Annotated in this window: 48 protein-coding genes and 1 pseudogene (1 of these 49 running past the window's edge); 27 read left to right on the top strand and 22 right to left on the bottom strand. The window is 70.1% G+C overall.

Annotated features, from left to right (window positions below; translation table 11 throughout):
* The 3 genes from CC117_RS18890 to CC117_RS18880 form a co-directional block, all read right to left on the bottom strand.
* Positions 1 to 403 carry the start of an acyl-CoA dehydrogenase family protein gene (locus CC117_RS18890; RefSeq protein WP_071085978.1) on the bottom strand. 815 nt of this gene lie to the left of the window's left edge, so the window shows 403 of its 1,218 coding nt (coding positions 1-403); it begins with the start codon at positions 401 to 403; its stop codon lies off the left edge, out of view.
* Between the two features lie 44 nt (positions 404 to 447).
* Complete coding sequence (locus CC117_RS18885; protein ID WP_071085975.1) at positions 448 to 1,605, bottom strand: acyl-CoA dehydrogenase family protein; 1,158 nt, start codon at positions 1,603 to 1,605, stop codon at positions 448 to 450.
* Positions 1,606 to 1,690: 85 nt separating this feature from the next.
* On the bottom strand, positions 1,691 to 2,611 hold the full coding sequence (locus tag CC117_RS18880; RefSeq protein WP_198541907.1) for an amidohydrolase family protein: 921 nt from the start codon (positions 2,609 to 2,611) through the stop codon (positions 1,691 to 1,693).
* A 335-nt stretch (positions 2,612 to 2,946) separates the two neighbouring features.
* On the opposite strand from CC117_RS18880, the gene CC117_RS18875 reads away from it, so the two are divergent.
* The 7 genes from CC117_RS18875 (at position 2,947) to CC117_RS18845 (ending at position 12,064) form a co-directional block, all read left to right on the top strand.
* Positions 2,947 to 4,587 carry an acyl-CoA synthetase gene (locus CC117_RS18875; RefSeq protein WP_084132379.1) on the top strand — a complete coding sequence of 547 codons (1,641 nt, stop codon included), beginning with the start codon at positions 2,947 to 2,949 and terminating at the stop codon, positions 4,585 to 4,587.
* The gene (locus tag CC117_RS18870; protein ID WP_071085971.1) at positions 4,584 to 6,041 is read left to right on the top strand and encodes an aldehyde dehydrogenase; all 1,458 of its coding nucleotides are present in this window, start codon (positions 4,584 to 4,586) and stop codon (positions 6,039 to 6,041) included. The genes CC117_RS18875 and CC117_RS18870 overlap by 4 nt, the downstream gene beginning before the upstream one ends.
* Before the next feature lies 1 nt (position 6,042).
* Positions 6,043 to 7,152, top strand: a complete 1,110-nt coding sequence (locus CC117_RS18865) for a TIGR03857 family LLM class F420-dependent oxidoreductase (RefSeq protein WP_071085969.1) — start codon at positions 6,043 to 6,045, stop codon at positions 7,150 to 7,152.
* Positions 7,149 to 8,279, top strand: a complete 1,131-nt coding sequence (locus CC117_RS18860; RefSeq protein ID WP_071085967.1) for an oxidoreductase family protein — start codon at positions 7,149 to 7,151, stop codon at positions 8,277 to 8,279. Before CC117_RS18865 ends, CC117_RS18860 begins: the two co-directional genes overlap by 4 nt.
* A 73-nt stretch (positions 8,280 to 8,352) precedes the next feature.
* Complete coding sequence (locus tag CC117_RS18855) at positions 8,353 to 9,150, top strand: coniferyl-alcohol dehydrogenase (RefSeq protein ID WP_071085965.1); 798 nt, start codon at positions 8,353 to 8,355, stop codon at positions 9,148 to 9,150.
* Between the two features lie 133 nt (positions 9,151 to 9,283).
* On the top strand, positions 9,284 to 10,474 hold the full coding sequence (locus CC117_RS18850; protein ID WP_071086042.1) for an amidohydrolase family protein: 1,191 nt from the start codon (positions 9,284 to 9,286) through the stop codon (positions 10,472 to 10,474).
* Between the two features lie 147 nt (positions 10,475 to 10,621).
* Positions 10,622 to 12,064, top strand: coding sequence for an aldehyde dehydrogenase family protein (locus CC117_RS18845; protein WP_071085963.1), 1,443 nt, complete (start codon positions 10,622 to 10,624; stop codon positions 12,062 to 12,064).
* Positions 12,065 to 12,140: 76 nt separating this feature from the next.
* On the opposite strand, the gene CC117_RS18840 is transcribed toward CC117_RS18845, so the two are convergent.
* Complete coding sequence (locus CC117_RS18840) at positions 12,141 to 13,355, bottom strand: CaiB/BaiF CoA transferase family protein (RefSeq protein WP_071086039.1); 1,215 nt, start codon at positions 13,353 to 13,355, stop codon at positions 12,141 to 12,143.
* Positions 13,356 to 13,543: 188 nt separating this feature from the next.
* Between CC117_RS18840 and CC117_RS18835 the strand changes: the two genes are divergently transcribed.
* The 11 genes from CC117_RS18835 to CC117_RS40145 all read left to right on the top strand — a co-directional run bounded on the left by CC117_RS18835 (position 13,544) and on the right by CC117_RS40145 (position 26,711).
* A complete protein-coding gene (locus CC117_RS18835; protein ID WP_071085961.1) occupies positions 13,544 to 14,695 on the top strand; it encodes an acyl-CoA dehydrogenase family protein in 1,152 nt (383 codons plus the stop codon).
* Positions 14,692 to 15,981 (top strand): acyl-CoA dehydrogenase family protein, encoded by a 1,290-nt coding sequence (locus CC117_RS18830; RefSeq protein ID WP_071085958.1) that lies wholly within the window; start codon positions 14,692 to 14,694, stop codon positions 15,979 to 15,981. The genes CC117_RS18835 and CC117_RS18830 overlap by 4 nt, the downstream gene beginning before the upstream one ends.
* 47 nt (positions 15,982 to 16,028) lie before the next feature.
* The gene (locus CC117_RS18825) at positions 16,029 to 17,255 is read left to right on the top strand and encodes a cytochrome P450 (RefSeq protein WP_071085957.1); all 1,227 of its coding nucleotides are present in this window, start codon (positions 16,029 to 16,031) and stop codon (positions 17,253 to 17,255) included.
* A gap of 1 nt (position 17,256) precedes the next feature.
* Positions 17,257 to 17,661, top strand: coding sequence for a nuclear transport factor 2 family protein (locus tag CC117_RS18820; RefSeq protein WP_071085955.1), 405 nt, complete (start codon positions 17,257 to 17,259; stop codon positions 17,659 to 17,661).
* On the top strand, positions 17,658 to 18,434 hold the full coding sequence (locus CC117_RS18815; protein WP_071085953.1) for a hotdog family protein: 777 nt from the start codon (positions 17,658 to 17,660) through the stop codon (positions 18,432 to 18,434). The genes CC117_RS18820 and CC117_RS18815 overlap by 4 nt, the downstream gene beginning before the upstream one ends.
* A gap of 73 nt (positions 18,435 to 18,507) precedes the next feature.
* A complete protein-coding gene (locus CC117_RS18810) occupies positions 18,508 to 18,909 on the top strand; it encodes a nuclear transport factor 2 family protein (protein WP_071085950.1) in 402 nt (133 codons plus the stop codon).
* Between the two features lie 274 nt (positions 18,910 to 19,183).
* On the top strand, positions 19,184 to 19,966 hold the full coding sequence (locus CC117_RS18805) for an ABC transporter ATP-binding protein (RefSeq protein WP_084132377.1): 783 nt from the start codon (positions 19,184 to 19,186) through the stop codon (positions 19,964 to 19,966).
* On the top strand, positions 19,967 to 22,831 hold the full coding sequence (locus tag CC117_RS18800) for an ABC transporter permease subunit (RefSeq protein ID WP_071085948.1): 2,865 nt from the start codon (positions 19,967 to 19,969) through the stop codon (positions 22,829 to 22,831).
* A 99-nt stretch (positions 22,832 to 22,930) separates the two neighbouring features.
* Positions 22,931 to 24,271, top strand: coding sequence for an ABC transporter substrate-binding protein (locus CC117_RS18795; RefSeq protein WP_241830234.1), 1,341 nt, complete (start codon positions 22,931 to 22,933; stop codon positions 24,269 to 24,271).
* An 11-nt stretch (positions 24,272 to 24,282) separates the two neighbouring features.
* Positions 24,283 to 25,284 (top strand): LLM class flavin-dependent oxidoreductase, encoded by a 1,002-nt coding sequence (locus CC117_RS18790; RefSeq protein ID WP_071085944.1) that lies wholly within the window; start codon positions 24,283 to 24,285, stop codon positions 25,282 to 25,284.
* A gap of 107 nt (positions 25,285 to 25,391) precedes the next feature.
* Positions 25,392 to 26,711, top strand: a complete 1,320-nt coding sequence (locus CC117_RS40145; protein WP_116287832.1) for an SDR family NAD(P)-dependent oxidoreductase — start codon at positions 25,392 to 25,394, stop codon at positions 26,709 to 26,711.
* A gap of 97 nt (positions 26,712 to 26,808) precedes the next feature.
* Here the strand turns inward: CC117_RS40145 and CC117_RS35045 are convergent, their stop codons facing one another.
* The 4 genes from CC117_RS35045 to CC117_RS18765 form a co-directional block, all read right to left on the bottom strand.
* Positions 26,809 to 27,372, bottom strand: a complete 564-nt coding sequence (locus CC117_RS35045; protein WP_241830237.1) for an SDR family oxidoreductase — start codon at positions 27,370 to 27,372, stop codon at positions 26,809 to 26,811.
* Between the two features lie 101 nt (positions 27,373 to 27,473).
* Entirely contained in the window at positions 27,474 to 29,117 is a 1,644-nt protein-coding gene (locus tag CC117_RS18775) for an AMP-binding protein (protein ID WP_071085941.1), read from the bottom strand.
* Positions 29,118 to 29,158: 41 nt separating this feature from the next.
* A complete protein-coding gene (locus CC117_RS18770; protein ID WP_071085940.1) occupies positions 29,159 to 29,908 on the bottom strand; it encodes an enoyl-CoA hydratase-related protein in 750 nt (249 codons plus the stop codon).
* Between the two features lie 67 nt (positions 29,909 to 29,975).
* On the bottom strand, positions 29,976 to 31,190 hold the full coding sequence (locus CC117_RS18765; RefSeq protein WP_071085939.1) for an acetyl-CoA C-acetyltransferase: 1,215 nt from the start codon (positions 31,188 to 31,190) through the stop codon (positions 29,976 to 29,978).
* 839 nt (positions 31,191 to 32,029) lie between these two features.
* Between CC117_RS18765 and CC117_RS18760 the strand changes: the two genes are divergently transcribed.
* Entirely contained in the window at positions 32,030 to 33,244 is a 1,215-nt protein-coding gene (locus tag CC117_RS18760; RefSeq protein WP_071085938.1) for an ABC transporter substrate-binding protein, read from the top strand.
* A gap of 148 nt (positions 33,245 to 33,392) precedes the next feature.
* On the opposite strand, the gene CC117_RS39200 is transcribed toward CC117_RS18760, so the two are convergent.
* The 4 genes from CC117_RS39200 to CC117_RS18740 form a co-directional block, all read right to left on the bottom strand.
* Positions 33,393 to 34,433 (bottom strand): helix-turn-helix domain-containing protein, encoded by a 1,041-nt coding sequence (locus CC117_RS39200; protein ID WP_071085935.1) that lies wholly within the window; start codon positions 34,431 to 34,433, stop codon positions 33,393 to 33,395.
* A gap of 21 nt (positions 34,434 to 34,454) precedes the next feature.
* Entirely contained in the window at positions 34,455 to 35,471 is a 1,017-nt protein-coding gene (locus tag CC117_RS18750; protein ID WP_071085933.1) for an alpha/beta hydrolase, read from the bottom strand.
* Positions 35,472 to 35,894: 423 nt separating this feature from the next.
* A complete protein-coding gene (locus CC117_RS18745; protein ID WP_071085931.1) occupies positions 35,895 to 37,160 on the bottom strand; it encodes an amidohydrolase family protein in 1,266 nt (421 codons plus the stop codon).
* Between the two features lie 12 nt (positions 37,161 to 37,172).
* Positions 37,173 to 38,897 (bottom strand): N-acyl-D-amino-acid deacylase family protein, encoded by a 1,725-nt coding sequence (locus CC117_RS18740; protein WP_071085929.1) that lies wholly within the window; start codon positions 38,895 to 38,897, stop codon positions 37,173 to 37,175.
* A 285-nt stretch (positions 38,898 to 39,182) separates the two neighbouring features.
* Between CC117_RS18740 and CC117_RS18735 the strand changes: the two genes are divergently transcribed.
* Complete coding sequence (locus tag CC117_RS18735) at positions 39,183 to 39,800, top strand: TetR/AcrR family transcriptional regulator (protein ID WP_071085927.1); 618 nt, start codon at positions 39,183 to 39,185, stop codon at positions 39,798 to 39,800.
* 59 nt (positions 39,801 to 39,859) lie between these two features.
* On the opposite strand, the gene CC117_RS18730 is transcribed toward CC117_RS18735, so the two are convergent.
* Positions 39,860 to 41,182 carry an ABC transporter substrate-binding protein gene (locus CC117_RS18730; protein WP_084132369.1) on the bottom strand — a complete coding sequence of 441 codons (1,323 nt, stop codon included), beginning with the start codon at positions 41,180 to 41,182 and terminating at the stop codon, positions 39,860 to 39,862.
* Between the two features lie 234 nt (positions 41,183 to 41,416).
* Here CC117_RS18730 and CC117_RS39195 point away from each other — a divergent pair.
* Positions 41,417 to 41,731: pseudogene (locus tag CC117_RS39195) on the top strand (alcohol dehydrogenase catalytic domain-containing protein); the annotation flags it as partial.
* Positions 41,732 to 41,974: 243 nt separating this feature from the next.
* On the opposite strand, the gene CC117_RS18720 reads toward CC117_RS39195, so the two are convergent.
* The 5 genes from CC117_RS18720 to xylA all read right to left on the bottom strand — a co-directional run bounded on the left by CC117_RS18720 (position 41,975) and on the right by xylA (position 46,534).
* Positions 41,975 to 42,835, bottom strand: coding sequence for an LLM class F420-dependent oxidoreductase (locus CC117_RS18720; protein ID WP_071085923.1), 861 nt, complete (start codon positions 42,833 to 42,835; stop codon positions 41,975 to 41,977).
* Positions 42,836 to 42,881: 46 nt separating this feature from the next.
* Positions 42,882 to 43,100, bottom strand: coding sequence for an SDR family oxidoreductase (locus CC117_RS35040; RefSeq protein ID WP_241830233.1), 219 nt, complete (start codon positions 43,098 to 43,100; stop codon positions 42,882 to 42,884).
* Between the two features lie 267 nt (positions 43,101 to 43,367).
* Complete coding sequence (locus CC117_RS18715; RefSeq protein WP_071085921.1) at positions 43,368 to 43,598, bottom strand: hypothetical protein; 231 nt, start codon at positions 43,596 to 43,598, stop codon at positions 43,368 to 43,370.
* 225 nt (positions 43,599 to 43,823) lie between these two features.
* Positions 43,824 to 45,278 (bottom strand): xylulokinase, encoded by a 1,455-nt coding sequence (gene xylB, locus CC117_RS18710; protein ID WP_071085919.1) that lies wholly within the window; start codon positions 45,276 to 45,278, stop codon positions 43,824 to 43,826.
* A gap of 14 nt (positions 45,279 to 45,292) precedes the next feature.
* Entirely contained in the window at positions 45,293 to 46,534 is a 1,242-nt protein-coding gene (gene xylA / locus CC117_RS18705) for a xylose isomerase (RefSeq protein WP_071085917.1), read from the bottom strand.
* Between the two features lie 67 nt (positions 46,535 to 46,601).
* Between xylA and CC117_RS18700 the strand changes: the two genes are divergently transcribed.
* Positions 46,602 to 47,855: an ROK family protein gene (locus CC117_RS18700; protein ID WP_084132365.1), complete on the top strand. Its 1,254-nt coding sequence runs from the start codon at positions 46,602 to 46,604 to the stop codon at positions 47,853 to 47,855.
* A gap of 887 nt (positions 47,856 to 48,742) precedes the next feature.
* On the opposite strand, the gene CC117_RS18695 is transcribed toward CC117_RS18700, so the two are convergent.
* The gene (locus CC117_RS18695) at positions 48,743 to 49,444 is read right to left on the bottom strand and encodes an alpha/beta fold hydrolase (protein WP_071085915.1); all 702 of its coding nucleotides are present in this window, start codon (positions 49,442 to 49,444) and stop codon (positions 48,743 to 48,745) included.
* A gap of 165 nt (positions 49,445 to 49,609) precedes the next feature.
* On the bottom strand, positions 49,610 to 50,263 hold the full coding sequence (locus tag CC117_RS18690) for a TetR family transcriptional regulator (RefSeq protein WP_071085914.1): 654 nt from the start codon (positions 50,261 to 50,263) through the stop codon (positions 49,610 to 49,612).
* Positions 50,264 to 50,426: 163 nt separating this feature from the next.
* Between CC117_RS18690 and CC117_RS18685 the strand changes: the two genes are divergently transcribed.
* A complete protein-coding gene (locus CC117_RS18685; protein WP_071085911.1) occupies positions 50,427 to 51,146 on the top strand; it encodes an alpha/beta hydrolase in 720 nt (239 codons plus the stop codon).
* 128 nt (positions 51,147 to 51,274) lie between these two features.
* Here CC117_RS18685 and CC117_RS18680 read toward each other — a convergent pair whose 3' ends face one another.
* Entirely contained in the window at positions 51,275 to 52,720 is a 1,446-nt protein-coding gene (locus tag CC117_RS18680; RefSeq protein ID WP_071085910.1) for an ABC transporter substrate-binding protein, read from the bottom strand.
* Positions 52,721 to 53,306: 586 nt separating this feature from the next.
* Complete coding sequence (locus CC117_RS18675; protein ID WP_071086026.1) at positions 53,307 to 54,068, bottom strand: TetR/AcrR family transcriptional regulator; 762 nt, start codon at positions 54,066 to 54,068, stop codon at positions 53,307 to 53,309.
* 242 nt (positions 54,069 to 54,310) lie between these two features.
* Here CC117_RS18675 and CC117_RS18670 point away from each other — a divergent pair, with 242 nt between their 5' ends.
* The 4 genes from CC117_RS18670 to CC117_RS18655 all read left to right on the top strand — a co-directional run.
* Complete coding sequence (locus tag CC117_RS18670) at positions 54,311 to 55,528, top strand: CaiB/BaiF CoA transferase family protein (RefSeq protein ID WP_071085909.1); 1,218 nt, start codon at positions 54,311 to 54,313, stop codon at positions 55,526 to 55,528.
* A gap of 34 nt (positions 55,529 to 55,562) precedes the next feature.
* Positions 55,563 to 56,393, top strand: coding sequence for an SDR family oxidoreductase (locus tag CC117_RS18665; protein ID WP_071085907.1), 831 nt, complete (start codon positions 55,563 to 55,565; stop codon positions 56,391 to 56,393).
* Between the two features lie 84 nt (positions 56,394 to 56,477).
* On the top strand, positions 56,478 to 56,930 hold the full coding sequence (locus tag CC117_RS18660) for a pyridoxamine 5'-phosphate oxidase family protein (RefSeq protein WP_071085905.1): 453 nt from the start codon (positions 56,478 to 56,480) through the stop codon (positions 56,928 to 56,930).
* An 80-nt stretch (positions 56,931 to 57,010) separates the two neighbouring features.
* On the top strand, positions 57,011 to 57,671 hold a 661-nt coding region (locus CC117_RS18655; protein WP_157905418.1), incomplete at its 3' end, for an amidohydrolase family protein.

Genomic DNA, 57,671 nt, shown 5'->3' with positions numbered 1-57,671 from the left:
TGCCGTGCCCGAACAGCACGGCGGGGACCATCTCCAGCGCGACGGCGAACATCTTCGTCGACACGCCCCACCGGGCCTGCTCCGCCGCGACGACCTCGTCCTGCCAGTCCGGAGCGCCGTGGCCGCCGCACTCGGCCGGCCAGGACCGGCCGGCCAGACCGGCGTCGAACAACCGGCGCTGCCAGGCACGCGTGACGGTGATCGCGTGCTCCTCCTGCTCGTGGTACTCCTGCGGGCTCCGCGCGCTGACGACGTGCACCGCGGAGAAGTCCTCCGGCGACCCCTTGCGCGGCGCGTTGGCCCCGAACCACTCGCGAACACGGCCCTCGAACTGTGCTCGCCCTTCGAACTGCGCCGGCCCTCCGGCGGTGCTCCCGGGCGCTGGTGCGGATGAGTGCTGCATCGGATCTTCGCCTCCACACACATGCGTAGCGTCTCGGTTCGGGATCAGGCCGGGCTGGCGGTCGCGGCCTGCTCGGCGAGCACGTACCGGGCGAGTCGCTGCCGGTGGTGGGCCGGGTGGCCGAAGAGCTGCCGCGAGCTGTGTGCCCGCTTCAGGTACAGGTGCGCCGGATGCTCCCAGGTGACACCGATGCCGCCGTGGACCTGGATGTTCTCGGTGGCCGCCGTGACGTAGGCGTCACCGCAGCACGCCTTCGCCAGACTCGCGGCCAGTGGCAGGTCGGGTAGGTCGCCGGCCGCCGTCCACAGACCGTGGTAGGCGGCCGAGCGGGCCGACTCGACGCCGAGATGCAGGTCGGCGAGCTTGTGCTTGACGGCCTGGAACGAGCCGATCGGCCGGCCGAACTGGACCCTGGTTCGGGCGTAGTCGACCGCCATGTCGAGCACCCGCGCCGCCCCACCGACCTGCTCGGCGGCGACCGCGACCGCCGCGAGGTCGAGCACGCGCTCCAGCACCGGCCAGGCCGCGCCCTCCTCACCGAGCAGCCGGGCGGGAGCCGCGGTGAAGGTGATGTCAGCCTGCCTGCGGGTCTGGTCGAGGGTGGCCCGAGGCACACGGTGCACGCCCGGGGCGCCCGCGTCGATCGCGAGGACACTGAGGCCGGCCCCGGTGCGGGCGACGACGAGCAGCAGCGACGCCGTGTGCCCGTCGAGCACGAACGCCTTCCTGCCCGAGACCGTCCACCCCCTGCCCTGGTCCTGGCCGTCACGGGCGGCCGTGGCGGTGATGCCGTCGGCATCGTCCCAACGGCCCGCGGCTTCGGTGAGCGCGAGCGTGGCGAGGGTCGTGCCGTCGGCGATCCCGGGCAGGTAGTCGTGGCAGGCGGCGTCGTCACCCAGGCCGAGCAGGGTCGAGGCGGCGAGGACCACGGTCGACAGCACCGGCGCGCACAGCAGTGAGCGTCCCGCCTCCTCGAGGACGACCCCGAGCTCGACGAATCCGCAGCCCGCGCCGCCGTACTCCTCCGGCAACGTCAGGCCGGCGATACCGAGCTCGCCGGCCAGCTGGCGCCAGACATCGGGGTCGTAGCCGTCGGCCGTCTCCATGAGACGTCTGACCTCGGCCTCCGGTGACGTCTTGTCGAGGAAGTCACGCACCGTCCTTCGCAGTTCGGTCTGCTCCTGGGTGAAAGCGAGGTTCACGTGGCCCTCCTCGGGAGGTGAAGACAGTTCGGCGCGCGTATCGCGGTCCAGCCGCACGGGGTTCCCCGGTGGCGGGCGGGCCGGCTCACTTCCCGTCGGCGAGACCGAGAACGCGGGCGGCGTTCTCCCGAAGGAACTTCGGCCACACGTCCTCCTTCAGTGGAAGCTGTGCCAGTTCTGTCATGATCCGGTCGAGGGACAGGCCCATGGGAAAGTAGCCGCCGTACAGAATGCGGTCCGCGCCGCGGGTGTTGGCATAGTCGATGATGTCCGCCGGGTAGTAGCGCGGCGAGAAGGCGCTGGTCGAGTAGTACAGGTTGGGCCACTTGATCATCAGCTTCACGGCGAGGTCGGTCCACGGCTCCGCGCCGTGCCGCATGACGAAGACCAGCTCGGGAAAGTCGTACATCACCCGGTCCACGAGCTCGACATGCTGGACCATCGACGGCACCCGGGGGCCGGCGATCCCGACCGTCACGAACACGGGGATGCCCAGCTCGACGCACTTGGCATAGATCGGATACATCTGGGGTGCGTCGATGGCGACCTGCGGCAGCACTCCGTGCGGGAAAAGGGAGACGGCCCGCACCCCCCACTGCTCATGGGCGCGGACGAGGGCCCGAATTCCCTCCATTCCCCGGTTGGGGTCGCAGCTCCACGAGCCGACGAACCGGCCCGGGTGTTCGGTGAGTGCGCGTTCGGCGGCCTCCGTGTTCGCGCTCAGGCTGACCAGGGCGATCTCGACCCCGTGCCGGTCCATCTCGCCGAGTACGAGCGCGACCGGGTCGGCCTCGTCGGCGAGGTGGCTGGCGGGCACATCGTGAAACATGTAGGACGCCGGCATCACGAATTCCTCCCGCGACTCCCGGTCGCGCAGGGATTCCCGTATCTGGCGGTACAGCGCGGCCGGATCCTGCGGAAATCCCACCATCGTGTCGATCACGCCGATGTCGAACGGCCGGGTCGACCGGTCGGTCGTGGCGGGGGGCGGGAACGTGGGAGCCACCTTGGGTACCTTCCGTGACAGGTGCGGCGTGACGCCGTCCCTCAGCAGCGGTGGCGGCGTCCGGGCCGGGATCGGCGGCGGGCGCCGTCGGTCGGACCGGCCACACCATAGCCCGCGATCACTGTTGATGTCGACATCGATGTCGACATGGGCTACGCTCGCCGCACAGCGGTGGATTCGCCGCCAGGCCCGGGCGATCCGCCCTCCGGGATGCGGCCGCGGGGCAGGATCTCGCGGCGAGGCCCGTACCGAACTCAAGGTCAAGATTCCATTCCGAGTCGACCACGTCCATGGCGGCTGGGGACCCCGCGCCCGGTCCTGAGGCTGGAGGGCACATGTATCCCGGCTCCTACGCGGCGTCCGCTCCGGACCGGCCCGCGATCGTCATGGCCCGCAGTGGGGAGATCGTCACCTACCGCGAACTCGATGATCGCTCCGCCCGGCTCGCGCGCCTCCTCCACGCCCGCGGGCTACGCACCGGCGACGTCGTCGCCCTGCTGGCGGAGAACCACCCCCGCTTCCTGGAGGTGCTGTGGGCGGCGGTGCGCTCGGGCCTGTACCTGACGGCGATCAACCGCTACGCCACCGCGGAGGAGATCGCCTACATCCTTCGTGACTCCCAGGCGTCGGCGCTCGTCGCGACCGCGAAGCTTGCCGCCGTCGCCGGCGCGTCGATGGCCGGCCAGGTGGCGGGCTCGATAGCTGGCCCGGTGGGGTGCGGGACGCGCCTGATGATGGACGGTGCCGTCGAGGGGTTCGAGCCCTACGAGGAGGCCATCGCGTCGTTTCCGGCACAGCCCCTTCCGTGGCAGCCGTGCGGTGAGCTCATGCTCTACTCCTCGGGCACGACCGGGCGTCCCAAGGGGATCAAGCGTCCGCTGCGCGGGATCGACGTCGGTGACCCGGCGGTGTCGAACGGCGCGCTGATGTGCCAGCGGCTCGGCGGCATGGAGCAGCGGTCGGTGTACCTCTGCCCGGCGCCGCTCTACCATGCGGCCCCGCTCGGCTGGGCCCGCGGCGTGCACGAGCTGGGCGCCACCATCGTGATCATGGAGAAGTTCGACGCGCGGGAGATGCTCGAGCTGATCGAGCGGGAGCGGGTCACCCATGTCCAGGCGGTCCCGACGATGTTCGTCCGGCTGCTGAAGCTCCCGGCCGAGGTCCGCCGGGGCTACGACCTGTCGAGCCTGCGCCGCGTCGTCCACGCTGGCGCTCCGTGCCCGGTCCCGGTGAAGCGGGAGATCATCGAGTGGCTGGGTCCCATCGTGACCGAGTACTACTCGGGAACCGAGGGCGCCGGCATGACGGTCATCTCGTCGGCCGAGTGGCTCGACCATCCCGGTTCCGTCGGCCGGCCGGTGATCGGCACGATCCGCGTCTGCGGGCCGGACGGGGCCGAGCTGCCCACCGGGGCGACGGGCTCGATCTACTTCGAGCGGGACGGCACCGTCTTCGAGTACCACAACGATCCGGAGAAGACCCGGTCGGTGCGCCACCCCGAGCACGAGAACTGGCTGTCCCTGGGCGACCTGGGCCACGTGGACGACGACGGCTACCTGTACCTCACCGACCGGAGCGCGTTCACGATCATCTCGGGTGGGGTGAACATCTACCCGGCCGAGATCGAGGCGTGCCTCGCCGTGCATCCGGCGGTGGCCGACGTCGCCGTGTTCGGCCTGCCCGACCCGGAGATGGGCGAGTACGTGCAGGCGGTCGTGCAGCCGGCCGAGGGCGTACCGCCCACGGCGGAGCTGGCCGAGGCACTGCGGGCTCATGTCCGGGGCCAGCTCGCCGGGCCGAAGGTTCCCCGGGTCATCGACTTCCAGGCGGAGCTGCCGCGTCTGCCCACCGGCAAGCTCTACAAGGTTCCGCTGCGGCAGATGTATCTGGATCGCCTGGCGGCCCGCCCGCCGGCGGATCCGCGGACGCCGCCCACCGCGGCGTCGTCTTCGGAAGTCTCAGGAGGAGTGCGGTGAGCGGGCACGACAGGCTCTACATCGACGGGCGCTGGACCAGCCCCGCCGGCTCCGAGTTGTTCGAGGTGGTGTCCGCGGGCACCGAGGAGATCATCGGGACGGTTCCCGCGGGGCAGGCCCAGGACGTCGACCGGGCGGTTGCCGCGGCCCGCGCGGCGTTCGACTCCGGGCCGTGGCCGCGGCTGGACCCGGCCGAGCGCGGTGCCGCCCTGGGGCGGCTGTCGAAGGCGTTGCAGGCGAGGTCCGAGGAGCTCGCCGTCACGATCAGCCAGGAGAACGGCACCCCCGTCGCCGCCGCCCGCCTGGCGCAGGTGCTGATGGCGACGATGACGCTGGACTACTACGCGGGCCTGGCACCCGATCTGTCGCTGACCGAGACCAGGGCGGGCATGCTCGGGCCGGCGGTCGTGCGGCGGCGCCCGGTCGGGGTGGTCGGGGCGATCGTCGCCTGGAACGTGCCGCTGTACCTGAGCGCGCTCAAACTCGGCCCCGCGCTGCTCGCCGGCTGCACCGTCGTGCTCAAACCGGCGCCGGACGCGCCGCTGTCCCTGCAGCTGCTCGCCGAGGCCGCGGACGAGGCCGACCTGCCGCCCGGTGTCCTCAACGTCGTCCCGGCCGAGCGCGACGTCAGCGAGTACCTGGTCACCCATCCCGGCGTCGACAAGATCTCGTTCACCGGCAGTACCGCCGCCGGCCGGCGCATCGCGGCCCTGTGTGGCGAGCGGCTGCGCCGGGTGAGCCTCGAACTCGGCGGGAAGGGCGCGGCGATCGTGCTCCCCGACGCCGACCTGAGCGCCGCGCTCCCCGGGATCCTCCAGTACGGATTCATGCTCAACGGGCAGGCCTGCGTGGCGCAGACCCGGATCCTGGCGCCCCGCGCGCGGTACGCCGAGCTGGTCGAGGGACTGCTCGCGCAGGTGGGGGCGCTGAAGGTCGGCGATCCACTGGACGAGGCGACCGAGCTCGGCCCGCTGGCCAGCGCCCGCCAGCGCGACCGGGTCGAGGAGTACATCCGGATCGGGCGGGACGAGGGCGCCAGGCTGGCCCTCGGCGGCGGCCGCCCGGCCGGCCACCCACGCGGCTACTTCGTCGAGCCGACGGTCTTCACCGACGTCGACCCGGCGATGCGGATCGCCCAGGAGGAGATCTTCGGCCCGGTGCTGACCGTCATCCCCTACGACACGGTGGACGACGCGGTCGGCATCGCCAACGGCACCCCGTACGGGCTCGGCGGATCGATCTGGACCGCCGACGTGGCGGCGGGCTACGCCCTGGCAGACCGGATCGAGGTCGGTGTCCTCGGCGTCAACATGTTCATGCTCGACAACGTCGCGCCGTTCGGCGGATTCAAGGACTCCGGGCTCGGCCGGGAGCTCGGGCCGGAGGCCCTCGCGGCCTACCTCGACCACCAGACGGTCAACCTGCCCGCCGGCGCGACCGTGCCGGGGGTGTGAGGTGACACCGGAGCCAGCGGGCGTACCCTCCGCGGAGCCGCTCACGGAGCTCGGTTTCTACACCCTGGCCGGGCACAGCGGACGTCCCCGCGATCTCGTCGACGAGGTGCGGGACGCCGAGCGGCTCGGCCTCGGCGCCACCTTCATCTCGGAGCGGTTCAGCACGAAGGACGCCGCGACCCTGTCCGGCGCCGCCGGGGCCGTCAGCGAGACCATCGGGATCGCGACCGCCGCCACGAACCACAACACCCGGCACCCGATCGTCACCGCGACGATGGCGACCACGATGCACCGGCTCACCGGCGGCCGGTTCGCGCTGGGGCTCGGCCGCGGCTTCGACGGCCTCTTCCGGGCCCTGGGCCTGGCCCCGATCACCGGCGCGCAGCTCGAGGACGTCGCCGGGCTGCTGCGCCGGCTGTGGCGGGGCGAGGTCGTCACCGGGCATGACGGGCCGGCGGGCCGCTACCCCTACCTGCACCAGGACCGGGACTTCGACGAGGACATCCCCATCCTGCTCACGGCGCTGGGCACCCGGACGCTGGAACTCGCCGGCCGCTGCATGGACGCGGTCGTGCTGCACACCTTCTACTCGGACGTCGCCGTCACCGGGGCCCTGGCGGCGCTTGCCCGGGGTGCCGAGTCCGTGGGGCGGGAACCGCGGAGCGTGCGGGTGTGGTCCGTGCTGGCCACCGTCTCCGACGAGATCCCCGAGGACCGCCGGCTACTGAAGACGGTCGGCCGGCTCGCCTCCTACCTGCAGGGCTACGGCGACCTGATGGTGCGCGTCAACGACTGGGACCCGGCGGTGCTGGCCCGGTTCCGCGCCGACAGCCTGGTCAGCGGGTTCCGCGGCGCCTTCGACGCCAGGGCGACCACGGCCGAGCTCGAACACCTCGCGACGCTGATCCCGCCGGACTGGCTCTCGACCAGCGCGACCGGCACCGCCCAGCAGTGCGCCGAGGCCGTCGCGCGGCAGTTCGATCTGGGCGTGACAGGAGTGATCTTGCACGGAGCCACGCCGCGGGAACTGGCCTCGGTCGTCGAGGCGTACCGCGGGATCCGGCCGCACGGCGTGCGCGGCTTACCGGCGAACCCTGGGCGGGTGGCATGACCAGCGGTGCTCGGAACACCGTCGAGACCCGGATCGTCGACGATCCGGCCGAGGTCACCGCGGCCTGGATGACCGAGGTGATGCGCGCGGCCGGCAGTGACGTGGAGGTCACCGGGCTGCGCTACGAGCCGGTCGGTACCGGGCAGACCGCCCGCAGCTTCCGCTTCCACCTCGAGGCCGCGCCGGACCAGGCCGGCCGCTGCCCGGCGAGCGTGGTGGTGAAGATCGCCGGCGGTGCCGATGACATCCGCAGGCGGCTGCGGTCCGCCTACCGCAACGAGGTCGGCTTCTACACGACCTTCGCCGGGCGTGCGCTGGTCCGGGTGCCCCGGTGCTGGAGCGCCGCGCGCAGCGCCGACGGCCTCCGCTTCACCCTCGTGCTCGAGGACGCCCATCCGGCGCGCGCCGGCAGCCAGCTCGACGGCTGCACGTTCGACCAGGCGGCCCTCGCCGTGCGCAACCTCGCCGGCCTGCACGCGCCGTTCTGGAACGCCGAGGACCTCACCGAGGACGCCGGCTGGCTGGTCCGGCTCGACGACGCCGGCATGGAGTTCCTGGGCAGTGTCGTCGTCGCCGCGGCGGCCCGGTTCACCGAGCGGTACCAGGCCGAGCTCGGGCCGGGCGACGCCGACATCCTGCGGCGCGCGGCCGGGCTCGTCGCCGGCTGGGGGAGGCACACGTCGTCCCGCCACTCGCTGCTCCACGGCGACTACCGGCTCGACAACCTCCTGTTCTCCGGCCACTCCGACCTGGGGGACTCTGACGTGGGGGACTCCGACGTGCAGGCCGTGGACTGGCAGACCCTGGAGGTCGGCTTCCCCGGGCGTGACCTCGCCTACTTCCTCTCCACCGCCCTCGCGCCCGCCGACCGGCGGTCCCACGAGGCGGCGCTCGTCGCCGCCTACCACCGGTGCCTCGTCGAGCACGGCGTCACCGGCTATCCCGTGGACCTCTGTTTCGAGGACTACCGGCGCGGGATGCTGCAGGGCCCGCTGATCACGATGATCGGGTGCGTGTACGCGAGCACCCCGCGCACGGACAGCTCCGACCGGATGTTCCTGTCCATGGCCGCCAACGCGTGCGCCGCGATCCGCGAGCTGGGAGTCCTCGACCTGCTGGCGACCTAGCGCCAGACCGCCGCCGCGTGCCAGGCCTGAACCAGGTGGCGCCGGCACCTCACCCCGTCCCGACGGAGGTCTCGTGGGAAACCCCTTCAGCTACCAGGACAAGCGGGTCGTCATCACCGGCGGTGCCTCTGGGATCGGCGCCGCCCTGCTCGAGCTGCTCGGCGAGCTCGGTGCACCCTACGTCACGGTGATCGACCGGAAGCCGCCCTCTGGTCCGGCACGTCGCTTCGTCGAGGCCGACCTGTCCTCGCGGGCGGGTGTCGACGCCGCCGTGGCGGCGATCGAAGGCCCGGTGGACGTCCTGTTCAACAACGCCGGCGTCGCCGGCACGCAGCCCGCGCCGGTGGTCTTCAGCGTGAACTACCTGGCGGTCCGCCGGCTCTCGGAGCAGCTCGTGGGGCGGATGCCGGCCGGSGGGGCTGTCGTCATCACCTCGTCGATGGCGGGGATCGGCTGGCAGGCGCACCAGGACGAGCTGGGCAGGCTGATGGCGATCGACGACTGGGACGAGGCGCTGACCTGGCTGGACACCCACCCGGAGCGGGCCGTCGACCCATACGCGCTGTCCAAGGAATGCACCCAGCTCTACACGCTCCACGCGGCCCGGGCGGCCAGCCGGGCCGGGACGAGGATCAACAGCGCCTGTCCCRGTGCCACGAGCACGCCGCTGCTCGGGGACTTCCGGGTGACGATGACCGACGAGATCATCGACTGGTCGGTCCGGCAGGGCGTCGGCCGGCCGGCCTCGCCCCGTGAGGTCGCGCAGATCCTCGCGTTTCTCGGCTCGGACGCCGCCGGCTACCTCAACGGCGTGAACCTCCCGGTGGACGCGGGCCTGCAGGCGGCCCTCGCGACGGGCCAGACCGACTAGCGCAGCCGCAGCCGCAGCCGCAGCCGCGGTGCGTGGTCCGAGATATCTCGACATCGGTGTCGACTTCGATATTCTGGCGGCGCGGCGTCGGGTGTCAGGCCGCGTGAACGACGACCGGAATGCGAGACGGACCGTGACGAACCAGCCCGCCAAACCGTGGATCTTCGACTTCGACAACCACTACTACGAGGCGGAGGACGCCTTCACCAGGTACCAGGACCGCTCGCTGCGTAACCGCGGTGTGCGGTGGGCCGAGGTGGACGGCCGGCGCCGCCTGCTCGTGGGAGGGACGCTCAACTCCTACATCGCCAATCCGACGTTCGATCCCGTCGCGAAGCCGGGAGCGCTGTACGACTGGTACCGGGGCAACCCGCACCAGCAGCAGATCAAGGACGCCTTCGGCGAACTGGAGCCGCTGCGGCCGGAGTACCGCGATCGCAGGCGTCGCCTCCAGCTGATGGACGAGCAGGGACTGGCCGGCATGCTGCTGTTCCCCACGCTCGGGGTGGGCGTCGAGGACGCGCTCAGGCACGACCCGGAGGCCGGGGCCAAGGTCTTCCGCGCGTTCAACCGATGGCTGGACGAGGACTGGGGCTTCGACTACGAAGGCCGGCTGTTCGCCGTGCCCTACGTTCCCCTGCTCGACCCCGCGGCCGCCGTCGACGAACTGCGACGGGTGATCGAGGCCGGAGCCGTCGTGGTGAACGTCCGCAACGCACCGRTTCCGGCGCCCGGTGGCTTCCGCTCACCGTTCGATCCGGTGTACGACCCGTTCTGGGGGCTGGCCGCCGACGCCGGGATCGTCGTGGCGACCCACGCCGGCCTCGACGGCTACGACACCCTGGTGCAGATGTGGGAGCCGGGCGGCGCGGAGAGCTCGCTGTTCCGCACGCCGTTGCGCGGCATCGTCACGAAGGGCCGGGCGGTCAGCGACTTCTACGCCGCCGCGGTCTGCCACCGGATCTTCGACCGTTTCCCCGCGCTGCGGTTCGCCAGCGTGGAGAACGGTGCCGCGTGGGCACCCGAGCTGCTGCACCGGCTGGACGACGCCGCCAACCGGAACCCGGGCTACTTCCGGGACCATCCGAGGGACGTGTTCGGTGAGCACGTGTGGATCACCCCCTTCTGGGAGGACCGCATCGACGAGCTCGTGGCCGACGTGCGGGTCGACCGGCTGCTGCTCGGTTCGGACTGGCCGCACGCCGAGGGAACCCGGGAACCCGCCGACTTCCTGACCGAGTCGCTGGGCGGGCTGYCCGACGCCGACATCCGCCGGATCGCCCGGGAGAACGCCCTCGAGGTCATGCGGATCTCGCTCGACTGACGGACTCCGCTTCCACACACAGCGGGCGCCCGGACAGCGCGCAACCGGACATCGAGTAACCGGACACCCCGCAACCGGACACCCCGCGAAACCCACATCCACCAGCAGGCGCACGAGCGAGAGGTCACCGAAGTGGCAGAGTCCAGGATGCTGGTCGACGGCAAGCTCATCAAGGCGGACTCGGGCCGGACGTTCGACAACGTCAACCCGGCCACCGAAGAGGTCCTCGGCCAGGTGGCCGACGCCTCGAAGGCGGAGATGCAGCGGGCGATCGCGGGGGCGCGCCGGGCGTTCGACGAGACCGACTGGTCGACGAACCACGAGTTCCGCAGGCGCTGCCTCGAGCAGCTCCAGGACGCCCTGGAGGCGGAGCGGGAGGAGTTGCGGGAGGAACTGATCCTCGAGGTGGGCGCGCCGCGCCTGCTGACGAACGGCCCGCAGCTCGACGATCCGCTGCAGAGCGCGCTGCGCTACCCGGCCAAGCTGATCGACGACTTTCCCTGGGTGACCGACCTGCCCGACGCAGACTTCATGGGCACGGCGACCACTCGGCAGGTCTGGAAGGAACCGATGGGGGTTGTCGGTGCGATCGTGCCGTGGAACTTCCCGGTGGAGGTGACGCTGAACAAGCTCGGCCAGATCCTGGCCACCGGCAACACGGTGGTGCTCAAACCGGCGCCGGACACCCCGTTCAACGCCACCCGGATCGGGCGGCTGGTCGCCGAGCGGACCGACATCCCGCCAGGCGTCGTCAATGTCGTGACCTCCGCCGACCATCTGGTCGGTGAGGAGCTCACCCTCTCGCCGCTGGTCGACTGCATCTCGTTCACCGGATCGACGGCGGTCGGCAAGCGGATCATGGAGAAGGGGGCCGCCACCCTCAAGCGGGTGTTCCTCGAGCTGGGCGGGAAGTCCGCGACGATCGTGCTTGACGACGCCGACCTGTCGACGGCGGCGATGGCGGGGCTCATCGTCTGCACGCACGCGGGCCAGGGCTGCGCCATCCCGACCAGGGTCCTGCTGCCGCGCTCGCGCTACGCCGAGGGCGTGGAGAAGATCAGGGAGACGATGGCCGCGGTGCCCTACGGCGACCCGCAGCGGCCCGACGTCCTCATGGGCCCGCAGATCTCGGCCAGGCAGCGGGAGCGGGTGCTCGGCCACATCGCCAGGGGTGTCGAGCAGGGCGCGACCCTGGCTCTCGGCGGCGGGCGGCCCGCGCACCTGCCGAAGGGCTGGTTCGTCGAACCCACACTGTTCGTCGACGTCGACAACTCGATGACGATCGCCCAGGAGGAGATCTTCGGCCCGGTCCTCGTCGTCATCCCGTTCGAGGATGACGACGACGCGGTCCGGATCGCCAACGACAGTCACTACGGCCTCGCCGGCATGGTCCACTCCGGTTCCCTGGAGCGGTCGCTGGCGGTGGCCCGGCGCATCCGCACCGGCAGCCTCGGGCTCAACGGCGGAGTCGCCTACGCTCCCGACCTGCCCTTCGGGGGCTACAAGGACAGTGGGATCGGGCGCCAGAACGGTGTCGCCGGTTTTGAGCAGTACCTGGAGACGAAGGCCGTCGCCTGGGCGAAGGGGTAGGCCCCGACGTCGGCCCGCCACCGGACGGAACCGTGGGTCCGGTGGCGGGCCGACGAGGCCGGGCGTGCGCGGAGACCTACGCGACGATTCCCTTGATCTTCAGGTTGAGGATCGCGTCCCAGTCCAGGCCGAGGCTCTGGAGGATCTCGTCGCCGTGCTCGTTCAGCTCGGGGGAGCGGCCCGCGGCCGCGGGTCGCTCGTTGTACTGGACCGGGGCCGCCACCAGCTGGAAGGAGGTGCCGTCGGCGGTCTGGACGTCCTGGAGGAAGCCGTTGCCGGCCGACTGGGGGTCCGCCGCCGCCTCCAGGGTGGTCTGGGAGACCGCCCACTGGCCGCTGAAACCGCTCAGCCGTTCGCGCCACTGCGCGAGCGTGCCCTGGGCGAACACCGCGGCCAGAATGTCGGAAGCCGCGCCGGTGTTCGCGCTGATCGCCGCGTGGTCGACGAAGCGGGGATCGTCGATCAGCTCGGGGCGCCCCAGGATCCGGCAGATCTCCGGCCAGTATCGGGTCACCTGCAGGCAGGAGAAGGCCAGGATCCGTCCGTCGGCGGTCCGGTAGGTCCCCACGAGCGGGTTGCCGGTGCGACCGTTGGGCGGCTGCCCCCAGGGCGTGTCCAACTGGAGCGAGAGCGCGATCCCCTGGCCCATCGCCCACAGGCCCACGCCCATCAGCGACACGTCCACGATGGTGCCCTCGCCGGTGCGTTCCCGGTGGTAAAGCGCGCCCATCAGCCCACCGGCGATCGTCATCGCCCCGATCGAGTCACCGAACCCGGGCGCGGGGGGAAAGCGGATCCTGTCGTCGTCGGCGTCCATCAGGGCGGCGGCGATACCGGCGCGGGCCCAGAAGGCGAGGAAGTCGTACGACCCGCTGTCGGCATCCGGCCCGCGCTCGCCCTGGCCCGTCCCCCGGGCGTAGATGATGTTCGGATTGTGGGCGCGGATGTCCGCCACGTCGATCTTCAGTTTCGACCGTACGCGGGGCAGCTTGTTGGTCAGGAAGACGTCGCTGGTCGCCGCCAGCTGGTAGACGATGTCGAGGCCCTCGTCGGTCGTGAGGTCGAGGGCCAGGCTCTTCTTGTGCCGGTTGGAGTGCTCGAGCAGCACGTGCACCGAGCCTGAGACCGGGCTGGTGCCGGTCGAGGCGAGTCCCCGCATCGCGTCTCCGCGCTCGACGTGCTCGATCTTGATGACCTCGGCACCCCAGTCCGCCAACAGCGCCGAGGCTGCGGGAACGAAGGTGTGCTCCGCCACCTCGAGGATGCGGACACCTTTCATCACTGCCGTCATGCCGTCCTCCGGCCGTTGGGTATCTCCGCTGACGTGATCGTCCAGGCTGACATCAATCTCCATGTCGGCATCAACCTCTGTGTTGACATAAACCTCTATGTTGACATCAACCTCGATATTCGGTCACCCTAGCGGGAGGCTGTGATGCTGGCAACGGCGCTGCCGGGGCCGGCCGACCGGAGGCGTGAATGACAGTGGGACCGAGTGCCGACCAGGAGCTCCTGGTCGGCACGACCCGGAAGTTCCTGYAGGACAGCGTGTCCGGCGAGGCTCTGCGCGACCTTGCGCGCCACCCGGCGGGGTACGAGCCGGAGTACTGGCGGACCGGGGCCGAGCTGGGATGGACCTCGCTGCTGGTCGCCGAACAGCACGGCGGCGGGAGCGTCAGTGGCGAGGGCCTGCGTGACCTGGCGCTGGTCGCGTACGAGTTCGGGCGCCAGGCGGCGCCCGGCCCGCTGCTGGCGACCAACGTCGTTGCCTCCGCGCTGTCACGGGCGGGCGGGGAGCACGGGCTGGCGGCGCTGGGTCGGATCTGCGCCGGTGACGCCGTCGGGGCGTGGTGTCTGAGTGAGCCGGTGCCCCGTGACGGGCTCGGTGACGTGGCCGCGACCGCCGTCCCGTCAGGTGCCGACTGGGTGCTCTCGGGCGGGAAGGCTCCGGTGGAGCACGGAGCCCAGGCGGAGTTCTTCCTGGTCACGGCTCGAACCGGGGACGGCCTCACCCAGCTCCTCGTTCCCGCGGGGAGCCCGGGTGTGACGGTCACGCCCCTGCGGTCGATCGATATCTCCCGCCGCTTCGCCCGGGTCGACTTCCACGAGGTCCGGGTTCCGGCGGCGGCCGTCGTGGGCGAGCCGGGCTCGGCGGCGGCCGAGGTCGAGCGTCAGCTGCAGACCGCCGTCGCCATTCAGACCGCCGAAGCGGTCGGAGCGATGGACCGGGCGTTCGAGCTGACGCTCGCCTGGGCGGGGGACAGGTACTCGTTCGGCCGGCCGCTGGCCTCCTACCAGGCGTTGAAGCATCGGTTCGCCGACCTGAAGATGTGGCTGGAGGCCAGCCACGCGGTGGCGGACGCGGCCGCGGTCGCCGTTGCGAACGACGACGACCGGGCGGCGGAGCTGGTCAGCGTGGCGAAGTCGTACGTCGGGCAGTACGGCCCCGAGCTGTGCCAGGACTGCGTCCAGCTGCACGGCGGCATCGGCGTGACCTTCGAACACGACCTGCATCTCTACCTCCGCCGGGTCGTCCTCGCGAGTGCGCTTCTGGGCACCGTGCGGGAGCACCGCCTGCGGATCGCCACTCTGCTGGAAGCCGGGAACAGCGCGGGAAAGGCCGTGGCGTGAGCAGCGACGAGACCGAGTCGGTCGAGGACTTCCAGCTCCGTGCGCGGAGGTGGCTGGCGGAGAACATGCCGCCGGCCGTGCCGGGTGCCCCTGGCCGGATGACCGTCCGCCCGGACGAGGAGGAGCTGGCCGAGGTCGCCGAGGAGCGGCGGCTGCAGCGGCTGCTGTGGGACGGCGGATTCGCCGGCATCTGCTTCCCGAAGGAGTACGGCGGCCTGGGTCTCACGCCGGCGCACGCCGCGGCCTTCAACGAGGAGATCGCCGGGTACCGGTACCCGTCACGCCTGCAGGTCCCGACCATGACGCCCTGCGCGGCGGTGATCCTCGAGTTCGGCACGCCTGAGCAGAAGCTCGCGCACCTCCCGGCGATCCTGCGGGGTGAGGAACTGTGGATGCAGTTCCTGTCCGAGCCGGGATCGGGCTCGGACGTCGCGGGGGCGAAGACGAGCGCCGTGCGCGAGGGCGACGAGTGGGTGATCAACGGGTCCAAGATCTGGACGACCGGGGCGTGGTGGTCGGACTGGGGACTCTGCCTGGCCCGCACCAACTGGGACGTGCCCAAGCACCGCGGGCTCACCGTGTTCATGCTGCCGATCCACCAGCCCGGGATCGAGATCTCCCGGATCGAGATGCTCGACGGCAACAAGGAGTTCTGCCAGGAGTACCTCACCGACGTACGGGTGCCCGACAGCGCCCGGGTCGGCGGTGTGGACGACGGCTGGACGGTGGTCACCCGCTGGCTGTTCCACGAGCGTTCGTTCACCTCCTCACCGTTCGCCGTCCATCCGGCCGGCGGCGACGCGGAGTCGTCCGGTGACTACGGCCCCTCCCTGCTGGCGCTCGTCGAGCTGGCTGGTCGGCTCGGTGATCCGCGGGCGCGTGAGCTGGTGGGGGAGGCGCACACGTTGAAGGTCGCGATGCGGGAGCTCGACCGGAGACTGCACACCGTCATCGCGACCGGCAGGGCCTCGGACCAGCTGGCAGCCGTCGGCAGGTTGATGCACGGCGTCGCGACGGGGCGGCTGTCGAGCATCGCCTTCGACCTGGCCGGCCCGACGGCCGTGGCCAGCGGCGAGGACGACGAGGTGCTGGGCGGCCAGGGCATGAGGTTCCTGCTGCGCCAGATCGCCTCGATCGGTGGTGGTACGACGGAGATGGCCCGCAACGTCATCAGCGAACGCGTCCTGGGGATGCCGCGCGAACAGACCCTGGACCGGAATGTTCCCTACCGCGAGGTGCGCACCGCCCCCTCCTCCGGAGCGCCGCCGGCGGACCGCCGTCCCTGACCCGCCGCCGGGCATCTTTCCTGATCGACGACTTCGGAGGAACCAGCATGGACATCGCGGCAGCGGCAACCGTCTTCACGGATCCGCGGGCGTACGCCGACAACGAGCGCTTCCACACCGCCACCGCCTTACTGCGGCGCGAGTCACCGATCCACCGTGTCGAGCATCCGAACTTCAACCCGTTCTGGGCCGTGACCAAGCACGAAGACGTCATGACGATCTCCCGCGCCTCCGACATCTGGATCAACGAGCCCCGGCCGGCGCTCGGCCCCAAGCCGAAGGACGCCGACCGGGAGAACATCCCGATCCGGTCGCTGGTCCAGATGGACGCGCCGGACCATCCGGTCTACCGCCACGTCAGCGCGGACTGGTTCAAGCCGGCCGGTGTCCGGCGGCTGCGCGACCGCATCGCCGAGCTGGCGAAGCGCTTCGTGGACCGCATGGCGGAGCAGGGCGGCGAGTGCGACTTCTTCGCCGACATCGTCTCGCACTACCCGCTGTACGTGATCCTCTCCCTGCTCGGCCTGCCCGAGGAGGACTTCCCCCGGATGCTCAGACTGACCCAGGAGCTGTTCGGCGCGGACGACGAGGACCTGGCCAGGAACCAGGACAAGCAGGCGCAGATGCAGACCCTGATCGACTTTTTCACCTACTTCCAGGCGCTGATCCAGGAACGCCGTGCGAACCCCACCGACGACCTGGGGTCGGTGATCGCCAACGCCACGATCCGCGACGAGCAGATCGGTGAGCTCGAGGCGGCCGGCTACTACACGCTGATCGCGACGGCGGGGCACGACACCACCAGCGCGGCGCTCGCCGGCGGGCTGCACGCCCTGCTGGAGAGCCCGGGCCAGTGGCAGCGCCTGGTCGACGACCCGAGCCTGGTGACGAGCGGCGTCGACGAGATGATCCGGTGGGTCTCCCCGGTCAAGCAGTTCATGCGTACCGCCCGGGAGGACACGGTCGTGCGTGGCGTCGAGCTCGCGGCGGGGGAGTCGGTCCTGCTCTCCTACCCGTCGGCCAACCGGGACGAGGACGTCTTCGACAACCCGAACACCTTCGACGTCGGGAGATCCCCGAACCGGCACGTCGCTTTCGGGTTCGGCGCCCACTACTGCCTGGGCACCCACCTGGCCCGCCTCGAGGGCCAGGCGCTCTACGCGGAGCTGGTCCCCCGGGTGCGGTCGATCGAGCTGGCCGGAACGCCCGAGTACATGGAGGCCCTGTTCGTCGGGGGGCCGAAGCGGCTGCCGATCCGCTACACGATGGCCTGACGTGGGCGACTCCACGCTCCTCGACGAGCTCGCGGTCCAGGCGACCCTCGCCCGCTACTGCCACCGGTGCGACGACGCCGACTTCGCCGGGGTGGTGGCGCTGTTCACCCCGGACGGTGTCTTCACCCACGGCGACCGGAGCGTCCGCGGTCCGGAGGCGCTGCTCGAGTACTTCCAGACCATGCAGGGGCGACCGGAGCAGCGTGGCAAGCACCTGATGGGCAACGTGGTGGTGCGGTCGGACGGGGACGTGGCCCGGTCCGTCTCGGACTACGTCTTCTTCCGCTTCGAGAGCCAGGGACTCGTCCCGGCGATCGCCGGGAGGTACCACGACGAGCTCGTCCGGCTCGACGGCGAGTGGCGGATCGCCCGGCGTGACGCGATGCGCCTGAACACACCGGAGTGACCGCCACGGCGCACCACTTCGCCCGGCTGCTGGCGCTCGCGCTGGAGCCGGGCGGCCCACCCGTGACGGCCACCGCGCCCGTGCGCCCGGAGTCGTTCGTGCCCGGGACCACCCGCATCCGGGCCTCGCTGCTCCTCGCCATGGTGGACATGGTCGCCGGGCAGACGCCGGCCGGGCCGGGCACACCGGCGGTGGGGGCCACCATGGACCTGCGCGTGGTCCTCCTCTCGCCCCCGCCGGAGACAGGTCACCTGCACTTCCGGTGCGAGCCGCTGCGGGCGGGGCGCCGGTTCGTCGTCGCCGAGACCGAGCTGTTCGCCGACGGCTCGCCTCTGCCCTTCGCCCGGGCCGTGTCGACCTTCACGGTGCTCGATCTCGGCGCCGGGCTGGCCGCGGGCGCCTCGCGGGTCGTGCCGGTCGAGGGAGGTTCCTTCGACGCGTTCCTCGGGGCCCGCGCGCGGGACGAGCACACCCTCGTCCTCGACTCGTCGCCGAGGCTCGCCAACGGCCCGGTGGGCACCCTCCACGGCGGTGTCCAGGCGTTGGTCGCCGAGCTCGCGGCGGAACGCGTGGTGCGGGGGAGCGAACGTCGCCTCGCGGCGACGGACCTGGACATCCGTTATCTCGACCGCCTTCGCGTCGGCCCGCTGACCGCCTCCGCCCGGCAGGTGCCGTCCCCGGCCGGCGCCCCGGTCGCGGTCGTCAGGCTCGGCGACGCCGGTTCCGGCGACCGTCTGATCGGCCACGCGACGGTTGCCTTCGGAGAGCTCTGAGCTGCGAGCTGTGAGCCGTGCCCGTTCCCGACGTCGTCCGCCCTCGCGCTGAGGGTGGCCAGGAGGAGTTCTCATGCTTCCCACTCCCGAGGACCAGGTGGYGATAGGCGACCTGCTGGCCCGGTACTGCCTGACCCTTGACCTCGACGATGTGGAGGCCTGGGTCAATCTCTTCGTCGAGGACGGCAGCTACCAGGTGTACGGGCGTTCCTTCGACGGGCACGAAGGGCTGCGCGGGATGATGGCCGCGGCCCCCGGTGGACTGCATCTGGGCGGCCCGCCGGTCATCGAGATGCTGGGTGCCGACGAGGCGCGGACGTCCCGGAACCTGCTTTTCGTCAGCCGCGCGGACGGCGTCTCGCGCAGCGCCGTCTACACGGACGAGCTCGTCCGGACGGCTGACGGCTGGCGTATCAGACGCTGCAGGTGCCGGTTCATCACGGCGGCCGGGCTCGCGGACCGGCCTGAACGCTAGCCCCTTCCGTCCCCGTCAGGAGACACCAGGACACCACCGCCGGACCGGGTTCCGGCGGACCGCCGGCGCCGCCCTCCGTCAAGGGCTCCAGCGCCGGCGGTTCTGTCGTGCGTTCCGGTGCGGTCAGGTCCGAGCCACTCTGACCTGCCCATTGCCAGTAATCCTCCGGACAGCTATGTTGCAGCAACCTCGATATCGATGTCGACATCGTCAATTTTGTCGACGGGTGGCGACCTGCCACGTACACGTCGTGAAGACAGGCGGGAGCGGTGATGTGATCCCCTCGGAGGACGCGGCGCACTTACTCCAGGTGGAGGAGGTCTCGGTCAGCTTCGGTGGCATCAGGGCCGTCAGCCAGGTGTCGTTCGATCTTGACCAGGGCTGCTGCGGGCTGATTGGTCCGAACGGCGCGGGCAAGACGACCCTGCTCGACACGTTGGCCGGTATTCACACGCCCCGGGAAGGGCGGATCCGGCTCGACGGCCATGACCTCACCGGGCAGTCCTCGACCTGGCGGGCCCAGCACGGCATCCGCCGGACCTTCCAGCGGCACCAGGCGTTCGGCTGGCTGACGGTGGAGGAGAACCTGCTGGTCGCGCTGGAATGGCGAGGCCGGACCAGGCGCATCCTGGCTGATCTGGTGGCCACACCCTCGACACGCCGACGGCGCCGCGCCCATGCCGGGCGTATCGAGCACGTCCTGGAGCTCTGCGGGCTCCTGCAGGTACGCCACCAGCGGGCCGCGACACTGCCCATCGGCCAGGTCCGGCTGATGGAGTTCGCCCGCGCGATCGTGGACGAGCCACGCCTCCTCCTGCTGGACGAGCCCACCTCGGGTCTCGGCCCCGAGGACACCGAACGGCTGGGATCAGTCGTCAGGGAGATCACGGCGACGGGGACCTGCGCGGCCGTCCTCGTCGAGCACGACCTCGACTTCGTCATGGACGTGTGTGACCGCATGATCGTGCTCGTGCTCGGCGAGGTGCTGGCGGCCGGCGACCCTGCGGAGGTCTGCCGCGACCCGGAGGTCATCTCCGCCTACATCGGAGTGGCATAGATGGACAAGTTCGTCAGCCTGGCACTGAGCGGCGGGGTGTCGGGAGCGGTCTACTCGCTGCTCGCCATCGGCCTCGTCCTGAACTACCAGACCGCGCGGATCTTCAACTTCGGCCACGGGGCGACCGCCTTCTCGGCGGCCTACCTCTTCTTCCAGCTCAACACCGGGCTGGGCTGGCCCAAGTGGGTCGCCTTCGTGCTGGCCGTGTGCGTGTTCGCACCGCTGGCCGGCGTGTTGTGGGACAGGCTCGTCTTCCGCCGGCTCGCCGGCGCCAGCGAGGCGGCGACCACCGTCGCCAGTGTCGGCATCCTGATCACGATGCCGGCCGTGGTGCTGTGGGTCTGCGACACCCTCCGCACGACCTTCGACGTCGGATTCGCCGACACCTCGACGGCCTACACCGTCCCGGGGCTCGGCCCCAGCATCCCCCGGACCTGGACGATCACCGACGGGTTCGTCGTCAACTCCAACCAGCTCATCGTGCTGGCGGTGGCCGTCGTCGCCTTCCTGGGTGTGTGGGCGCTGCTGCGCTTCACCAGCCTGGGCCTGCGCATGCGCGCCGCGGTGGACAAGCCCGAGCTGGCCCGCCTGCGGGGCACCAACACGGCGACGACGTCCGGCCTGGCCTGGCTGCTCAGCTTCTTCCTCGCCGGTCTGGCGGGTGTCCTGGCGGCTCCGTTCGCCGGAACCTTCGGGCTGGTGTCGGACAACTACACGATGGCGCTGTTCGTGGCGGCCACCGCCGCGGTGATCGCAGGGCTCCGTTCCTTCCCGATCGCGTTCGCGGCCGGACTGCTCATCGGAGCGGCGCGGAACCTCGCCGAGGGCTACGTCAGCGGCCAGTACCTGGGCTCCTTCGGGGAGTGGGTGGAGGGGGTCACCGGCCTCCGTTCCTCCCTGCCCTACTGGATCCTGATCATCGCGCTGGTGGCCGTCAGCGTCGAACGTCGCCGGCGCGTGGCCGGTACCACGAGCGAGGAGAGCGCGCCGCCGGACCATCTGGGGGACCTCCCGCCGTGGCGGCGCCACCTGCCGTGGGCGGTGGCGGGGGTCCTGCTGCTGGTGTACGGCCTCTTCCTGGCCGACGGCACCTGGCGGAACATCGTGCTGTCCGGCCTGGCGCTCGGCGTCGTGCTGCTGTCCTTCACCGTCGTGACCGGGGTCGGCGGCATGGTGAGCCTCGCGCAGTCGACGTTCGTCGGCGTCGCCGCGCTGACCGCCGGCTGGGCGACGGCGAAGGACTGGCCGTTCCTGGCCGCGCTGCTGCTCGGCGTGCTGGCCGCGACCGTGATCGGGGCGGTCGTGGCGCTGCCGGCGATCCGGCTCGGGGGAGTGTCGCTGACGCTCGCCACCCTGGCGCTGTCGCTGCTCGGCTTCAGCGTGCTGTTCAACATCAAGGACTTCGTCAACGGTTCCGAGGGCTGGACGATCGACCGGCCGGCACTGGGCTCGATCGACCTCGCGGACGACCGGACGATGCTCGTGGTGCTGTTCGCGATCGTGGTGCTCGTCGCGCTCGTCGTGAACAACCTGCAGCAGTCCGCGTCCGGGCGGGCCATGGCAGCGGCGCGGTCCAGCCCACCCGGCGCCGCCGCGTCCGGTGTGCCGCTCAGCGCCACCAAGCTCACGATCTTCATCGTGTCCGCGGCGCTGGCCGGGTTCGGTGGYGTGCTGCTGGCGAGTGTCCAGGGATACGCGCGTGGGATCTCCTGGCCGCCGATCATGGGATTCCTGTGGCTGGCCTCCGTCGTGCTGTTCGGTGTCCGGCGCCCGCACGGCGCGATCGCCGCCGGCCTGATGACCATGGCGCTGCCCCGGCTCGTCGGCCACGGCGTCCACCTCGGCTCGTTCGGGTGGGACGGGACGACGTCCCCGACCGTGACCCAGATCCTGTTCGGGCTCGGTGCGATCGGCCTGGCCCAGCAGCCGGACGGCATTCTCGCCATGGTCGGGGCGGGGCGGTACCAGAAGCGCCAGGCCCGACTTGCGGCGAAGGCGATGCCGGTGGCACAGGCGATCCCGGCCGCACCGGAGGTGAATCCGGCACCCGACGCACCTTCGGACGCCCCCGCTGACGCTGTCAAGGACGCCGCCGCCGCGTCCACGCCAGCCGTCGCCGCGCCTGTCGCGGTGCCCGCCGCGTCGGCGGACGCGGAGCCGGCACTGCTCGAGCTGCGTTCCGCGCGGGCCAGCTATGGTGAGGTCGAGGTCCTGCACGGCGTGGACCTGGTCGTTCGCCCCGGCACGGTCCTCGCGTTGGTGGGAGCCAACGGCGCCGGCAAGACCACCCTGTGCCGGACGATCTCCGGCCTCATGCCCTGCGACGGCCAGGTGCTGTTCCGCGGCGAGGACGTCACGCAGGTGCCCGCGCATCTGCGGGCCCGGATGGGGATGGTGCTGGTTCCGGAATCCCGCGGGATTCTGCCCAGTCTGTCCGTGGACGAGAATCTCGAGCTCTGGCTTTCGGACCGACGGGCCCGGGACGGCGTCTACGACCGGTTCCCGAATCTCGCCGCCCGGCGCCGGGTGGACGCGGGAAACCTGTCCGGCGGCGAGCAGCAGATGCTGAGCCTCGCCCCGTTCCTCGCCCGCCCGCCGGCGCTGCTGATCGTGGACGAGCCCACCCTTGGCCTCTCGATCCAGGTGAGTGCCGAGATTCTTGCCGCGCTGCGGAGTCTGCGGGACGAGGGAACCACGCTGATTCTGGTCGAGGAGAAGGCGCGGGAGGTCATGACCCTCGCCGACCGGGTCGGTGTTCTCTCGCTCGGCCGGCTGCAGTGGGTGCGTGACCGGGCCCAGGTCGACGTCGACGAACTGGTTTCCGCATATCTGGGCGGTGCGGTGGCTGTTCGGGTCGCCGGCTGAGACCGCCGAAAATTCAGCGAGGGCGAAAGTTCAGGAGGCATTGTGAAACTGGCCCGAAATGGTCCGGTACGGTCCGTCTTGGCGTGTGCCGCTGCGCTCGTGCTTGTGAGCTCGGTCGCGGCCTGCGGATCTTCCGACGACAGTTCGTCGACTGCTACCTCGGATATCGGGAAGCCACTGGACGACGCGGCTGCCAGCAAGGCGGTACTTGACCGACTCGGCCCGATCGACCTCGCCACCGGTGACACGACGCGCGGGGTCGACGGCAAGGTCATCACCATCGGTGGAGTGGCCGACGTTCGGAATCAGGAGGGGATCGAGAACTTCCCGGGCGTCTGCGACGGCGCCCGCGCTCGATTCGAACGGGCGAACCGCGACGGGGGCGTCAACGGCTACACCTTCCGGTACGTCGGATGCACGGACGCCGCGTCCGACGTGACCCGCACCCGGGAAGCCGTGCAGGAGATGGTGGAGGACCGAGAGGTCTTCGGCCTGGTGCCGTTCACCGCGACGACCTCCAACAGCCGCGACTACCTCAACAAGGCGCACGTGCCGTACTTCGGCTGGGGTATCTCCCCCGACTACTGCGGTTGGAACGAGAGTCAGTTCGCCTTCTCGATCACCGGGTCGCTGGGCTGTGAGAACGTTCTGCCCGGCAGCATCGCGTACTCGTCGGTGGGCCTGGAGTCCTATCTGGCGGCGTCCGGGAAGAAGGCGGGAGATGTGCAGGCCGCGCTCGTCGGGGTCTCGCAGTCCGCGTCCGAAGTCTCGATCTCGAGTCTCAGGGGGGTCGGCCTCGGCCTCGGGATGAAGGTGCCCTACGCGAAGGCCCCGCTCCCCGGCCCGGGCGCGCCGCCGCTGGCCGACTACACGCCGATCGCCAGCGAGATCATCTCCAGCGGGGCCAACCTCGTCGCTCTGACGACACCGCCCGCCACCCTCTTCCCGGTCGTCGCAGCCCTGCGGGCCGGTGRCTACTCCGGCGATATCCTGATCTTCTTCTCGGACGAGCGGCTCACCGCCGTCGCGGACCAGCTCGACGGTGTGTACGCCATGTCGTCGAACTTCGGCTCGTCGGTGTTCCCGAGTGACACCTTCAGGGCGGTGGCGGCGGACCTCAAGGCCGTCGGCTCGTCCGCGTCGGCGGGTTCCTCCGGGACTCTCACCTCGTACTACTCCGCGGACCTGTTCCTGAGCGCCTTCGCCGAACTGGGGGACAAGCCGGTCACCACCGAGGCGCTCGCCGGGGTGCTCAACTCCGGGTTCGAGTACTCGCAGGTCGGTAACGCCATGTGCGGATCGACCTGGCCCGAGTACCGGGTCCTGGCGAGCAACTGCGCCGCGGTCCTGCGGTTCGACGGGGAGAAGAAGACCCTGGAACCGCTGCGCGACCTGGCGGTCTTCGGCAGGGAGTACCTGTTCTCGGTGCCGAAGAACTGACCGGGCATCCGATGGCACAGTCGGCTGTATTCTTCGGACTTCGTTTCGACTTCCGCAACCCGTCCTTCGCCGGAACCACCATGGCCGACCGTTACGCGGCGGGGCTGGACATGGTCGAATGGGCCGATCGGCTCGGCTGCCTCAACGTCACGATCTCCGAGCACCACGCCTCGGCGGACGGTTATCTTCCCAGCCCGGTGCCGATGCTCGCGGCGATGGCGGCTCGAACCAGCAACGTCCGGCTGCTGGTCGCCGCGTTGCTCGCGCCGTTTCACGACCCACTGCGCCTGGCCGAGGACATGGTCGTGCTGGACCATCTGAGCAGGGGGCGGATCGACATCCTGCTCGGTGGCGGTTACGTGCGCGAGGAGTTCGCCATGTTCGACGTCCCGATGAAGGAGCGGCCGAAGCGGGTGACGCACGCGGTCACCACCCTGAAGGCGGCCTTCACCGGCGAGCCGTTCGAGTACCTGGGGCGCACGGTGCAGGTCACGCCTGCGCCGTTCCGTTCCGGCGGGCCGGCGGTGCTGCTCGGCGGGAACAGCGAGCCGGCCGCCCGAAGGGCCGCGCGGATCGCTGACGGCTTCCTCCCCGCGATGCCGGCGGTGTGGGAGTTCTACCGGGACGAGGTGCTCAGGCTCGGCCGCCCTGACCCGGGCTCGAGCCCGGTCGGTGAGAACCGGGTGGTGGCGCTCGCCAAGGACCCCGAGGAGGGCTGGGAGCGCATGGGTCCGTACTTCCTGCACGAGACGAACGCCTATGGCGTGTGGCAGGCCCAGGACGACCTCGTCTCGCCGTACCGGTCCGTCTCCTCGCTGGAGGAGCTCCGGGCCGCGGGCCAGTACGCGGTCCTGACGCCCGAGCAGCTCGTGGAGGAGCTCCGCGCTGCACCGTTCCCGTTCGTCAACCTCCACCCGCTGTGCGGGGGGATACCGCCGGAGCTGGCCTGGTCGAGCCTCCATCTGTTCGAGCACGAGGTGCTGCCCGTCTTCGCCCCGAGCACCACAGACTGAGGCGCCGCGCCGCTGCYGGCGGGTGGGGAACGCCGGCTCGGTCGGCGGGCTCCGTGACGGTCCCCAGATGTTGACATCGATGTCTCTCATGCGCTGGAGGTTCGAAGGTGACAGATCAGGGTCGGGACGTGGTGGTGGTGACGGGCGGTGCCTCCGGCTTCGGCCTGGCGCTCGCCGAGCGGTGCGCCGCGTCGGCGATGGACGTGGCACTGCTCGACATCGACGGCGAGCGGGTGGCGGCCGAGGCTGAGACGCTGGCCGGCGCACACCCGGTGCGGGTCGAGGGCCGCCGCGTCGACGTGACCTCCGAGGCCGACCTGACGGCTACGGCGGGTCAGGTCGACGTGCTCTTCGGGCGGTGCGACCTGCTGTTCGTGAACGTGGGAGTGCAGCATTTCGGCGCCGTCGAGCGCCTGACGGACGACGACTGGCGCTGGGTGCTCGACGTCAACGTCGTCGGTGCGGCGCGGACGGTCCGAGCCTTCCTCCCGCTGCTCCGCCGCAGCGGGCATGGGCGGATCGCCTTCACGGCCTCGGTCAACGTCCTGGCGCCCGCGGCCCGGCTCGGGGTGTACCAGGCCAGCAAGGCGGCTGTCGTCGCGCTGGCCGAGACGCTCCGATTCGAGCTCGCGGAGGACTCGATCCAGGTCAGCGTGATCCTGCCGGCCGGGATGACGACGCGTCACCTGGAGAGCAGTCTCGCCGCCCGACCGGACCACCTTCCGAACGGCGACGGGTCTTCTGACGACGACCGGAAGGCGATGATGGCCAGCCGCCCGATGTCCGACGCGGACGTCACGACCGCGGAGGTCGCGGCCCGGCACGCCCTGGCCGAGGTGCTGGCCGGCGAGCCGTACGTGATCACCCACGGTGATCTGGCCGAAGCGGTCGCCGGCCAGCAGGCGGCGATCAGCCGCGCGCTCGAGCGCATGCACGCCGCCACGGACGGTGCCACGCACGGTGCCACGCCGAACGGCGGCGCGGGCGCACGCCCACCCGCGGAGGTGCTGGCCGACATCGAGGCTGTCCGGCAGCTCAAGGCCAGGTACTTCCGCACCCTGGACACCAAGGACTGGAACGGCTTTCGGCAGGTCTTCGCCGACGACGTGGTGATCGACACGACCGCGTCGGGCGGCAGCGTGGTCACCGGCGCCGACGCGTTCCTGGAGTTCGTCAGGGCCGCCCTGGCCGATGTCCTCACGGTGCATCACGGTCACTCACCCGAGATCACGGTGAGCTCACCCTCGTCGGCGAGCGGGACGTGGGCCATGGCCGACCACCTCCGGTTCGCCGACGGTAACGAGCTGACCGGCTTCGGCCACTACCGGGAGACCTACGAGAAGTCGGACGGCACCTGGCGGATCAGGACCTCGACTCTCACACGCCTGCGCATGGACGGTTCCTTCACCCCGCCGGCCCCCTCCTGACTGCGCCGGGAGCCCCGGTCGTGCGGCACGGGCGGGTGGAGCTGCGTTCGTGGAGAACGAACGGCACCCGTGACGCGGGTGCCGTTCGTCGCGGTGGCTAGCTGCTGGCTGCGATCGACCGTGCCGTGATCGTGATCGACGGAATGCTGGTGCCGGCCCGGTTCTCCAGGAGATTCGCGATGACACGGACGATCTCGTCGACGTCCAGGAAGTCGCTGTTGACGTAGCCCTTGGCCATCCAGGCGGGATAGAACCGGGCGGCGAGGTCCTGGTCCCACTCGGCCGTGAGGGATGTCGCCGAGGCCCCCTCGCCTCCCACGCAGTTCCCGACGACGACCCTGGTGAACCCGACGGAGCCGTGTTCCGCCCGCCAGGCCTCGATCAGCTTGTCGAGCGCTGCCTTGCTCACCACATACGCGCCCAGCCCAGGCCAGGGGTCGGTGAAGGAGGCGCTGATGGACGACAGGTAGGCGACGGTTCCGTTCGAGGCCGTGAGGTGAGGGAGAGCCGCCTTCGTGACGAGTGCGGCTCCGACGACGTTGGTGTCGAAGGTGCGTCGCCAGTCCGCGGCGTCGAGCTCCGCGAGCGGGCGCAGGATGCCGACGCCGGCGCAGTACACCAGGCTGTCGATCCCGCCCAGCTCGCTCGAAGCCTCCTCGATCGCCTCGCGGCAGGACGCCTCGTCGGTGACGTCGCACGTGGGCTCGACGAGACGTGACCGGTGGCTGGGTGGCCGGTGAGCGCGGGATTCGGGACGGTCCGCTACCAGGAGTGGCGGCGGGCCGCGAGTCGCCGGAGCTCCGCCTTGATGATCTTTCCGGTCGAGGTGCGGGGGAAGTCCTGCACCGCCTCGACGTACTCCGGCAGCTTCTGGCGGCCGAGACCGGCGTCCAGCAGGAGCTGGCGAATCAGGTCGAGGGTCGGGAGCGGGGCGGCGGGTGCCAGGCGGAGCACGGCGCACGCCTTCTCGCCGAGCCGGTCGTCGGGAACCGCCACCACAGCGGCTTCCAGAGCCTCGGGCAGGACCTTGAGCAGGAGCTCCTCGACCTCCGCGGCGCTGATGTTCTCGCCGCCGCGGATGATGACGTCCTTCTTCCGGTCGGTGATCGTCAGACATCCGTCGCGGTCGAGAACACCGACGTCCTCGGTGCGGTACCAGCCGTCGCTGTCGAAGGCGGACTCGGTGAGCGCCGGGTCGGTGTAGCCGATGCAGCAGTCCGGCCCTCTGGTCCAGATCTCGCCGGGCTGCCCCTCGGCGACGGGCTGGCCGTCGTCGTCCAGCAGCTTCAGTTCCACTCCGTCGAGCGGACGCCCGTCGGTGCGCAGCCGCGACCGCTCATCGTTCTCATGGCGTGAGCCGGTGACCGACGGATGCTCGGTCGAGCCGTACATCCGAACGACGGAGACCCCTGCCCTCCTGGCCCTCTCGGTGACGGCTGTGGGCACGGTCGCGCCCCCCAGCCCGACGAAGCGCAGGTATCGCAGGTGYTCGTCGCTGAGGTCCGGATGGTCGAGCAGGCTGGTGAGGAAGTAGGTCGCACCCGAGCCGGCGCTGAGGCGGTGCTCGAGCATGGTGGAGAGCACCCGGGCGGGATCCCAGACGTCGATCAGGTTGACCGGGTCGCCGCGCAGGACGGGTATCAGCAGCGCACCGATCATCCCCATGAAGTGGCCCACCGGTGTGCCGACCAGCGAGGGCTGCCCTCCGTTGGCCTCCATGGCGCCGAGCTGACGCACCTCCGCGCCCAGAGTCCGGTGGGAGTGAATGACGCCCTTGGGATCGGCTGTGGTCCCGGAGGTGTAGGCGATCAGTACGGGAGCGTCGGGGCTCGGCGTGGCGGTTTCGGACAGCGACGGACCCTGCTCGAGCGACTCGAACGTGACGGCACTGCCAGGCAGGGAACGCGTTCCCGCCCCGACGACCGCGACCACGGCCAGCGAGGGGACGTGCTTGCACACGCCTTCCAGCTCGCTCACGTAGTCGCGCCTGCCGAAGCCCGCGGCCGTGACGAAGGCTGCCACCTCGGTGTGCCGCAGGATGTAGGAAACCTCCTTCGGGCCGTAGAAATGCACGATCGGGACGACCACCGCGCCGAGGAAGGTGCTGGCGTAGAAGGCCACAGCTGCCTCCACCCAGTTGGGGAGCTGGAAGGCGACAGCGTCCCCGGTCCGCACGCCGTGTGCCGACAGCCCGCCAGCCAGGGCGAGAGCTCTCGCCCGCAGGTCCGCGAACGTCCCTTCCCAGGGCCTCTCCAGCGAATGGATCCGCAGTGTCTGATCGGCGTGGGTCCGCAGCGCGTCGCTGATCTTCGTGCCCATCGTCGTGTCGTCCCACTGGCCCTGGCGTCGCCACAGGTCCGTGAGGTGCTCCGGGATCGGTCTGGTCGTCCAGCGCGGCTCCGGCACGGCGTCTCCTCCGTCGCGGTGGGGCGGCCCCGTCAGTACGGTCAGCGTCCGATCCAGCGTGGGGCGCGCTTCTCCGCGAAGGCGCGTGCCCCCTCGCGGGCGTCCTCGCTGCCGAACACCGGCGCCACGGCCGCCGCGATGCCGTCCCAGTCGGCCGCGGCCAGCTCGCCGACCATCAGCTCCTTGGTGACCCGCACGGCCAGCGGACCGTTCGCGGCGATCTGACCGGCCAGGCCGAGCGCCGTGGGAAGCACCTCCGCCGCCGGCACGACCCGGTTGACCAGCCCCATCTCGCTCAGCCTGGCCGCGCTGACCATGGCACCGGTCAGCCCGAGCTCGAGTGCCAGGGCGAGGGGGATCCGCTGGGGCAGCCTGGTTCCCCCCTCCGCGGCGATCAGCCCACGGCTGACCTCCGGCAGGCCGAACCTGGCGGTCTCGGCGGCCACGAGGAGGTCGCAGGCCAGGGCCAGCTCGAAGCCACCGCCGACAGCCGTTCCGTTGATCGCCCCGATGATCGGTTTGGGGAAGTTCCGCCTGGTGAAGATGCCGAGCCCGGGGCCGGAGATGTCGGAGAGRCTGCCCGTCAGGAACGCCTTGAGGTCCATGCCGGCGCAGAAGACGCGCTCACCGGCGGCGGTCAGGATGACGGCACGGACGTCGTCGTCCTTCTCGGCCTGCTCGAAGGCGTGACCGAGCCYGGACATGGTCGGGCCGTCGAGGGCGTTGGCCGCCTGCGGGCGGTTGATGGTGACCACCGTTACCGGGCCGCGCCGCTCGACATCGACGGACATGGAGACTCCTTCACATTGCCGTGGGTTGTCCCGGCGCGTTCGGAGTTCTGAACACGCCGGGGTCTGACTATTGGCCGACGCGTTCGAAGACAGCCGCGATGCCCTGGCCCCCGCCGATGCAGAGGGTTTCCAGGCCGTACCGGGCATCGCGCCTGTGCATCTCGCGCAGCATTGTCGCCAGGATCCGCCCGCCGGTCGCGGCGACCGGATGCCCCAGGGATATTCCGGAGCCGTTGACGTTGAGACGGTCCCAGTCCGACTCGTTGAACTTCCACTCCCGGCCGCAGGCGATGACCTGGGCCGCGAAGGCCTCGTTCAGCTCGATGAGATCCATGTTCGCAAGCGTGAGCCCGGCGCGGTCGAGCGCCTTCGCCGTTGCGGGAACCGGGCCGATCCCCATCCGGTCGGGGGCGACGCCGGCGACGGCCCAGCTGACGAGTCGGGCCAGCGGCCGAAGGCCAAGCCGCTCCGCCGCCTCCGGATGCGTCACGATGCAGGCGGCGGCGCCGTCGTTCTGGCCGCTGGAGTTACCCGCTGTCACCGTGGCCGACGGGTCGGACTGGCCGAGGATCGGGCGCAGTGACGCCAGTTTCTCGCTACTCGTGTCTGCCCGGGGGTGCTCGTCGGCATCCACGACGATGTCACCTCGGCGGGTGGTGACCGTCACCGGAATGATCTCCTCGGCGAACTTTCCGGAGCGCTGTGCGCCGACGGCTCGCTGATGTGAGCGCAGTGCCAGCTCATCCTGCTCCGCGCGGGAGATGCCATAGTCCCTGCGAAGGTTCTCCGCTGTTTCGATCATCCCGCCGGGTACCGGGAAGTGAATCCCACCGGCGGTGGTCCGCCCCCGCACCAGCGAATCGTGCAGCACGACCGCCCCGCCCCGCGATCCCCACCGCATCTCTGTCGAGTAGAACGCCGCATTACTCATGCTTTCGGCGCCGCCGGCGATCACCACGTCCGCCGTGCCCGTCTGGACCTGCATCGCGGCTGTGACGACGGTCTGCACCCCGGAGCCGCAGCGTCGATCCAGCTGGAGACCGGGGACCCCGGCGCCGAGACCGGCGTCAAGCGCGACCACCCGTCCCAGGGCCGGTGCCTCCATCGTCGGATAGCACGAACCGAACAGGACGTCGTCGATGTCGGGGCTGGACAGGCCGGTCCTGTCGAGCAGGCCCCGCACGACCGCCGCGCCCAGCTCGTGGGAGCTGAGCAACTTCAGGGCGCCCCCGTAGCCACCGACCGCGCTACGCACCGGTTCGCAGATCACGGCTGTCCGCATGTGTTGTCTCCCCCCGCTGGGACCCCTGCTCAGACCCGTGATGGGCTTCCGGTGTCTGCCGGGAGCGCTGTATGTCGGCATTGGCGTGTCGGACCCGTTCGTCGAGCACCTCCTGGACAGGCACCACCTCGGGCGCGGGAGCTCCCTCCGGCCTTCTCGTGTTGTGTCTGCGCCTGTGCCGCAGCGGGTTCGTCTCGCTGCCTGGAGCCTACAGCAAAGCTCAAAGTCGACGTCGATATTATTAGAATGTTGATCGCGCCAGGGGTGCGGCTCGGTCGGGGTGGCTGTCGCTCTCGGCCTCCGCCACGGCGATCGAGCCGGTGCTGGCGGGCGGCCGGAGCACGCCTCGCGGACAGGACGGAGCTTCGCGTCGGGCGGAACACGACTGCTGGGCCTGATGCGCCGGCGGGGTGTCGACGCCGGAACGGCGAGAGGCTCCGCCGTGCGTGATGATTGATCCTCCCTTGTGAAATCATACGTAATATCGATGTCGAGATTGATGTCTCCTGGCGGGACGTGATGGCCCGGATCGGGCGTCGACGACGCGCCGACGAGACGGATCAAGGGAGCGCTGTCGATCAGGGGGCGCCCCGGCGTCGCGTCGAGCGGGAAACTGCTGGTCGGTCGTGGATGCGTTGCACGGCTATGGCCATCACACGGAGGCCTACGGAAGATCGATGGCGCCTGGCGGATCGCGACCTCAGAACTGACTCGGCTCCGGACGGACTTCATTCCATTTCCAGGCAGCTGACCAGACAGCTCGACCCGGTCAAGAGCGTTTTGTCACTCATGGCGCTCGCCGTAACGCCGGCCAGTCAACGTCGGAAAAGGAGAATTTCATGCGCACAGGTAGTTGCGTTAGACGGCTGGGGGTGGCGGCCGCGATTCTGGTGGCTGCCGGGGCCGGATGCTCGTCGGGCGGCGGGGAGAAGGCGGTCGTTGTCGACTGTGATACGCCCGGGGTTTCGGCCGACCAGGTGACACTGGGGTTCGTCTACTCCGACTCGGGCGTCGGCAGCGCCGCGCRGTCCTCGGCCCGTTCCGGCATGCAGGCGAGGCTCGGTCTGGCCAACGAACAGGGGGGAATACACGGCCGGCGGATCGTGTACCAGTGGCGCGACGACGCAAACTCCCTGTTGCAGAACGCGCACGTGACCGAGGAACTCGTCAGGCGCGAGTCGGTCTTCGGGCTCGTCACTGCCACGATTTCGCTCGGCGATGCGATGYGGCGGCTGGAGGAGCAGGGGGTTCCTGTCGTGGGGCTGGCGGGAGAGGCGGGCTGGGCTCAGCATCCGAACATGTTCTCGTACACGTACGGAGAATCGCCGGAGACTGTCGGCCGCTACATCCAGGCGGCCGGCGGGACCACGGTCGCCATCCTCACCACGGGATCAGCGCCCGCCACGATGGAGGGCGCGGCCCGGTACTCCGGTGCTCTGCAGTCGGTCGGGCTGACCGTGGGCAGTCCCATTCCCTACTCCGCTGCGGGCGACAGCCCGACCCGAGTGGCGCAGCAGCTCGCCGAGATGGGCGCCGACTCGCTGGTAGCTCTTTCGAGTCCGGATGACCTCGCCGCCATTCTGGAATCAGTCCACACCGCGGGCCTGAACATCGTGGCCAGCGTTTCCTACGTCGGTTACGACCGGGGCATCCTGGCCGCCAGGGGGGCACAGCTTGCGGGAGTCTCGGTCCCCGTGGGCTTCCGCCCCTTCGAGGCCGGCGGAGCCGCCATGGACCGTTACCGCAACGCGATGGCCCGGTTCGCGCCCGAAACCGGCCAACCTGAGCAGCAGTATGCGATGTTCTCCTACATCTACACGGACATGTTCCTGCGCGGATTGGATCTGGCTGGTTCCTGCCCCACCCGGCAGGGCTTCATCGACGCGCTCCGCGGCGTCACCGCCTACGACGCGGATGGTCTGATCGCGCCGGTGAGTCTCCGAGACAACGTCGGTAAGTTGAGTACCTGTAACGCGTTCGTCCAGATCAACCCAGCCGGAAATGCGTTTGACATCGTCAAGGAAAGTCTCTGCGTCGACGGGACGGGCAGCTGACGTCTCGGCTTCCCGCCGGAGATGACCGTGCTGACTCTGCTGGTACCGATCTGAGCAGTGGACGCCCTTCCGGGGGGATCACGGACCGCTCCGGTGTGACCCGGGGCTCGACATCGCGGTTGCCTGGAGGCGAGGGGTTTCCGGGACCTCATCCCGTGGCGGTGAAGTGGTTGTGGTGGAGCCGCCGCAGTGCGAACGCGAGCTGCAGCCGCAGTCTGCCGTTCGGGTCGTGGACGGACCAGCCGAGCATGTGTTCCGCCTGGTGGAGCCGTTCCTGCAGAGTCGAGTGGTGGATCGTGAGCGTGACCGCTGCCGCGCGAAGGCTCGGGTTGGTCGTGACCGCCTCCAGGGTGGTCAGCATCCAGGGGGCGGTGGTGGCGGCCCGGTCCAGTGCCTGTACGTCAGGAGCCGCAGGCGTGGTCGGGCCCACCGCCGTGGCAAGCACCGCCAACCCGCCGAGCTGGTCTGCGTGCACCAGACGGGGGCCTGGATCCATTGCCGTGCCATGGGCGGTGAACCGCAGTGCGGTGCGGGCGGCGTGCCAGGACGAAGGGAGGTCCAGGACGGGAACGGCTGGTCCGACACCGGTTCGACGGTCTGCCACCCGGGTGGTGACCGGGTCACGACTGGCGCCCGCTGGTACGGCTTCGAACAGCACGGTTCCGTCCGCGAAGGCCAGCGCACGGGCCGGGGCGTGCGGGTCCAGGCCGAGCTGGACGGCTGCCATTCGCCGGGCACGCGGCGATGCCGCCTGGTCCAGGAGAACCTCGGTCGCGGCCCGGCGGGCGCCGTCCGCGGCGACCACCGACGACCGGCCGCTCGTCCGCTCGAAGAAGGCACGGCAGGCGCCCGCTGCCCGTTCGAGCACCACTGCTTCGACCGGGCCAGCGGGACCGGGCCGTTCCAGCCACACCGCGGCTGGTTCGCCCGGCGTCAACGGGACGCTGAGCCAGTCGCTGTCGACTGCGGTGGCGACAGCGCGGCGGCGTCCCTCGATGTCGACCTCGACATGTACGCCTCGGAGGCCGTCCACCAGACGGGCCGGCGCGCCCGCCAGCAGCGCCACCCCGCGCACGATCGCCTCGAGGCCGGCCCTGCCCTCGACCAGCTGGTCGAAGTAGACGACAGCACGTACCGCGGCGCTTGCGTCGGGGTCCAGGGCTGCGAGCCGGCCGGCAAGTTCCTTCACCTGGTAATAGTGCCGCGGGCGCTACCCTGCGAGAAGTCGGCGAAGCCAGTTGATGCGCGCGGCCTTGGCAGCCTGTGAGACCGGGGCCTGCGGCGCCATGAGGTCGAAGCCGTGGAAGCCGCCCGGCCAGACGTGCAGTTCGGCGCTTCCACCGGCCTGCCAGATCCGGCTGGCGTAGGCGACGTCCTCATCGCGGAACGTCTCCGCCGAGCCGACGTCGATGAAGGCCGGCGGCAGGCCCGAAAGGTCCCGTGCGCGGGCCGGTGCGGCGTACGGCGATACATCGGGCCCGCCGCGCCGATCGCCGAGCAGAGCCGTCCACCCGGTCTCGTTCGACGTCCGGTCCCAGACGCCGCGGCCGGCCATCTGCCGGGCCGAGGGGGTGTCGTTGCGGTCGTCGAGCATCGGGCACAGCAACATCTGCCCGGCCAGCGCCGGCCCGCCGCGGTCGCGGGCCATCAGTGCCACGGCCGCGGCCAGGCCACCGCCCGCGCTGGTGCCGGCGACCACGAGCCGGCCCGAGGCGACGCCGAGCTCGGCCAGCCTGCCTGCCGTCCAGAGCAGGCCGGTGTAGCAGTCCTCCACTGGTACCGGGTGCGGGTGATCCGGGGCGAGCCGGTAGTCCACCGACACGACCACCAGGTCCAGTTCCTGGGCCCAGTCGAGCACCTCGGCGATCCCTGTCCGCGCGTCTCCGATGATCATGCCGCCGCCGTGCAGAAAACACACCGCCGCCGTCGGAACATCAGTCGCAGTCGGCCGGCACAGGACCATCGGTAACCTGAAACCGTCTGCCCCGGCTGGTGTCGTGGCAGTCTCGACGGTGAAAGCTCCGCCGCGCGCAAGGTCCTCATCGGCGGGGGAGGTGGCCGACATCTGTTGGCGGATCTCCGGGACGGAGTCAAGCGTTATCGGCTGCTGCAGCAGAGCACTGAAACTGTCGAGGGCAGCAGCCAGTTCGGCGTCGAAAGGCGGCGGCGGGCCGACCCTCCCGTCACCGTTTTCCGTACCGGTCTCCGTATCGATGTGCACATTCATCGTCGCTCCCGGCAGTTCCGGAGGGCCAAGGCCTGGTACTGGAGGCACAATAGCAGCCGTGGCAGGTGCCGGATGGCGGGAATCATCCGCCATCCGGCGGGACAGCCCGTCGGATGGCGCTAGTCCGCCGGGAATCGCTGGCCATCCGCGCGGGCTTCTCGACTTCTCCGCGGTGATTTGATGTGGGTGCTGTCGAGATAGCTCGCGGAGATGCGGGGGCTTTCTGTCCCTCCATGACCAGCGGTGCAGTGTCCTGCACCACATCCTCTGCGTCCGTTCACGGAAAACGAATGTCGATATCGAAGTATCGGGCGAACCGCTGTGCTGCGGGATGTTTGGCGAGCTCCGCGTCTCCGCCCACGCACCACGACCTGACCAGCGCCCAGATCCGGTCGCATCGAGAAGGGCCGAACCGGCCGACGGTCAGGTGGATGCGGGCGCAGGGAGCGACAGCGTCAGTTCGCGGGCGTTGTCGCGCATGATGCGTCGCTGATCGGCCGGAGTGAACGACGCCAGGCTGGCCATGAAGTCGGTCGGTTCGGGGAGGCCCTCCGCGTGTGGCCAGTCCGATCCGAACAGGATCCGCTCGACGGGCAGGTGCAGGGCCAGTTCGTCGACGCTGTCCTCCACGAACGGTGCGACCCAGCAGTGCTCGATGAACTGGTCTACTGGTGAACGCTGGAACATGCCAGGGTTCTGCGCGGCCAGAAGCTCCAGACTGTGGAGGAGGGGTCCGACCCAGGTGCCGCCGTTCTCGATGTAGGCGACCCGCAGCCCGGGGAAGCGTTCGAACAGGCCGTGGGCGACGAGGGTCCCGGCGAAGTCGTGGACGAGTCGGTGCTTCATCAGCATCTGCACGAAGGGTTCCGTCACCGTGAGTGCGTTGGTATCGCCGTCGCGCTGCGAGGTTCGGTAGCCCCATGCACGGGCGACCGCTTCCTCGACCTGCCGGTAACCGTCGTCGAAGCCGGCGTGTGGCGCAACGACGATTCCCGCTTCCTGTACGCGGGCCCAGAACGGGTCGAAGGCACGGTCCGCCGGCGAGCGGGTGCCGTCGGCGGTGAAAACCGGGCCATTGCGCACGCTCACCACACGTGCCCCGTGGTCCAGGCACCACTCCAGTTCCGCGATCGCCCGGTCCAGGTAGGAGAGGGTGAGGAACGGGACGCCGAAGATCCGGTTCCGGTAGGCGAAGCCCCAGTCCTCCTGCAACCAGCGGTTGAACGCCCGCAGTACTTCGACCGAGGCGTCGAGGTCGGGTTGCATCGGTCCCTCCACGCACACGGCGTGGGAGGGGAACATCCAGACGGCTTCGAGGCCCTGGGCGTCCATCCGTCGCAGTCGGGCGTCGCGGTCGAACCAGTCGGGATGGTCCGCGGGCACCTCGCAGGCGAGCTCATTGCCCAGCGAGCCCTTGTCGCTCTTCCCGCTGAAGTAGTCGTACAGCGCGCCGGGCCGAGGGCGGGGGTGCGCGTCCCCAGGGCCGGGGAGAATGGGGTGGGCCCTGTCGCCGATGAAATAGTGGGGCCTGCCGCCCAGGTCGACCACGCGCAGGCCGCGGTCCAGAAAGGCGGGATCGCGGTGTCGGGTGAAGGCGTCCGAGGGTTCCCAGTAGTGGTTGTCCGCATCGAAAACAGCGCCGATCGCCGCCGTCTCGGATGGGCCGGAACTGGTGGATGCACTGGTCATGTCGGCCGCCGCTCAGTCTGTCCCGTGGCGGAGCAGCCGGCCGGGGGTGGCCTGCGTGCACTCGCCGTCGACAAAGGTCGTTTTTCCGTTGACGATGATGCGGTCGTAGCCGGTGGCCTTCTGGATCAGGCGCCACTCTCCGGCGGGGTAGTCCCACACCCGTTCCGCCGGAAGGCTGTCCACCGTGTCGGGGTCGTACACGATCACGTCGGCCGGGGAGCCCTCGGACAGGAACCCGCGCCCCCTGAGGCCGGCGGCCATGGCGGGGTAGGCCGAGAGGCGCCAGTGTGCCTGTTCCAGCGACATGATCTCGTGCTCGCGCACCCAGAGCCCGAGAAGTTCGCTCGGGTACCGCGCGGTCGTGACGAACTTGGTGTGCGCCCCGCCGTCACTCACTCCGGGCAGGGCGACGGGGGCATTCGCGATCTCCCGCATCGACTCCGGCGGGGTCCTCAGCAGTGGGGTGGCGAATCCGACCCGCAGCTCACCCGCGACCGCCACGTCCAGCATCGCGTCGATCGGGTGCTTGCTCTCCCGCATCGCGATCTCGCCGATCGTGTAACCCTCGTAGGTGTCCTTGAGTTCACGGGCCCGGGCGACGTCGCTGGAAATCCAGTGCACCTTGATGTCGGCAAGCGGGTAGCCGGCTCCGAACAGCCCACCGCGCTGTTCGTGCACCTCCTTCATCGCCGCCCTCCGGGCGGGGTCGGCCAGCTTGAGCGTCTTGTCCGGCACCGTCCCGACGAGTGCTTCCCGCCAGCAGGGGATGGCGTCCGCGAGGTTGTAGTCCTCCAACGTGAACTCGGATGCGAAGTTCGTGGTCAGCGCCTGTGCGAAGACCCGCGTCCCTTCCTGCTCGTTCAGCTCCGCGAGCCGCTTCAGCGCCTCTCGGTGCGACATCTGCTGGCCGCCGTGCTGGTTGAGCGCTCCGTCGGCGAGCAGGGCGTTCCAGATGATCGGGCGCCCGCTTTCCCGCGCCATGAACGCGGCGGTCTCCAACGGCGAGGTCACCTGGGCGACCCCCCGGCCCAGCGAGCCCAGAGCCTGGCAGAACGCGCGCAGGTCGCGCTCGCTCATCAGGTCGGTCACCATCGGGGTGCCGTCGTAGTCGAGCTGGACGTTGCCGACGTCACCGAGGATCTGCGCACTCAGGCCGCAGCCACCGGCTTCCATCGCCTGGACGAGAAGGTCGCACATGCGCCGGAGCTCGGCATCGGTGACGGCGCGACTCTTGGCCTCGTCGAGGCCGACCACGTAGCCGTACAGCGGGGCGAGCGGCACGAACGACATGACGTTCACGCCCTTGGGTGCCCGGTCGACGCTGGCGAGGAACTCCGGGAAGGTCTCCCAGTCCCACGGCATGCCCACCTTCATGGTTTCCATGGGCACGGCCTCGTTGCGGGACAGGCTCAGCATCGCCCGGTCGCGGTCCTGCGGCCGGCACGGCGCGAATCCGAATCCGCAGTTCCCGATGACGACGCTGGTGACACCGTGCCAGCCGGACATGGTGCACCACGGGTCCCAGAACAGCTGGCTGTCGTAATGCGTGTGGAGGTCCACCACTCCCGGGGCGACGACCTTGCCCGCGGCGTCGACGATTTCCGCCCCGGATGAGGCCGGCACCCGCCCGATCTGGGCGATGCGCCCGTCTGTGATGGCGATGTCAGCGCGAAATCGGGGGGTCTGGAGCCCGTCGATGACGGTCCCCCCTTTGATAACCAGGTCATACATGGCCATTCCATGGTCCTTTTCGACAACCGGACACGGACTTGACGTCGGGATTCGGTACTTGTCTGCGGGGTCGCCGGGATAGCGCCCAATCGGTGGGAGGGCATCCGCAGCCGCCTGCCGGGCGGGCCTGCGGTGCCGACGCGGAGTGATGCGAGTGCTCGCCCACCGGGATCGAGCTGGTGCCGATGGGTTACGTCCGCCGAGTGAGACGCTGCTCGGCGAACCAGGCTGGCGCATTAAAGTGTCAGCGATGGCACTGATGCGTGTCAACAGTAGCGTGGGTACATGTCTGTGACCGCTGGACCGCTCGCCGAGGCGAAGCGGCAGGCCGCTCTCGACCACGTCCTCACCGCCGCGCGGCGGTTCGTGATCGAGAACGGTCTCGACGCGACCATGGAGCAGTTGGCGGAGGCGTCAGGAGTCAGCCGCCGGACACTGTTCCGGCTGTTCGGCACCCGCGAGAAGCTGGTCGCCAGTGCCTTCTCCACTGCGATGGTGAACTACATGCAGAATCTTCCCGGGTACGACGGTGAGGTGGAGGGGTGGCTCCGGTCGACGTGCGAGGCGGCGCATCGGATGAACGCCGCCATCGGCCCCGGCTTCTGGGAGCTCATGTCGAGATCCGACCTGCCGCCCGAGTTCGACGCGGTGCAGCGGTCCCTGCGCCAGGACTGGCGCGTGAGGACGGCCGACATCGCCCGGCTGTCGTGGCAGGGCCTGGGACGCCTCGGCGAGACACCCGACGAGCTGCTCGTCACGGTAGGTGCCCACCTCAGCTCTCACTTCACCGCGGCGGTCGTCACCGACGCCGGGCGAACCTGGCAGACCGCAAGCGAGCTCGCGTACAAGGCGATCATTGGTACGCTCCGCAGCCTTACGCCAGAGGCCCCGACTACAGCCGCGGACTGACCACTCCCGCGAGAGCCCGGGCCCTCCACCAGACCGGCCGAGGTGGGGCGGCGGTACGGTCAGTCCTCGATCGGGGTCACGCCGACCGGCTTGTAGTCGGTGGGTTGACCGTCGGAACCAAGCGTCGTGGTCAGCCAACCACGGACGCAGAGCGCCGGTGTCGCCGGGACGGCTTTGCCGTTGCAGCGGAATCGAAGGCCGGTCGCGCCTGGCACGTCGGTCTCGGGCATGCCTTTGATCGCGGTGACCACGGAATCGGACGTGATGTCTCCGGACACCCCGTCCGCGGCCGCCTCGAGCGCGGCGACCAGCGTGAACATGGTCAATCCGGCGACCCGGCCGGTGTCGATGTCCGAACCGTAGGCGGTTGCCACCGCGTTGTAGATGCGGGTCGAGGGGTTGTCGGTCCCGATCGGCACCACCGCCGGGAGCACCATTCCCTCGAGGAAGTCACCCGGTACCGCCATGCGAGTCCGGTCCGACAGGCAGTTCGAGATCGACGTGACGAGGCCGTCGTACCCGACCGCCCGCAGCCCGTTGAAGGCGCTGATGCAGAACGCGTCGTTCCCGACCACCTGCACGAGCTCTGGATCGCCGTCGACGACGGTCTGCATCTGCGGCGTCATGTCGGCTGTGCCCGGGGGCACCGGGACGATGTCGACGTCGATTCCGGAACCTTCGAACAGCGGCGGCACGGCCTCCCGCAGGATCGCCGCCGATGTCGGCACGTCGACCGCGACGATCGACAGCTTCTTCACGCCCTCGTCCTTCGCCAGCTGGACCAGTGCTTTCAGCGTGTAGGAAGAATCAGACAGTGTGAAGGTCGATGCGCTGTCCCGCAGCGGGGCACCGTTCGCATAGCTGAGGAACACTGGCACGCCTGACTGGTGCAGTGGTTCCCAGATGCTCTCCACGACGGCCGACGATCCGACGACCACGGCAACCACATCCTCCTCGACCATGCGGTTCGCGCAGTCGGTGCCGATGGCGGGGTCGGCCAGGGACCTGCACGTCACCAGTTCGATGGGGTGACCGGCGATACCGGACCGGTGCTCGTTGAGGTAGCCGACCGTGGCGTCTGCGACCTGGCCCTCGATCGACAGGTCCGAGACGGGGCCCTTGCCGTCGGAGATGAGCCCTATCCGCACGGGCATCCCGGCCGCGGGTTCGCGTGGTCCGAGCAATGCGGTGGCTTCGCCGGCGCCGCCCGGCGAGGAGCCCTCGCCGCTGTCGCTTCCGCATCCGGCAGCGAGGAGCAGGCCGAGGGTGAGGGTCGCAGCGCCTAATCGTGCGCCGAACAGGCGTCGTGGCTGTCGCCTGCACGCCACTCCCTCGAACGAAACCCCCGCATGCAGCACGCGACCTCGGTCTGGTTCTGTCATGGTGCGATCTCCCAGTGTTTCCGGGCATCGTGGCGCGGCAGAGCGCCCGCACGGCTCGGGCGGGCCGTGCGCTCAGGAGATCAACCGATCCCGAGAGAAGACGATGGTCACGACCTGGGGGGCAAATGTCAACATCGAGTTCGATATTGACGTCGTCAGGCTCGTCGAGCCTGGTAGTCGAGCGCCCAAGGCCGTAGTACTGGGTCGACAATGACCCAGGGTGAGGTCGTCGGTCGGGCTGGTGAGATTCGGGTCGAGGTACGGGCCTGCGGGTTGTGTCATTCGGATGAGCACGTCCGCACGGGCGCCATGCCGATGCCGCACTGTCCGCTGATCTGCGGCCACGAGGGCGCCGGCGTCGTGACCGAGGTCGGCCCGGGGGTCACCTCGGTCCAGCCGGGCGACCATGTGGCGATGTCGTTCGTGCCGTCCTGTGGCGCCTGCACCCTGCGCCGAACCGGCCGGGCGTTCCTCCACCGGGGCTGTCCGATCGCCGCGACCGGTATCGCCAACGTCTGGGAGATCGCCACCCAGCTGCGCGGCGAGGCCGGCGACCGCCAGATCGACAACGCAAAGGTGGGTCCTGCCCACGTCATCGGTCTCGGGAGCGCCTGCGGAGTGCCCATCGTCGAGAAGGCCGCGGTCTGAACCGGGCGCAGGACGACGGGATCAGGACGGACACCCCGGCATCGCATCGCAGGCCAGGCTCCAGCTCGGAGGGAAACGCACCGGTTCCGCCTTCCCCTCCGAGCCCGCAGTACCCACTCACTCCAGGGCCACACTGCCGGATAGCTACAGCAAAGCGGCGGCGAGTCGACGCCACTGCTCTCGTGGAAAGGCTTCCAGGTCGGACGTGAGTACCTGCAGGGCGACGTGGTCCGCGCCAGCGGCACGATGCTCATCCACTCTGTGTCTGATCGCCTCCTCGTCGCCCCACGCGATCAAAGCGTCGAAGACGCGGTCACTCACCGCTGCCACCTCGTCGGACGAGAAGCCCAGCCGGAGCAGATTGTTGGCATAGTTCGGCAGGGACAGGTATCCCCGAAGCCACCTGCCGCCAATGGCTCGCGCCTCGTCCGCCCCGGAACACAGGATCACGGTCTGTTCTGGCAGCACCAGCGGACCGTCGCCGAGCGCTTCGCGGGCCCGCCGCGTGTGGTCCGGCGTGACGAGATAGGGGTGGACCCCGCGGGCCCGCTTGCCCGCGAGCTCGAGCATCTTCGGGCCGAGCGCGGCCAGGACCCGCATCTCGACAGGAACCGGAGGGTCGGCGTCATCGAGACCGTCGAGGAACGCGCCCATCGCCGCCAGCGGTCGTCGGTACCGACCGGGTTCCGGGGCATCGACCACCAGCGCGTGACTTACCCCGATACCCATGATGAACCGTTCCCCGTGGATGGCTGACAACGACGCGTAGGATTCGGCGGCCGCCGCCGATGGATGCGACCACAGACTCAGAATGCCGGTCGCCACGAACACTCGGCGGGTGSCGGCCAACAGACGGTCGACCGCGTCGAAGACCGGACCGCCCATGTCCGGAATCCACAGCGCGGCGAAACCCAGTTCCTCGAGCTCGGCAGCCACCTCGGCAGACTCGGCCGGATCACCGTAATGCAGACGGTCACTCCACACACCGACACCAGACAGATTCACTGTGTTCCTCCGTTGCGGCTCGCGTTGTGCGGCGGCATCGTCTGTGTCAACGTCGCTGTGCATCCGAGCGGTGTACCGCGACGGCGCCGCCGTCCACAAGGAGGTCGGTGCCGGTGATGAAGGACGCCCCTGGACCGAGTAGGAACGAGGCCGCGTCCGCGACGTCGTCAGGGGTACCCGGTCGTTTCGGTCGTTTCGCGGGCGAGGTCTCAATCATCCCGCGAATCGCCGAGCCCCACGGCCCAGCCAGCTCCTGCTGCCCCATCCGGGTTGAAATGATTCCCGCGCTGATGGAGTTGACACGAGCGCCTCGTTCCCCCACCAGAGGGCTGTCGCCCAAACCCGGATGATGTTCGCCTGTCTGGAGACCCGTAGGCAGCGCCCGGGCTCGTGACCGCAGCCGGGGACGGTCGCTCTACTCTCGTCGACACGCCGGAGACCCTGCTCCAGCCGGCAACGATGGCCCGGATCCTGAGGCCCGCGCGGCAGCCTCTTCGACCGTGACGGGAGCGGCGGGCCACGTGGTTGGAGGCTAGGACAGCCCGGTTGCCGCGCGTGCTTCGGCGAGTGTGCTCCAGCCGGTGCCGAGCATCATCCAGCCGTCGTGGCCGGCCAGGCGGTTGAGCGGGTCGCGGACCTTGACCTGCCAGCTGCCGGGGCTGGTCTCGCGGGCGAGGGCGGCTTTGCCGTCGCAGGAGCCGTAGTATCGGCCGAGCGCGGCCGGTTCAGGCTGGGTCGCGGTGAGCAGGTGGTCGGAGTCCATCGGGTCGCTCCGTAAAAGGGCCACGGGCACGCCCGGCTGGGCGTAGCTCGCGGGTCATGGCTCGTGGGTCATGACCCGGGTGGCTGTCGCTCAAGCTCGATATTACCCTCTGGTTCGGACCCTGGCAGTGCGGCAGCGCTCGGTCYGGGCAGGGGCCTGGCCGAACGTCTCGCCACCGAGGGCGTCGCCCCCGCATCCGCGTAACCAGCAGGTGCCAGTAGATCCCTACCCACATCTGCTCTCGATGGCGGCGACGGTCGCCGCCACCTCCCGGTAGCGGTCGAGGACGGAGGGGAGCGGCTCGGCCGTGCGGGTGACCGCCTCGGCGTGAGGCCAGGACGGCGGCGCGACGCCGTTCGCGCGGGCCAGGGCCGTCGCGGCCTGCCGTGCGGCGCCGTCGGCGACGTACTCGCCGGGTGCGGGCACGGTGACGGGCAGCCCGAGGATGGCGGGTGCGATGTCCTGGACGGCAGGTGACCGGGCGCCGCCGCCGACGAGCGTCACCCGGTCGACGCGCACGCCCTGGGCGCGCAGGGCGTCGAGGCAGCCCGCCAGCAGGCAGAGCACGCCTTCCACGGCGGCGCGGGCGAGGTTCGCCGGGGTCATCGATGCTGGTGTGAGGCCGTGCAGGGAGCCGGTGGCGGTGGGGAGGTTCGGGGTGCGTTCGCCCTCGAGGTAGGGCACGAAGACCAGGCGCGCGGCACCTGGCCGGGCGCTGAGGGCGAGCCGGCTGAGCTCGTCGTGGTCGACGCCGAGCAGGGCTGCCGTCGCGTCGAGGACGCGGCTGGCGTTGAGGGTGCAGGCGAGGGGAAGGTGGTGGCCGGTCGCGTCGGCGAAGCCGGCCACCGAGCCGGTGGCGTCCCGGGTGGCGGCGGTGGCGACCGCGGCGACGACGCCGGAGGTCCCCAGGGACATGAATGCCTCGCCCGGCTGCAGGTCCAGCCCGAGGGCTGCCCCGGCGTTGTCGCCGCACCCCGGCCCCAGAAGCAGATGGCCCCAGCCGTTGGCGGTGTCGCCCCGTCCCACGGTGTCCTCGGGGCCGGCGACGGTCGGGAGCACGATCCGTTCGACGTCACCGGGCTCGCGACGCAGCGCCAGGGCCAGCAGGTCCCGCCGGTAGGCGCCGCTGGTGCCGCCGGCGGCGTCGAAGTAGCCGGTGCCGGAGGCGTCGGAGCGGTCGGTGCGCAGGGTGTCCAGCGACCGGGCGCCCGACAGGCGCCAGGTCAGCCAGTCGTGGGGGAGCGCGACGGCGGCGATCCGGCCTGCCGCGTCGGGTTCGTGGTCGGCGAGCCAGCGCAGCTTGGTGACGGTGAACGAGGCGACCGGGACCAGACCGACCGCAGCCGCCCACCGCTCGGCGCCGAGGTCTGCGACGAGGTCGTCCGCTGCCGGGGCGGATCGGGTGTCGTTCCACAGCAGCGCGGGCCGGATGACCCGTCCGTCACGGTCAAGCACGATCATTCCGTGTTGCTGGGCGGCGACCGAGACGGCTGCGACGTCGCCGAGGCCGCCGGCCCGCTCGACCGCGGTGAGCAGGGCCGTCCACCAGTGTTCGGGGTCGATCTCCGTCCCGGGGGGATGCGGAGCCGTTCCCTGGCGGGCGAGAGCGCCGGAGGCGGCGTCCCGGATGACCACCTTGCACGACTGGGTGGAGGAGTCGATCCCCGCGACGAGCGCCATGCCGCCGGGCCGACTCAGCCAGCTGAGCGGGCGGCGGCCCTGGCCCCGGCCGCGGTCGGGGTCGGGGCCGGGGTCGGCGAGCCGACGAGGTGCTCGATCGCCAGTTGCTGGAGCCGGACGAAACCGAAGTCCCGCTCGGCCGCCTTGGCCGGGTCGAAGCCGTCATCGGCGGTGAGCAGGTCGGCGGTGGTTTCGCCGGGGGCGAGGGTGGGCTCGGCGAGCTCGAACACGCCGGCGTAGGCCATCGCCTCCTGGACGGCGGGATCGGCACGGAACGCCGCCGCCTTCTCGGCGAGCAGCAGGTAGGTGGACATGCAGGCGCGGGCCGACTCCCAGACGCCGGTCATGCCCTCCGTCCGCGACGGCTTGTAGTCGAAGTGGCGGGGGCCGGTGTACCGGGGGCCGTCCGGGTAGCCGGGGAAGCCGTTCTCGAGCAGGTCGACGGTGAAGAACGCGGAGACGAGGTCGCCGTGCCCGAAGGCCAGGTCCTGGTCGTACTTCAGGCCCCGCTGTCCGTTGAGGTCGATGTGGAACAGCTTCCCGCTCCACAGGGCCTGGCCGAGCGCGTGGGTGTAGTTGAGGTTGGCCATCTGCTCGTGCCCGGTCTCCGGGTTGAGCCCGACGATGTCGCGGTGTTCCAGTTCGGCGATCAGCGCCAGCGCGTGCCCGACGGTGGGCAGGAAGATGTCGCCGCGCGGCTCGTTCGGCTTGGGCTCGAGCGCGATCCGCAGGTCGTAACCCTGGCTCCTGATGTAGCCGGCGACGGTGTCCAGGCCCTCCCGGTAGCGCTCCAGGGCGGCGAAGACATCCTTCGACCCGTCGTACTCGCTGCCCTCCCGGCCGCCCCACATCACGAACGTGGTCGCGCCGAGCTGCGCCGCGAGATCCACCGCGCGCAGCACCTTGCGCAGGCCGAACCGGCGCACGCCGCGGTCGTTCGACGTCAGGCCGCCGTCCTTGAAGACGGGATGGGTGAAGGTGTTCGTGGTCACCATCTCGATGACCAGCCCGGACGCGTCGGTGGCCTCCTTCAGCCGGCGACATGCCCGCTGGGCGGTGGCCTCGTCGGCGTCGAACGCGAAGACGTCGTTGTCGTGCAGGGTGATGCCCCAGGCACCGATCTCGGCGAGCCGGTCGGCGTACTCCCACGGGTCGAGGGCCGTCCGGGTCGGAAGGCCGAACGGGTCGGTGCCGGTCCAGCCGACCGTCCACAGACCGAAGGAGAACCTGTCCGCGGGGATGGGCTGTCGTGGCATCGCTGCTCCGATCCGCGTCTTTAGTATTTCGGTGAAACATAATTCGGAGCCGCGGTAGCGTCAACCTGTGCCCCTGGAGCTGTCCGGTCCGCACCCGGCGAGCGGGGCCAGGCAGGCGACCCTGCGGGAGAGCAACCTCGCCCTGGTCGCGCGCACCCTCGCCGCGTCGGCGCCGGCGTACCTTTCGCGGGCGGACGTCGCCGGGGCGACCTCGATGACCCGAGCCACCGCCTCACGCCTCGTCGACGAGCTCGTCGCCGGCGGCATCCTGGACGAACTGGGCCCGGACGAGCGGGGCCCGGGCGAGCTGGACCGGCCCGCGCCCCGCCGGGGTCGCCCCGCGACACCACTGGCCCCGGGTTCGCGGATCGCGGCTCTGGGACTCCAGGTCGACGCCGGTTTCCTGGCCGCCCGGGTGATCAACCTGCGCGGCCAGGTTCTCGCCGAGTGGGTCGAAAGCGGAGATCTCGTCGCGAGCCCACCGGGGGAGGTGCTGCGTCGCCTCGACGCCGCCGGCCGCGACGTTCTGTCCCGGGTGCCCGGCGGTGCCGCCCTCATCGGAGCCCGGCTCGCGCTGCCCGGCATCGTCGCGGTGGAGGACGGGCTGCTGCTGCGGGCACCGACCCTCGGCTGGTCGGACATCCGGCCGGTCGACATGCTGGCCTCCGGGACGCTCGCCGGCCTGCCGTTGACGATCGGCAACGAGGCCGACCTGGCCGCGCGGACAGTCGCCGAGAACGCGCCGGGACGGCCGGGCCCGGTGCCCGACTTCGTCTACCTGTCGGGCGGGATCGGCATCGGCGGCGCCGTGGTCCGAGACGGAGCGGTCATCACCGGCTCCCACGGCTGGGCCGGCGAGATCGGGCACGTCTGTGTCGACCCCAACGGCCCGAGCTGCCCGTGCGGGTCGACCGGCTGCCTGGAGCGCTACGCCGGGCGGCACATGATCCTCGCCGCGGCCGGGCTGGACCCCACGGCCCCGCCCGAACTCCTGGCCGAGCGGGTGGCGGCCGGCGACCGGGAGGCGTGTCAGGCCGTCGGCGTGGCGGCGTGGGCCCTCGGTATCGCGCTGGCCAGCGTCGTCAACATGTTCGACGTTCCCACCGTCGTCCTCGGCGGGTATCTGGGCCAGATCGCCGGCCTGCTGCGTGCGGACCTGGAACAGGCGCTGCGGGCCCGCGTGCTGTCGGCCCGCTGGGTCGCGCCGACGACCGTCGCGGCCGAGCCCGGCTCCGCCCCCGGTGCCACCGGTGCGGCCTTCGCCGAGCTGGCAGCGGTGATCGCCGATCCGGCGCGTTGGACCGGCCGGCCGGCGGGTTAGTGCCGTGACCGACAGGGTTGGCCCCGGCCGGTGCGTCCAGGTGGTCGCTGGCAAGGCACCGGAATCCGCCGTGTAGCAGCGCTCCTCAAGGATTCCGGAAACGTGGGCAGCGGGAATGTTTCCGGATCGTTCGCGCCTGAGGTCACCAGTGGGATGTTCGTCACCCCGGCCGTGGCTGGTCCGCATTACGCGTTCCCAGGTACGCCTTCCGGCTCGACCACCACAGCCAGATAGAGGCCTTGCCTTCGGGTACGTCGCGGGTGCGCCGGCGCACCGTCCCTGGAGCCGCCGGCGGGCTTGACACCTACGCCTATGCCAGGTTGTCCCTTCGATCGGTCAGAGCTCGTAACCTGCCGCTGCGGAAATGGGGCTACCCGAACGGGCTAGCACATCTGGGCTATCCCTTCACGATCCGAGGATTTCGTCCGTACTGTGAGGTATCCGCAAGGTGATCTTTATCGTTCTGCTGTTTCCTCTCGCGCTCATGGCAATGACGGTGGTCATGGACGCAGTCGAGGACTGGCTGAGCTCACGTCTGGTGCCGACGGGGCGGCCGGGGCTCGCGGGGGCGGCGAGGGCGAGGCGCGCAGTCACCGGTGCCGTGCGGACCGCGGGCGAGACGGCGCCGTCAGCACCGGCATCGCTGCCGCCATCACGGCCTGCCCTGGCGCCGGTGCCACCAGCGGCAGTACCGCCGCCACCGCTCGCGCCTGGAACGCGGCCTGTGGATGGGCAACAGTCGATACCCGCGCAGTACCGGCCTGCGGCGGCACGGGCCGCGGGCTGGAGCTGAAACGATGGTCCGGAGTGGCGGGCGGTTCGGGCCCGGTTGCCGCCTGTCCGGTGTCCTCCGGGTCAGCGTCGTGGAGCATCCATAGCTACGTTCTTCATGTTCCGAGGAGGTAGCGCGCGAGCGCGTGGGGCTCCGACAGGGCGATCAGGTGGCCGCCCGGCAGGATGTCAGCCTCGACACCCAGCCGGTCGCGGGCCACCCGGCGCTGGAACTCCGCCGGGAAGAGCCGGTCGTCGGCGCCGGCCACCACGTGAATCGGAACCCGAGGCCAGTAGCCGAACGAAGAGGCGGAACCGAACACGACGTCGTCCTCGGAACGGGGATCCTTCAGGATCGCTTCCGCATCCTCGGGGGATAGGTCGTGCAGAAAGTACGTGTCAAGGTCGAACTCGGTGCTGTAGCCGCCTCGCTCGGCCGCGGCGGCGCAGGCCTGGGACTGCCTGGTGTTGTCCCACCAGGCGCCCGGCGTCTCGCCCGGAACGGGGATCATCGCGTTCACGAACACGATCGCGCTGACCGGGACCAACTCGGCGACCAGGGGCGCTGTGAACCCACCGAGCGACTGCGCGACCAGCACCACCTCGCGTCGTCCGCCCACCGCGGCGCCGACCAGGGCGGCGTACTCGGACAGGCCTGCGCTCGGGTCGTCTCCGGGCAGGTCGATGGCGACCGCTTCGTGGCCGGCGGCCCGTAGCAGCGGCGCCAGCCGGTGCCAGTAGATCCCCGCACCACCGGCACCAGGGATCAGTGCGAAGATTCGCGGCCTTCCCGGTGCCCGCTCGTCCAGCTCGATCATCTCGTCCCCGCTTCCCTCGATGTCCTCGGTAGACCTCGGTTCCGGACGCGTCTCATCGGTGCGGCAGCCGCCGCCCGGCCGTCTGGCGGCTCTCCCTGTCGGTCTCGGATGAGGTATCCGCTGGGTGTGGGTTGCTGCGTCCGGTCCCGCTCCGCTCGAAGAGCATCAACGCCGTGATTCGCCCTGGTCGGTCGAGTCCTGCCGGTCGAGCTGCGCGGGCGAGGTGGGGTACAGGCTGTGCCGCGCCCGTCGCGCCTGTGTCGCGGCGGGCTCGTTGTTGGCGGTGAGGCGGAAGACGGCCCGCTCGAGTGCCGGGAGGATGGCGGTGATGTCGAGCTCGCCGTTCGCGAACTGACCGACCACTGCGTAGGCCATGTTGGTGAGGATCAGCCCGACGTCGTCGATGTAGGTGGGGTCGCCGCCGACCAGGATGGCGCGCGCGACCGGTTCGATGGCGCCCATGGCCTGCTGGTCGAGCTTTCGTCCGCCCGGCCCGTTCCGCGCCCGGTGATAGGCCTCGAGGATGCGCGGGTTGCGTTCCCACGGTTCGAAGACGTGCCGGAACACCCGCATCAGGCCGTCGTAGAGGGATTCGCCGGGAGCTGGTGCCGCCAGCGGTGCGCAGCTGTTGACCGTCAGCCACTGCTGGAGCGCGGCCACGACGAGCTCGTCCCGACTGGGAAACAGCTTGTAGATCGTCAGCGGCGAGACGTGTGCGCGGCGGACCACCTCACGGATCTGGACGGCGTCATGGCCGCCGGACTCCAGCAGCTCGAGAACCACGCGGAGGACGGCATCGCCTGACGGGGATCCGGGCACCCGGCTCCTCTCTCATGTTCGCCGACAGGCCTTGCTCAGGACATCATCCCAGATATCCTGGTTATCCGGATATCTGGGATATCCGCGTGTTCTACACGCTCAGGGGCGGCTGGCTGACCTGGAGGACGGGCCGGCACTGCCGTCACGGTGAAGGAGGACCTGCATGGCCACATACGTCCTGGTGCATGGCGGCGGGCATGGCGGCTGGTGCTACCAGCCGGTCGCTCGTCTGCTGCGGGCTGCCGGGCACGAGGTGCACGCGCCCACACTCACCGGAGTGGGGGAGCGGTCACACCTGGCGAGCCCGACGGTCGACCTCGAGTTACACATCCAGGACGTCGTGGCGGTGCTGCACTACGAGGACCTGCGGGACGTGATCCTGGTCGGGCACAGTTACGGCGGCATGGTCATCACCGGTGTCGCCGACCGGGCCGCCGACCGGGTGGGCCGCCTCGTCTACCTCGACGCGGCGAACCCCGTGAACGGCCAGTCGCTCCTCGATGTCGCCGGGCCGATCATCGAAGCGACCCGGCCACACGGCCAGGTGGTCGACGGTGTCGAGCTGGTCCTCCTGCCGGCCCCGGGCGCGGGGGCCTTCTACGGCGTGACCGACCCCGCCGACCTCGCCTGGATGGACGATCGCCTGACCGGCCACCCGTGGCGGTGCTTCGAGCAGCCGCTGACGCTCACCAACGAGGAGGCGCTCTGGGCGATCCCGCAGTACCACATCGTGTGCACCTCCACGCTGGCCACCCGCGACGCGGAGCTGATGGAGACGGCGCACGCGGCGGGCCGCCTGTGGGAGATCGACACCGGCCACGACCTCATGATCACCGAGCCGCGGGCGGTCGCGGACGCGCTCCACGAGGTCGCCGCCGTCTGACGAGACCGGCGCCTGCCGCAGCGAGCCTCGCCGTACGGTCCGGGTCGGACCGTACGGCCGACCCGGACCTCGGTGTCCAGATCGATACGGGGCGTGGCGGCCTCTCGTCGCCGGTTCGGGGCGAGCGCCTACTTCTGGATCCAGATTTCCTCGGGTAGTAGTGAGCCGAGGCCGTACTGCGCGAGGCCGTTGACGTTCTTGCCTGCGATGGCGCCGGGTTCCGCGCGCGTGAAGAAGACGGCCGGTGACAGCTCGGTGAGGCGCAGTTGGACCGTGTCGTAAGCCTCCGACCGCTCCTGTTGCGTCGCCGCTGTCCGTCCGGCCAGCAGGGCGTCGTCGAGGTCCTTGTCGGCGATCCCGGTCAGGTTTGCCGGTGAGGCGCCGCTGAAGGTCGTCCACAGCCGGGGTTCGGGGTCCTGGAAGAACGCCGACGACGTGGTCGCGTCGAAGTCGTGTGTCGCGCGCAGCGAGACTATTTCGGCGACTTCGACGGTCTTGACCTGAACCTTTACGTTGTTGAACGCGCCGAGCTGGGCCTGGATGTTCTCCGCCGTCGTCTTGCTCTCCGAGGTGGGCGCGGTGGTAAAGGTGAACGACACCGGCTTGCCGTCCGCGGCGAGCTCGTCGAACAACCGCTGAGCGGTGGCATTGTCCGCCTTGCGCAGTGGCGTGTCCGAGTGGAAGGGCGACGCCTTGCTGAAGAGCGTGTCGACGGGGGTGCCGGTGCCGTTGTAGGCGGCGAGGTTCAGTGCGTCCAGGTCGAGTGCCGCGGCAACAGCCTGCCGTGCGCGCACGTCATCGAACGGTGCCCTGCGGGTGTTCATCGCCAGGAAGAGACCGCCGCTGAGCTCCATCACGGTGTTCGGTAGGCCTGCCTTTTCTGCCTTGTCGAAGTTGACCGGATTCGACTCGATTGCAAGATCTGCGCCACCGGTCTGCAGAGTGTTGTAACGCTGATTGGTGTCAAGTGCAGTCTGGAAGGTGAGGGTGTCCAGGTACGGCTTGGGGGAGTCCCAGTAACGGGGGTTCTTGACCAGCTCCATGGAGCCTTGGCGGATCCAGCTCTTCAGCGTGAACGGACCAGCGCCGATCGGGTTGGCGTCGAAAGCCGCGACGCCCTTCCGCAGGGCTGCGGGCGAGGCGATCCAGTTCAGCGACGAGGTGACGACGGACTGGGCGTACTTCGGTACCTGGGTGACCATCGTGACCGTCAGCGTGACATCGTCCACCACCGCGGACGAGGAGATCATCGTCGCCTCCGAGCGGTGGGGTGAGCTGGTGGCCGGCTCCTTGATCCGGTCCCAGTTGAACTTCACCGCTTCGGCGTCGAGTGGAGTTCCATCGGAGAAGACAATCCCGGGGCGGAGTTTCAGGGTGAAGGCCTTGCCGTTGTCGGTCGTGGCGAAGGACTCGGCCATCTGGTAATGGATCTCGCCCGCATCGTCATTGGTCATCAACGTTCCGTACAGGGCGTTACCGACGACGCCGGTGCTCGCATAGGCGTTGCCGATGGTTCCCGGATCCAGGCTGCGTAGATCGCTCAGTGTCAGGATTCGTCCGTGCCCCCCGGCCACCGGCCTGCCGGAGGCATCTGTGGATGGGGTGGCGGAATCGCCGCTGCCACCACAGGCCCCTGAGAGGAGGGCCACGCAGCAGATGACAGTGGTGACAAGTAATCGACTTCTGCGATTCACGGTATGCCTTCCGTCGGTGTTGAAAGTGGCACGGCAATGGAACGAACGGGTAGCGGATGTCGCGCGATGTTTCCTGCTCGAGGTCGTGGCAGGAAGCGCCGGGCGTGATTTCCTGCGCGACTCCGCCACTCCCATGGCAAAGTTGGYAGCGCAATGAAGAGGCGGTAGCCGACGCTGTCGGAACAGCGAGCGCCACGCAGCTCGCAGCATCCCTTCGAGGAAATGCGTGCGTGCCTGGTTCGCCAGCCGGGTTAGCTGGCTGTCGGGTGCTGTCAGGGAAGTGGAACCGTGTCCGTTCGATGTCCGTCCCCGCTGAGGACGGGATCAAAGCATCCGGGATGGGGCCGAGTCAACCTACTGGCCGTGCGGGAGTCGTCGTGATCGCGCGAGGCCGGGAGCGCTGCTGGGACGGCGCGACAGCCCTGTTCCACCTTGACCTCGCAGCGTTCGGGTACGTGCGCTGCGCTTACTGACTGCCAGGGAGCTGGCTGGTGACGCCGTCGAGGAAGAGGGCCATGCCGTGGGTGAAGACGTCGTCGGCAGACGCGGCGGTGTAGAGATTCCCGGCCGCGCCTAGCGCGGGGAAGTCGTCGGCGGGTAGTCCGTCGAGGAGTTGGCGCAGGCCGGCCGCTCCGGCCGCTCCGGCCACTCCGTTCGAGCCGCGGCCGGCGGGGCTGCGTCGGATGCTGGTGGAGCCGCCGACGAACTCGATCATTGTTATGGTCGTGTAGACGGCCTGCCTGTCGGTCAGTCCAGCCTCGCGGAACAGAGTGAGGGCGAACTCGACGAGGCGCAGCATGTTCGGCCCGGAGCCCGACTGGCTCCGCCCAGCCGACGGAGGCAGCGGTTGGCTGAGGATGACCCTGCGCATCTCGAGCATCAGCGCCTCGACGTCGACGCGCCAGCCGCGGCCGGTGCGTTTGAGTCGGATGTCGCCCATGACGTGGTCGGCGATGAGGGCGATCAGTTCGTCGCGGCTGGCGATGTGCCGGTAGAGCGAGGCGTTGCTGGTGCCGAGCCGCTCGGCGACCGAGCGCACCGTCAGGGCTTCCAGCCCTTCCTCGCGTAGGACCTCCAGGGACGTCTCGACGATGCGTTCGGTGGACAGGCCGCCGGCGCGCGGCCGGCGCCGGCGGTCGGCCACGGAGCGCTCGGCCCACCAGCGGGCGGATCCGGGATCGGCGGGAACCGCCGTCTCCTCGGCCGACATCGTCGCTTCGGCCGACATCGTCTCCTCGGCCGACACGGCCCTGTYGTCGTGGTCAGGCGACTGAAGACCATCGGTCACCACGGGTGGTGAAGGTGTCACACGGCCCTCCGGTTCCGTCTTGACGGTATGCGAGCAGCGCCCGCATACTCATCCCCTGGTAAGCGACCGTCAGTCGCATAAGGAGTGGGAGTGCGGCCACGATTACAGCGCGGACCGTCTCCTGTCCACCGCYATCGTGTCTTCATCTGAGGAGAGTGGTCATGACCGCGGTGATGCAGGGTGTCCGGATTCTCGAGGTCGCTGAGCACACGTTCGTACCCGCCGCGTCCGCGCTGCTGTCCGACTGGGGCGCCGACGTGATCAAGATCGAGCACGTCGAGCGCGGGGATGCCATGCGCGCGCTGGCGTCCTCGGGTGTCGCGGTCGTTCCCAAGGACGTTCACGTGCTGCTGGAGCACTCCAACCGCGGCAAGCGCAGCCTCGGTCTCGACCTCACCTCCGACGCGGGCCGCGACGTCCTCTACAAGCTCGCGGCGACCTGCGACGTCTTCCTCACCAACAAGCTGCCCAGTGTCCGCACCAAGCTGCATGTCGACGTCGAGGACATCCGCGCACACAACCCGAACATCATCTACGTCCGCGGGACGGGCCAGGGCGAGCGCGGACCCGACGCCGACCGCGGCTCCTACGACTCCCTGGCCTTCTGGGCCCGTGCCGGCGTCGCGGTAGGTGTCATGCGCCCCGAGTACGGCCATGTCCCGGTTCCGCCCGGGCCCGGGTTCGGGGACTCCATCGGCGCCATGACCATCGCCGGAGGGATCATGGGCGCGCTGTTCCACCGCGAGCGCACCGGCGAGGCGACCGAGGTCGACGTCTCGCTCATGGCGACCGGGATGTGGGCGATGGGCCAGGCCCTCGCCCTCTCCCTGCTGCTCGACATCCCGTGGACCCCGCCCCCCGTCGACGCGCCGCGCTCCAACCCGCTCACCGGCAACTACCAGACCAGGGACGGCCGCTGGCTGTCCTTCACCTGCCTGCAGGCCGGCAGGTACTGGCCGCCCATGTGCGAGGTCATCGGCCGACCCGAACTCGCGACCGACCCCCGGTTCGCCGACCACGCCGCCCTGATGGCAAACAGCCGAGAGGCCATCGCCATCCTCGAGACCACCTTCGCCCAGCACCCGCTGGCCGAGTGGCGCGAGCGGCTGGCGAGCTTCATCGGTCAGTGGACCGTCGTGCAGGACACCCTGGAGGCCGCCGCGGACCCGCAGGCCGTCGCCAACGGGTACGTCCAGGACTGCACCACCGCCGCCGGCATCCCGTTCCGTCTTCCCGCCGCCCCCGTCCAGTACGACGGGCGGCCCTCGCCGGCGGGCCGGGCACCGCTGTTCAACGAGCACGGCGACGAGATCCTCGCCGAGCTCGGTCTCGACACCGACGCCGTTCTCGACCTGAAGATCCGCGGCGTGGTCGCGTGACACCCCTCTCGACGAAGAGCCTGGAGACCCTGACATGACGCTGTTCGACGCCTTCCGGTTCGACGGGAAGCGGGTCCTCGTGGTCGGCGGCGCCACCGGCATGGGTGCCGCCGCCGCCGAGCTCGCGCAGAGCGCCGGCGCAGAGGTCATCGTCGCCGACTACGCCGAGGTGACTCTCCCCGGTGCCAGGAGCATCCACGTCAACCTCGCCGACGCCGCCTCCATAGACACAGCCGTCGACCAGCTTGGCGGCCCCGTCCACGCACTGCTCGCCGCCGCCGGCGTCGCCGATGGAACCCCCGGCATCGAACGCATCAACTTCATCGGCCACCGCTACCTCATCGACCGCCTTCTCGCCGGCAGGCTGCTGCCCCGCGGCTCGGCCATCGGCTTCATCTCCTCCGCCGCCGGCCTGGGCTGGGAGGCGGACCTGCCGCTGCTGCGGGAGTACCTCGCCATCACCGACTTCGACGAGGCCACGAAGTGGGCGGTGGACCACGGCAAGGCCGACTACATGTGGAGCAAGCAGGCCGTCTGCGCCTACGTCGCGTCCCAGGCGATGCCGCTGCTGAAGCAGGGTGTCCGCATCAACGCGATCTGCCCCGGCCCCACCGACACCCCTCTCGCCCGGGCGAACGAGGAGCGCTGGCTCGGTTTTGGTACCGACTACCGCGCCGAGGTGGGTACCTCGCCGGCGACCCCACTGGAGCAGGCCTACCCACTGCTGTTCCTCTGCAGCGACGCCGCCTCCGCGGTCAACGGCATCACCCTGACAGCGGACTCGGGCTACYTCAGCGCGGGCATGACCGGCTCCTTCCCCTCGGCTGCGCCCGTCGTGAACTTCCTGCTCGGCAGGGTGACCTGACCGACGGGCGAGCATCCCGCACGGCGTGTGTCCACACACCCACCACACAGTAGACATTCAATTATCCATTGAGGACGACACACGATGAAAGAGCAGCGTCGGGGCCGCAGGATCGCCATGAGCCCGGCCGAGATCGATACGTTCCTCACTGAGGAGCGAACGTGCCGGGTGGCGACGTCGAGCCCGGACGGACCGCACCTGACCCCCTTGTGGTTCGTGTGGGACGGGGCCGCGCTGTGGCTCAACTCGGTCGTGAAGAGCCAGYGCTGGACGGATATCGCCCGCGACCCGCGGGTGGCCGTCCTGGTGGACGGCGGGCATGCTTTCAACGAGCTGCACGGGGTGGAGCTCCGCGGAAAGCTCGAAAGCGTCGGGGAAGCCCCCCGGACCAGTACTCCGAACCCCGATCTCGAGACCCCCGAGCTGCTTTTCTCCCGGAAGTACACCGGCCGCGACGAGATGCACTACGACGGGCGGCACGCCTGGCTTCGACTGACCCCGGAGAAAGTCACGAGCTGGGATTTCCGAAAGATGTGAGAACTGCCGGTGCAGCCGGGAACGGACCACAGATGCCTGGCCGGACGGCTGTCGGGCCACCCCACCCTTCGAGGAGGGTCATGAACGTCGACGACATGGTGCTGGTGAGCATCGACGACCACGTGGTCGAGCCGCCTGACATGTTCAGGAACCACGTCCCAGCCAAGCTGGCTGACCAGGCGCCGCACGTCGAGACCGACGAGACCGGCGTGGACCGGTGGATCTACCAGGGCCGGGTGACCGGCGTCAGCGGTCTCAACGCGGTGGTCACCTGGCCGCCGGAGGAGTGGGCCAAGGACCCCGCCGGCTTCGCGGAGATGCGCCCCGCGGTCTACGACATCCATGACCGGGTCCGCGACATGGACCGCAACGGCATCCTGGCCTCGATGTGCTTCCCGACGTTCGCCGGGTTCAGTGCCGGGCACCTGAACCACTTCAAGGACCCCCTGACCGTCGTGATGATCCAGGCGTACAACGACTGGCACATCGACGAGTGGGCGGGCACCTACCCGGGCCGGTTCATCCCGCTCGCCCTGCTGCCCACCTGGGACCCGCAGCTGATGGTGAACGAGATCCGCCGGGTCGCGGCCAAGGGCTGCCGGGCGGTCACGATGCCCGAGCTGCCGCACCTGGAAGGGTTGCCCAGCTACCACGACATCACCTACTGGGCGCCGGTGTTCGAGGCCCTGTCCGACACCGGCATGGTGATGTGCCTGCACATCGGCACCGGCTTCGGCGCGC

This window comes from Parafrankia colletiae (genome assembly GCF_001854655.1).
GTDB lineage: Bacteria > Actinomycetota > Actinomycetes > Frankiales > Frankiaceae > Parafrankia > Parafrankia colletiae.
This window is presented reverse-complemented; position numbering and strand designations above follow the sequence as displayed.

Coding starts and splice junctions, on each gene's coding strand:
- CC117_RS18875 (WP_084132379.1), top strand. CDS start 2,947: ATGTATCCCGGCTCCTACGCGGCGTCCGCTCCGGACCGGCCCGCGATC.
- CC117_RS18860 (WP_071085967.1), top strand. CDS start 7,149: ATGACCAGCGGTGCTCGGAACACCGTCGAGACCCGGATCGTCGACGAT.
- CC117_RS18845 (WP_071085963.1), top strand. CDS start 10,622: ATGCTGGTCGACGGCAAGCTCATCAAGGCGGACTCGGGCCGGACGTTC.
- CC117_RS18840 (WP_071086039.1), bottom strand. CDS start 13,355: ATGACGGCAGTGATGAAAGGTGTCCGCATCCTCGAGGTGGCGGAGCAC.
- CC117_RS18825 (WP_071085957.1), top strand. CDS start 16,029: ATGGACATCGCGGCAGCGGCAACCGTCTTCACGGATCCGCGGGCGTAC.
- CC117_RS18790 (WP_071085944.1), top strand. CDS start 24,283: ATGGCACAGTCGGCTGTATTCTTCGGACTTCGTTTCGACTTCCGCAAC.
- CC117_RS18765 (WP_071085939.1), bottom strand. CDS start 31,190: ATGCGGACAGCCGTGATCTGCGAACCGGTGCGTAGCGCGGTCGGTGGC.
- CC117_RS18750 (WP_071085933.1), bottom strand. CDS start 35,471: ATGAATGTGCACATCGATACGGAGACCGGTACGGAAAACGGTGACGGG.
- CC117_RS18745 (WP_071085931.1), bottom strand. CDS start 37,160: ATGACCAGTGCATCCACCAGTTCCGGCCCATCCGAGACGGCGGCGATC.
- CC117_RS18740 (WP_071085929.1), bottom strand. CDS start 38,897: ATGGCCATGTATGACCTGGTTATCAAAGGGGGGACCGTCATCGACGGG.
- CC117_RS18730 (WP_084132369.1), bottom strand. CDS start 41,182: ATGACAGAACCAGACCGAGGTCGCGTGCTGCATGCGGGGGTTTCGTTC.
- CC117_RS35040 (WP_241830233.1), bottom strand. CDS start 43,100: ATGGGGCAGCAGGAGCTGGCTGGGCCGTGGGGCTCGGCGATTCGCGGG.
- CC117_RS18715 (WP_071085921.1), bottom strand. CDS start 43,598: ATGGACTCCGACCACCTGCTCACCGCGACCCAGCCTGAACCGGCCGCG.
- xylB (WP_071085919.1), bottom strand. CDS start 45,278: ATGGCGCTCGTCGCGGGGATCGACTCCTCCACCCAGTCGTGCAAGGTG.
- xylA (WP_071085917.1), bottom strand. CDS start 46,534: ATGCCACGACAGCCCATCCCCGCGGACAGGTTCTCCTTCGGTCTGTGG.
- CC117_RS18695 (WP_071085915.1), bottom strand. CDS start 49,444: ATGATCGAGCTGGACGAGCGGGCACCGGGAAGGCCGCGAATCTTCGCA.
- CC117_RS18685 (WP_071085911.1), top strand. CDS start 50,427: ATGGCCACATACGTCCTGGTGCATGGCGGCGGGCATGGCGGCTGGTGC.
- CC117_RS18675 (WP_071086026.1), bottom strand. CDS start 54,068: ATGTCGGCCGAAGCGACGATGTCGGCCGAGGAGACGGCGGTTCCCGCC.
- CC117_RS18670 (WP_071085909.1), top strand. CDS start 54,311: ATGACCGCGGTGATGCAGGGTGTCCGGATTCTCGAGGTCGCTGAGCAC.